Origin of the sequence: uncultured Brevundimonas sp. (assembly GCF_963974615.1) — a bacterium.
GTDB lineage: Bacteria > Pseudomonadota > Alphaproteobacteria > Caulobacterales > Caulobacteraceae > Brevundimonas.
Window position 1 is genome coordinate 1 of sequence record NZ_CAXBDH010000009.1, and the last position, 55,759, is coordinate 55,759.

55 protein-coding genes and 2 tRNA genes (1 of these 57 cut by a window edge) are annotated in these 55,759 nt (G+C 66.0%); 44 read left to right on the forward strand and 13 right to left on the reverse strand.

Translation table 11 applies throughout. The features are described 5' to 3' along the window. Positions 1–342 precede the first annotated feature (342 nt). Positions 343–906, forward strand: a complete 564-nt coding sequence (locus AAC050_RS07355) for a DUF2239 family protein (protein ID WP_339914427.1) — start codon at positions 343–345, stop codon at positions 904–906. Positions 907–1,016: 110 nt separating this feature from the next. Further along, positions 1,017–1,367: a DUF559 domain-containing protein gene (locus AAC050_RS07360; protein ID WP_339914428.1), complete on the forward strand. Its 351-nt coding sequence runs from the start codon at positions 1,017–1,019 to the stop codon at positions 1,365–1,367. Positions 1,368–1,440: 73 nt separating this feature from the next. On the opposite strand, the gene cobS is transcribed toward AAC050_RS07360, so the two are convergent. Next, on the reverse strand, positions 1,441–2,445 hold the full coding sequence (gene cobS / locus AAC050_RS07365) for a cobaltochelatase subunit CobS (protein WP_339914429.1): 1,005 nt from the start codon (positions 2,443–2,445) through the stop codon (positions 1,441–1,443). Positions 2,446–2,571: 126 nt separating this feature from the next. Here cobS and AAC050_RS07370 point away from each other — a divergent pair, with 126 nt between their 5' ends. The 4 genes from AAC050_RS07370 to AAC050_RS07385 are packed head-to-tail and all read left to right on the forward strand — an operon-like array spanning position 2,572 to position 6,243. Then, a complete protein-coding gene (locus AAC050_RS07370) occupies positions 2,572–3,198 on the forward strand; it encodes a TetR/AcrR family transcriptional regulator (RefSeq protein WP_339914430.1) in 627 nt (208 codons plus the stop codon). After that, positions 3,195–4,175 (forward strand): HlyD family efflux transporter periplasmic adaptor subunit, encoded by a 981-nt coding sequence (locus tag AAC050_RS07375; RefSeq protein ID WP_339914431.1) that lies wholly within the window; start codon positions 3,195–3,197, stop codon positions 4,173–4,175. Before AAC050_RS07370 ends, AAC050_RS07375 begins: the two co-directional genes overlap by 4 nt. Beyond that, positions 4,172–5,119 carry an ABC transporter ATP-binding protein gene (locus tag AAC050_RS07380; protein ID WP_339914432.1) on the forward strand — a complete coding sequence of 316 codons (948 nt, stop codon included), beginning with the start codon at positions 4,172–4,174 and terminating at the stop codon, positions 5,117–5,119. The genes AAC050_RS07375 and AAC050_RS07380 overlap by 4 nt, the downstream gene beginning before the upstream one ends. Then, the gene (locus tag AAC050_RS07385; protein WP_339914433.1) at positions 5,119–6,243 is read left to right on the forward strand and encodes an ABC transporter permease; all 1,125 of its coding nucleotides are present in this window, start codon (positions 5,119–5,121) and stop codon (positions 6,241–6,243) included. Before AAC050_RS07380 ends, AAC050_RS07385 begins: the two co-directional genes overlap by 1 nt. A gap of 35 nt (positions 6,244–6,278) precedes the next feature. Here the strand turns inward: AAC050_RS07385 and AAC050_RS07390 are convergent, their stop codons facing one another. Continuing rightward, positions 6,279–6,944 carry a J domain-containing protein gene (locus tag AAC050_RS07390; RefSeq protein ID WP_339914434.1) on the reverse strand — a complete coding sequence of 222 codons (666 nt, stop codon included), beginning with the start codon at positions 6,942–6,944 and terminating at the stop codon, positions 6,279–6,281. 45 nt (positions 6,945–6,989) lie between these two features. Between AAC050_RS07390 and AAC050_RS07395 the strand changes: the two genes are divergently transcribed. From AAC050_RS07395 to egtB, 5 genes are all read left to right on the forward strand, one after another. After that, on the forward strand, positions 6,990–7,295 hold the full coding sequence (locus AAC050_RS07395) for a BolA family protein (RefSeq protein WP_339914564.1): 306 nt from the start codon (positions 6,990–6,992) through the stop codon (positions 7,293–7,295). Positions 7,296–7,397: 102 nt separating this feature from the next. After that, a complete protein-coding gene (locus AAC050_RS07400; protein ID WP_339914435.1) occupies positions 7,398–9,215 on the forward strand; it encodes an ATP-binding protein in 1,818 nt (605 codons plus the stop codon). A 78-nt stretch (positions 9,216–9,293) separates the two neighbouring features. Further along, a complete protein-coding gene (locus AAC050_RS07405; RefSeq protein WP_339914436.1) occupies positions 9,294–10,223 on the forward strand; it encodes a mechanosensitive ion channel family protein in 930 nt (309 codons plus the stop codon). Positions 10,224–10,226: 3 nt separating this feature from the next. Then, positions 10,227–11,243 carry a beta-eliminating lyase-related protein gene (locus tag AAC050_RS07410; protein WP_339914437.1) on the forward strand — a complete coding sequence of 339 codons (1,017 nt, stop codon included), beginning with the start codon at positions 10,227–10,229 and terminating at the stop codon, positions 11,241–11,243. Positions 11,244–11,390: 147 nt separating this feature from the next. Continuing rightward, on the forward strand, positions 11,391–13,547 hold the full coding sequence (egtB, locus tag AAC050_RS07415; RefSeq protein ID WP_339914438.1) for an ergothioneine biosynthesis protein EgtB: 2,157 nt from the start codon (positions 11,391–11,393) through the stop codon (positions 13,545–13,547). A 144-nt stretch (positions 13,548–13,691) separates the two neighbouring features. Here the strand turns inward: egtB and AAC050_RS07420 are convergent, their stop codons facing one another. Both AAC050_RS07420 and AAC050_RS07425 read right to left on the reverse strand, forming a co-directional pair. Beyond that, entirely contained in the window at positions 13,692–13,913 is a 222-nt protein-coding gene (locus AAC050_RS07420; protein ID WP_339914439.1) for a KGG domain-containing protein, read from the reverse strand. A gap of 141 nt (positions 13,914–14,054) precedes the next feature. Beyond that, positions 14,055–14,756: an MBL fold metallo-hydrolase gene (locus AAC050_RS07425; protein ID WP_339914440.1), complete on the reverse strand. Its 702-nt coding sequence runs from the start codon at positions 14,754–14,756 to the stop codon at positions 14,055–14,057. A gap of 181 nt (positions 14,757–14,937) precedes the next feature. Between AAC050_RS07425 and tig the strand changes: the two genes are divergently transcribed. The 3 genes from tig (at position 14,938) to AAC050_RS07440 (ending at position 17,486) form a co-directional block, all read left to right on the forward strand. Beyond that, a complete protein-coding gene (tig, locus tag AAC050_RS07430; RefSeq protein WP_339914441.1) occupies positions 14,938–16,281 on the forward strand; it encodes a trigger factor in 1,344 nt (447 codons plus the stop codon). A 166-nt stretch (positions 16,282–16,447) separates the two neighbouring features. Further along, on the forward strand, positions 16,448–17,089 hold the full coding sequence (locus AAC050_RS07435; protein ID WP_339914442.1) for an ATP-dependent Clp protease proteolytic subunit: 642 nt from the start codon (positions 16,448–16,450) through the stop codon (positions 17,087–17,089). A gap of 76 nt (positions 17,090–17,165) precedes the next feature. Then, a complete protein-coding gene (locus tag AAC050_RS07440; RefSeq protein WP_339914443.1) occupies positions 17,166–17,486 on the forward strand; it encodes a hypothetical protein in 321 nt (106 codons plus the stop codon). 11 nt (positions 17,487–17,497) lie between these two features. Here AAC050_RS07440 and AAC050_RS07445 read toward each other — a convergent pair whose 3' ends face one another. Beyond that, a complete protein-coding gene (locus tag AAC050_RS07445) occupies positions 17,498–18,145 on the reverse strand; it encodes an HAD-IB family hydrolase (protein WP_339914444.1) in 648 nt (215 codons plus the stop codon). A gap of 191 nt (positions 18,146–18,336) precedes the next feature. On the opposite strand from AAC050_RS07445, the gene clpX reads away from it, so the two are divergent. Further along, on the forward strand, positions 18,337–19,599 hold the full coding sequence (clpX, locus tag AAC050_RS07450) for an ATP-dependent Clp protease ATP-binding subunit ClpX (RefSeq protein WP_339914445.1): 1,263 nt from the start codon (positions 18,337–18,339) through the stop codon (positions 19,597–19,599). A gap of 21 nt (positions 19,600–19,620) precedes the next feature. Here the strand turns inward: clpX and AAC050_RS07455 are convergent, their stop codons facing one another. Next, positions 19,621–20,961 carry a chloride channel protein gene (locus AAC050_RS07455; protein WP_339914446.1) on the reverse strand — a complete coding sequence of 447 codons (1,341 nt, stop codon included), beginning with the start codon at positions 20,959–20,961 and terminating at the stop codon, positions 19,621–19,623. A 287-nt stretch (positions 20,962–21,248) separates the two neighbouring features. Between AAC050_RS07455 and lon the strand changes: the two genes are divergently transcribed. The 3 genes from lon (at position 21,249) to AAC050_RS07470 (ending at position 24,151) form a co-directional block, all read left to right on the forward strand. Beyond that, positions 21,249–23,645, forward strand: coding sequence for an endopeptidase La (gene lon / locus AAC050_RS07460; protein WP_339914447.1), 2,397 nt, complete (start codon positions 21,249–21,251; stop codon positions 23,643–23,645). 70 nt (positions 23,646–23,715) lie between these two features. After that, positions 23,716–24,039, forward strand: a complete 324-nt coding sequence (locus tag AAC050_RS07465) for an HU family DNA-binding protein (RefSeq protein ID WP_339914448.1) — start codon at positions 23,716–23,718, stop codon at positions 24,037–24,039. Between the two features lie 35 nt (positions 24,040–24,074). Next, positions 24,075–24,151 (forward strand) — tRNA-Val (locus AAC050_RS07470). A gap of 34 nt (positions 24,152–24,185) precedes the next feature. On the opposite strand, the gene AAC050_RS07475 is transcribed toward AAC050_RS07470, so the two are convergent. The 3 genes from AAC050_RS07475 to AAC050_RS07485 all read right to left on the reverse strand — a co-directional run bounded on the left by AAC050_RS07475 (position 24,186) and on the right by AAC050_RS07485 (position 28,885). Beyond that, the gene (locus tag AAC050_RS07475; protein WP_339914449.1) at positions 24,186–25,004 is read right to left on the reverse strand and encodes an enoyl-CoA hydratase-related protein; all 819 of its coding nucleotides are present in this window, start codon (positions 25,002–25,004) and stop codon (positions 24,186–24,188) included. 79 nt (positions 25,005–25,083) lie between these two features. Further along, on the reverse strand, positions 25,084–25,497 hold the full coding sequence (locus AAC050_RS07480; protein WP_339914450.1) for a response regulator: 414 nt from the start codon (positions 25,495–25,497) through the stop codon (positions 25,084–25,086). Between the two features lie 211 nt (positions 25,498–25,708). Continuing rightward, complete coding sequence (locus AAC050_RS07485) at positions 25,709–28,885, reverse strand: autotransporter domain-containing protein (protein ID WP_339914451.1); 3,177 nt, start codon at positions 28,883–28,885, stop codon at positions 25,709–25,711. A gap of 469 nt (positions 28,886–29,354) precedes the next feature. On the opposite strand from AAC050_RS07485, the gene AAC050_RS07490 reads away from it, so the two are divergent. Next, positions 29,355–30,599, forward strand: coding sequence for a glycosyltransferase (locus AAC050_RS07490; RefSeq protein ID WP_339914452.1), 1,245 nt, complete (start codon positions 29,355–29,357; stop codon positions 30,597–30,599). A 69-nt stretch (positions 30,600–30,668) separates the two neighbouring features. Then, positions 30,669–31,184 carry a phosphoglycerate mutase family protein gene (locus AAC050_RS07495; RefSeq protein WP_339914453.1) on the forward strand — a complete coding sequence of 172 codons (516 nt, stop codon included), beginning with the start codon at positions 30,669–30,671 and terminating at the stop codon, positions 31,182–31,184. A 245-nt stretch (positions 31,185–31,429) separates the two neighbouring features. Here AAC050_RS07495 and AAC050_RS07500 read toward each other — a convergent pair whose 3' ends face one another. The 3 genes from AAC050_RS07500 to AAC050_RS07510 form a co-directional block, all read right to left on the reverse strand. Further along, positions 31,430–33,202, reverse strand: a complete 1,773-nt coding sequence (locus tag AAC050_RS07500) for a M56 family metallopeptidase (protein ID WP_339914454.1) — start codon at positions 33,200–33,202, stop codon at positions 31,430–31,432. Next, positions 33,199–33,573 (reverse strand): BlaI/MecI/CopY family transcriptional regulator, encoded by a 375-nt coding sequence (locus tag AAC050_RS07505; RefSeq protein WP_339914455.1) that lies wholly within the window; start codon positions 33,571–33,573, stop codon positions 33,199–33,201. Before AAC050_RS07505 ends, AAC050_RS07500 begins: the two co-directional genes overlap by 4 nt. Positions 33,574–33,742: 169 nt before the next feature. Further along, positions 33,743–33,819, reverse strand: a tRNA-Asp gene (locus AAC050_RS07510). Positions 33,820–34,055: 236 nt separating this feature from the next. On the opposite strand from AAC050_RS07510, the gene AAC050_RS07515 reads away from it, so the two are divergent. The 12 genes from AAC050_RS07515 to nuoI are packed head-to-tail and all read left to right on the forward strand — an operon-like array spanning position 34,056 to position 43,278. Beyond that, complete coding sequence (locus AAC050_RS07515; RefSeq protein ID WP_339914456.1) at positions 34,056–34,433, forward strand: NADH-quinone oxidoreductase subunit A; 378 nt, start codon at positions 34,056–34,058, stop codon at positions 34,431–34,433. Further along, the gene (locus AAC050_RS07520) at positions 34,403–35,032 is read left to right on the forward strand and encodes an NADH-quinone oxidoreductase subunit B family protein (RefSeq protein ID WP_339914457.1); all 630 of its coding nucleotides are present in this window, start codon (positions 34,403–34,405) and stop codon (positions 35,030–35,032) included. Before AAC050_RS07515 ends, AAC050_RS07520 begins: the two co-directional genes overlap by 31 nt. Positions 35,033–35,088: 56 nt before the next feature. Continuing rightward, positions 35,089–35,673 (forward strand): NADH-quinone oxidoreductase subunit C, encoded by a 585-nt coding sequence (locus tag AAC050_RS07525; RefSeq protein WP_339914565.1) that lies wholly within the window; start codon positions 35,089–35,091, stop codon positions 35,671–35,673. Further along, positions 35,673–36,959: an NADH-quinone oxidoreductase subunit D gene (locus AAC050_RS07530; RefSeq protein WP_339914458.1), complete on the forward strand. Its 1,287-nt coding sequence runs from the start codon at positions 35,673–35,675 to the stop codon at positions 36,957–36,959. Before AAC050_RS07525 ends, AAC050_RS07530 begins: the two co-directional genes overlap by 1 nt. Further along, on the forward strand, positions 36,956–37,618 hold the full coding sequence (nuoE, locus tag AAC050_RS07535) for an NADH-quinone oxidoreductase subunit NuoE (RefSeq protein WP_339914459.1): 663 nt from the start codon (positions 36,956–36,958) through the stop codon (positions 37,616–37,618). Before AAC050_RS07530 ends, nuoE begins: the two co-directional genes overlap by 4 nt. Beyond that, positions 37,615–37,881 carry a hypothetical protein gene (locus tag AAC050_RS07540; protein ID WP_339914460.1) on the forward strand — a complete coding sequence of 89 codons (267 nt, stop codon included), beginning with the start codon at positions 37,615–37,617 and terminating at the stop codon, positions 37,879–37,881. The genes nuoE and AAC050_RS07540 overlap by 4 nt, the downstream gene beginning before the upstream one ends. 3 nt (positions 37,882–37,884) lie before the next feature. After that, positions 37,885–39,198, forward strand: coding sequence for an NADH-quinone oxidoreductase subunit NuoF (nuoF, locus tag AAC050_RS07545; protein WP_339914461.1), 1,314 nt, complete (start codon positions 37,885–37,887; stop codon positions 39,196–39,198). Positions 39,199–39,204: 6 nt separating this feature from the next. Next, a complete protein-coding gene (locus AAC050_RS07550) occupies positions 39,205–39,450 on the forward strand; it encodes a hypothetical protein (RefSeq protein ID WP_339914462.1) in 246 nt (81 codons plus the stop codon). Continuing rightward, on the forward strand, positions 39,450–41,495 hold the full coding sequence (gene nuoG, locus AAC050_RS07555; protein ID WP_339914463.1) for an NADH-quinone oxidoreductase subunit NuoG: 2,046 nt from the start codon (positions 39,450–39,452) through the stop codon (positions 41,493–41,495). Before AAC050_RS07550 ends, nuoG begins: the two co-directional genes overlap by 1 nt. A gap of 3 nt (positions 41,496–41,498) precedes the next feature. Further along, the gene (gene nuoH, locus AAC050_RS07560; RefSeq protein ID WP_339914464.1) at positions 41,499–42,575 is read left to right on the forward strand and encodes an NADH-quinone oxidoreductase subunit NuoH; all 1,077 of its coding nucleotides are present in this window, start codon (positions 41,499–41,501) and stop codon (positions 42,573–42,575) included. Then, entirely contained in the window at positions 42,572–42,787 is a 216-nt protein-coding gene (locus tag AAC050_RS07565; RefSeq protein WP_339914465.1) for a hypothetical protein, read from the forward strand. The genes nuoH and AAC050_RS07565 overlap by 4 nt, the downstream gene beginning before the upstream one ends. After that, a complete protein-coding gene (nuoI, locus tag AAC050_RS07570; protein WP_339914466.1) occupies positions 42,787–43,278 on the forward strand; it encodes an NADH-quinone oxidoreductase subunit NuoI in 492 nt (163 codons plus the stop codon). The genes AAC050_RS07565 and nuoI overlap by 1 nt, the downstream gene beginning before the upstream one ends. Before the next feature lie 125 nt (positions 43,279–43,403). Here nuoI and AAC050_RS07575 read toward each other — a convergent pair whose 3' ends face one another. Then, positions 43,404–44,219 (reverse strand): methyltransferase domain-containing protein, encoded by an 816-nt coding sequence (locus AAC050_RS07575; RefSeq protein WP_339914467.1) that lies wholly within the window; start codon positions 44,217–44,219, stop codon positions 43,404–43,406. Between the two features lie 232 nt (positions 44,220–44,451). Between AAC050_RS07575 and AAC050_RS07580 the strand changes: the two genes are divergently transcribed. The 12 genes from AAC050_RS07580 to proS form a co-directional block, all read left to right on the forward strand. After that, the gene (locus tag AAC050_RS07580) at positions 44,452–45,081 is read left to right on the forward strand and encodes an NADH-quinone oxidoreductase subunit J (RefSeq protein WP_339914468.1); all 630 of its coding nucleotides are present in this window, start codon (positions 44,452–44,454) and stop codon (positions 45,079–45,081) included. Continuing rightward, positions 45,081–45,389 (forward strand): NADH-quinone oxidoreductase subunit NuoK, encoded by a 309-nt coding sequence (nuoK, locus tag AAC050_RS07585; protein ID WP_339914469.1) that lies wholly within the window; start codon positions 45,081–45,083, stop codon positions 45,387–45,389. The genes AAC050_RS07580 and nuoK overlap by 1 nt, the downstream gene beginning before the upstream one ends. A 7-nt stretch (positions 45,390–45,396) precedes the next feature. Continuing rightward, complete coding sequence (gene nuoL / locus AAC050_RS07590) at positions 45,397–47,424, forward strand: NADH-quinone oxidoreductase subunit L (RefSeq protein WP_339914470.1); 2,028 nt, start codon at positions 45,397–45,399, stop codon at positions 47,422–47,424. Between the two features lie 18 nt (positions 47,425–47,442). Continuing rightward, on the forward strand, positions 47,443–48,921 hold the full coding sequence (locus tag AAC050_RS07595) for an NADH-quinone oxidoreductase subunit M (RefSeq protein ID WP_339914566.1): 1,479 nt from the start codon (positions 47,443–47,445) through the stop codon (positions 48,919–48,921). A 7-nt stretch (positions 48,922–48,928) separates the two neighbouring features. Beyond that, positions 48,929–50,374, forward strand: coding sequence for an NADH-quinone oxidoreductase subunit NuoN (nuoN, locus tag AAC050_RS07600; protein ID WP_339914471.1), 1,446 nt, complete (start codon positions 48,929–48,931; stop codon positions 50,372–50,374). A 4-nt stretch (positions 50,375–50,378) separates the two neighbouring features. After that, a complete protein-coding gene (locus AAC050_RS07605) occupies positions 50,379–51,128 on the forward strand; it encodes a biotin--[acetyl-CoA-carboxylase] ligase (protein WP_339914472.1) in 750 nt (249 codons plus the stop codon). After that, entirely contained in the window at positions 51,125–51,907 is a 783-nt protein-coding gene (locus AAC050_RS07610; protein ID WP_339914567.1) for a type III pantothenate kinase, read from the forward strand. The genes AAC050_RS07605 and AAC050_RS07610 overlap by 4 nt, the downstream gene beginning before the upstream one ends. Further along, complete coding sequence (locus tag AAC050_RS07615; RefSeq protein WP_339914473.1) at positions 51,904–53,577, forward strand: ribonuclease J; 1,674 nt, start codon at positions 51,904–51,906, stop codon at positions 53,575–53,577. Before AAC050_RS07610 ends, AAC050_RS07615 begins: the two co-directional genes overlap by 4 nt. Before the next feature lie 10 nt (positions 53,578–53,587). Beyond that, on the forward strand, positions 53,588–53,926 hold the full coding sequence (locus AAC050_RS07620) for a DUF3088 family protein (protein ID WP_339914474.1): 339 nt from the start codon (positions 53,588–53,590) through the stop codon (positions 53,924–53,926). Between the two features lie 10 nt (positions 53,927–53,936). Next, positions 53,937–54,359, forward strand: coding sequence for a methylmalonyl-CoA epimerase (gene mce, locus AAC050_RS07625; RefSeq protein ID WP_339914475.1), 423 nt, complete (start codon positions 53,937–53,939; stop codon positions 54,357–54,359). Then, positions 54,359–54,622, forward strand: a complete 264-nt coding sequence (locus AAC050_RS07630; protein WP_339914476.1) for a DUF1467 family protein — start codon at positions 54,359–54,361, stop codon at positions 54,620–54,622. The genes mce and AAC050_RS07630 overlap by 1 nt, the downstream gene beginning before the upstream one ends. A gap of 72 nt (positions 54,623–54,694) precedes the next feature. After that, positions 54,695–55,759: the 5' portion of a proline--tRNA ligase gene (gene proS, locus AAC050_RS07635; RefSeq protein WP_339914477.1), read on the forward strand. The gene runs 249 nt beyond the window's last position; only the first 1,065 of its 1,314 coding nucleotides appear in the window; the start codon lies at positions 54,695–54,697; its stop codon lies beyond the right edge, outside the window.

The window sequence follows — 55,759 nt, forward strand, 5'->3', positions numbered from 1 at the left end:
CGGGAATTCGGATGGTGCGCGTCCTTCTCCCCTCGTGGGAGAAGGTGGCTCGCAGCGCGAGACGGATGAGGGGGATGCCCGATCCGGACACGACCGGCTGATGATGAGCGAACGGAACCGGCCCCCTCATCCGAGCGGCTCCGCCGCCCACCTTCTCCCTCGAGGGGAGAAGGACGCGGGGAGCGATCCCTGCCTGAACAGATCGCGCTGGCGCGCGCCGCTGGGTCCCGGGGTCTGCGCGGCTGCGCCGCTTGCCCCGGGATGACGACAGCGTTAGCGGAGGGCACTCTGTTTCATCCGGGTAATATTGACGAGGTGGTTTCATCCGGGTAAATCCGGGGCATGACCCAGGCTCCTGACATCACCTGTACCGCCTTCGCCGGCCATCGCCTTCTCGGACGGGGCGCACCCCGCGACGTGGTGGCGGCGGTCAAGGCGGCGAGCGAGGCGGGCGAGGCCGGGGTGCTGGTGTTCGATGACGCCGATGCCCGGCCGCTGGAGTTCGATCTGCGCGGCGACCTGGCGGCGGTGCGGGCGCGGCTGGCCCCGGTGGCCGCCGAGCCGCCAAAGCGCGGGCCGGGGCGGCCGAAACTGGGAGTGACGGCGCGCGAGATCACCCTGTTGCCGCGCCACTGGGACTGGCTGGCGACCCAGCCGGGTGGGGCCTCGGTGGCGTTGCGCAAACTGGTCGAGGCGGCGGCGCGGGCGTCTGAGGGACCGGACCGGGTGCGCAAGGGGCGCGAGGCGGCCTATCGCTTCATGACCGCCGTGGCCGGGGACCTGCCGGGCTATGAGGCCGCGACGCGGGCGCTGTTCGCGGGGGATGCGGACGGGTTGGCGACGGCGACGGCGGGCTGGCCGGAGGCGGTGCGGGACTATGCGGCGGGGTTTGTGGCGGGGGGATAGGGAGGATCGTCCTTCTCCCCTTGCGGGAGAAGGTGGCCGAGCGAAGCGAGGTCGGATGAGGGGTCGCACCGACCTCTCGACAGACGGTGCCAGCAGTGTTTCCATAACCTATGGACGAGTGGTTTCGGCAACGTGCGAGGGAAATGCGGCGCGATCCGGTTCTTTACGAACGGCGACTATGGAAGCTGCTGCGAGATCGGAAACTGGCCGGGCTCAAATTCCGTCGCCAGGTGGTTATCGGGCGATACATCGTCGATTTTCTCTGCCTCAGACACCGGCTGATCGTTGAGGCTGACGGGCCGCAGCACGAAGATCGTGCCGAGGACGTCGCGCGCGACGAATGGCTGACCACGCAGGGTTTCCGGGTGCTGAGGTTTCCCAACGCGCAGATTGAGAATCGTGGACACGAGGTGGTGGGTGCGATCCTCGCCGCGGCGGAGGCGAAGCTGGCCCGGGGTTGATTAGCACCGCCGGAGTGCCCCCTCATCCGACCCGCTACGCGGGCCACCTTCTCCCGCAAGGGGAGAAGGAAAATTACCCCACCTTCACCCGCGTCGCGGCCTCGGGCAGATCCTCCCCGAACGCGCGCTGGTAGAATTCCGCGATGGTCGGCCGTTCCAGCTCGTCGCATTTGTTGAGGAAGGTCAGGCGGAAGGCGAGGCCGACGTCGCCGTTGAAGATGATGGCGTTCTGGGCCCAGGTGATGACGGTGCGGGGGCTCATGACGGTGGAGATGTCGCCGTTCATGAAGGCGTTGCGGGTCATGTCGGCGACGCGGACCATGGCGGCGATGCGGCGTTTGCCCTCGGCGTCGTTCCACTCGGGCACCTTGGCGACGACGATCTCACCCTCGACGTCGTGGTCGAGGTAGTTGAGCGTGGTGACGATGTTCCAGCGGTCCATCTGGCCCTGATTGATCTGCTGGGTGCCGTGATACAGGCCCGAGGTGTCGCCCAGACCGATGGTGTTGGTGGTGCTGAACAGGCGGAAGAATTTGTTCGGGCGGATGACGCGGTTCTGGTCCAGCAGGGTCAGGCGGCCCTGGGCCTCGAGCACGCGCTGGATCACGAACATCACATCGGGGCGGCCGGCGTCATATTCGTCGAACACCAGGGCGATCGGACGCTGGATGGCCCAGGGCAGCATGCCCTCGCGGAATTCGGTGACCTGTTTGCCGTCCTTGAGGACGATGGCGTCCTTGCCGACCAGATCGATGCGGCTGACGTGGGCGTCGAGATTGACCCGGACCATCGGCCAGTTCAGCCGGGCGGCGACCTGCTCGATGTGAGTTGACTTGCCGGTGCCGTGATAGCCCTGGACCATGACCCGCCGGTCGAAGGCGAAGCCGGCGCAGATGGCCAGGGTCGTCTGCGGGTCGAAGCGATAGGCGTCGTCGAGCTCGGGCACGTGGCTGTCACGCGTCTCGAACATCGGCACGATCATGTCGGAATCGACCCCAAAAGCCTCGCGCACCGTCACCTTGCGGTGCGGTTCCAGCATCAGCAGCGGATCGGGCGAGGCGTCGAGGGGAGAGGTCATGCACAGACACTTATGAAACCGCAGGGGCGGGGTCCAGCGCCGTGGTCGCGGAATTCGGGAATGGTGCTTTGACGGCGGCTGTGATTGCGATTAATAACTGACTGGTCAGTTATTAAAAGTGAAGCCATGCTGCCTCCCGGTGAACCGAAATGGCGACGACGCAAGGCCGAGCGGCCGGGCGAAATTCTGGCGGCGGCGCTGGAGGTGTTCGCGGCCAATGGCTATGCCGCGACCCGGCTGGAGGACGTGGCCAAGCGCGCCGGCGTGTCCAAGGGCGCGCTGTATCTGTATTTCGAGACCAAGGAAGACCTGTTCCGGGCCGTGGTCGGCACGGCCATGGGCGGCAATCTGGCGCATCTGAAGGATCTGGCCGGGGCCGGGGTCCCGTTCGAGGCGGCGGTGCGGGCCGGGGTCGGCCTGCTGGCGCGGACCCTGGCGAGCGACCGGCGCGTGTCGGGCGTGATCCGGCTGGTCATCGTCGAGAGCCGTAACCTGCCCGAGCTGGCGACCATCTGGCACGAGACGGTGCTGGTCCCGGCGCTGGGCCTGATCACCGGCCTGATTCGGACCGGACAGGCGCGGGGCGAGATCCGGCCCGGCGATCCCCGGCTGTTCGCCATGGGGATCATGGGGCCGATGCTGCTGGGCGTGCTGTGGCGCGAGACCTTCGAACCGGTCGGGGCCGAGCCGGTGGATATCGAGGCGCTGGCGGCGCAACATCTGGATACGGTGCTGGGAGGCATGCGGCCATGAAGCGGATTCGACCGGTTGTGGGGATCGTCGGGGTGGTGGCGCTGGCGGCGTTGCTGGTGTGGGGCCTGTTCCTGCGCGGCGGCGAGGCGCGGACCCTGTCGGGCTATGTCGAGGGCGACCTGGTCTATCTGGCGGCCCCGGTCTCGGGTGCGGTCGAGGCCCTGTATGTGCGCGAGGGCGACCGGGTGGCATCCGGGGCGGCGACCTTCCTGATCGATCCGCGGGTGCCGCAGGCCCAGGCCGAGTCGGCGGCGGCAGCGCTGGCCGCGGCCGAGGCCCATGCCGAGGACCTGCGTAAAGGTCAGAGGGCCCAGGAACAGGCCGTATACGACGCCCAGATGGCGGCAGCCGAAGCCCGGCTGCGTCAGGCGGAGGCCAACTACAACCGCATCGCCCCGCTGGTGGCACGCGGCATCTATGCCCCGGCCCGGCTGGATCAGGAGCGGGCGGCGCGCGACACCGCCCGGGCCGAGGTCGAGACGGTGCGCCGCCAGCGCGCGGTCGGGGCCCTGAGCGCACGCGCAGACGCGATTATCGCCGCCGACCAGCAGGCCGCCCAGGCGCGCGGCGGGTTGAGCGGGGCCGAGGCGGTGCTGCGGACCCTGTCGCCGCTGGCCCCGACCGGGGCGCGGGTGCAACAGATCTTCTTCCGCCAGGGCGAATGGGCCCCGGCCAACCAGCCGGTGCTGGCCCTGTTGCCTGACGCGCGGATCAAGGTGCGGTTCTTCGTGCCGGAGCGGTCCGTGAATCTGTATCGGCCGGGCGGCACGGTGCAGTTCGGCTGTGACGGCTGTACGGGCCTGCGCACGGCGCGGATTACGTGGGTCAGCGCCACGGCCGAGTTCACGCCGCCGGTGCTGTACAGCCGCGGCAGCCGTGACCGGCTGGTGTTCATGGTCGAGGCCACGCCGGAGGACCCGACGTCGCTGAACCCCGGCCTGCCGGTCGATGTGGTGCCGCTGGAACCGGCGCGGTGAGTGAGAACCGGACGCTGCCCGATGATGGTCCTGCGATTGACGTGCGCGGGCTGAACAAATCGTTCGGGGCCCTGCATGCGGTGCGTGACTTCGGCATCACCGTCGAGAAGGGCCGGATCTGCGGGTTTCTGGGACCCAATGGCGCGGGCAAGACCACGACCCTGCGCATGCTGTGCGGCCTGCTGAAGCCCGACAGCGGCGAGGGCACGGTGCTGGGATTGGACGTGCTGAGCGAGGCGCGGGCGATCAAGCGGCGGGTCGGCTATATGACGCAGAAATTCTCGCTCTATGAGGACCTGTCGATCGAGCAGAATCTGGTGTTCATGGCCCGGGTGCATGAGCTGGACCGGCGCAGTGAACGGGTCGATGCGGCTCTGGTGAAATTGGGGCTGGCAGAGCGGCGCAGACAGCTGGCCGGGACGTTGTCAGGCGGCTGGAAACAGCGGCTGGCGCTGGCGGCGGCGACGCTGCATGAGCCGGACCTGCTGTTGCTGGACGAGCCGACGGCCGGGGTCGATCCTGAGGCGCGGCGCACCTTCTGGGATGAGATCCACGCCCTGTCGGCGGCGGGCATGACGGTGCTGGTCTCGACCCACTATATGGACGAGGCCGAGCGCTGCCACGAGATCGTCTATATCGCCGCTGGACGGACCCTGGCCCGGGGGTCGGCCGATGAAATTATCGACGGGGCGGAGCTGGTCACCTTTCTGGCCGAGGGGCCGGGTGCCGACCGGCTGGCGTCGCGGCTGCGCGGGCAGCCGGGGGTGGAGATGGCCACGGCCTTCGGCACCACCCTGCATGTGTCCGGTCGCGACCGGGCGGCGCTGGAAGCGGCCATCGCCCCGCTGCGTCAGGACCCGATCCGATGGACCGAGACGCGGCCGTCGCTGGAGGATGTCTTCATCCACCTGATCGCCGGTTTGAGACAGGAAGAGGCCGCCTGATGTTGTCGCTGAGCCGCGCCTGGGCCGTGATGTCCAAGGAGTTCATCCAGCTGACCCGCGACCGGCTGACCTATGCGATGATCCTGGTCATGCCGATCGTGCAGCTGCTGCTGTTCGGCTACGCCATCAACAGCGACCCGCGCAGCCTGCCGACGGCGGTGCTGGTACAGGATCAGGGGGTGATGGCGCGGCCGGTGCTGAGCGCCCTGACCAATACCGGCTATTTCCGCATCACCGTCGCCGCCAACAGCCAGGCCGAGCTGGACCGGGCCCTGGCGCGGGGCGATGTGCAGTTCGCGGTGGTGATCCCGGCCGATTTCAGCCGCAAGGTGGTGCGCGGGCAGGCGGCCGAGATTCTGGTCGAGGCCGATGCCTCGGACCCCTCGGCGGTCGGCGGGGCCGTGGCGGCGCTGGCGGGGCTGCCGGGGCAGGCGCTGGCGCGGGAGCTGACCGGGCCGCTGGCTCGCACGGGACGCGCGCCGCCGTTCGAGGTGGTGGTCCACCGTCGCTACAATCCCGAGAACATCACCGCCTTCAATGTGGTGCCCGGGTTGCTGGGCATCATCCTGTCGATGACGCTGGTGATGATGACGGCGCTGGGTATGGCGCGTGAACGCGAGCGGGGCACGATGGAGGCGCTGCTGGCCACGCCGGTGCGGCCGCTGGAGGTGATGGTCGGCAAGTTGACGCCCTATGTCCTCGTCGGCGTGATCCAGGCGGCGCTGATTCTGGTGCTGGCGCGACTGCTGTTCGCGGTGCCGATGAGCGGGGGCTGGCTGGCGCTGAGTCTGGGCCTGCTGCTGTTCATCGTCGGCTCGCTGGCGCTGGGATTCCTGATCTCGACCGTGTCACGCACCCAGCTGCAGGCGATGCAGATGTCGTTCTTCTACATGATGCCGTCGATCCTGCTGTCGGGCTTCATGTTTCCGTTCCGCGGCATGCCGGAGTGGGCCCAGGTGATCGGGACGATCATTCCGGTGACCCATATCCTGCGTGTGGCGCGCGGCTCACTGCTGAAGGGCAGCGGGGTGATGGACTCCTGGCCCAGTCTGGCGGCGCTGGCGGCCTTCCTGCTGGCAGTCGGGACGCTGGCGATGATTCGCTACCGCACGACCCTCGACTGAGCGGCGCGGCCGCCCGGACCGGGATCCGTGTCGGCTCAGGCGAGGCCGGCCTTCTTCAGGACCTTCCAGGCACGGATCACGCTCTGCAGCTTGACCTCGGCCCCGCGATCGCCGCCGTTGGTGTCGGGGTGAAACCGCTTCAGCATCTCGTGGTAGCGGGCCTTGATGTCGGACTTTTCGGCCCCCGGCTCGAGGCCGAGGTCGGCCATGGCGATGCGTTCCAGCTTGCCGACGCGATGGTCGTCGGCCGGATTGACCTGTTCCTGGGTGCGGCGACCGAACAGGCCGTAGCTGTCGCGCCAGGAGCCGGCGTCACCAGTGTGGGCCTTGCCCAGCTTGGCGGCGTCGCCCGCGGCCTCACGTGAATTCTTGCTGGCCTTCATGTCCCAGGTCGGGCGGCCACCGGTCATGGCCTCGTTTTCCTGGGCGGCGCGGACCTGGCCTTCGCTCATGCCGGCGTAGAAGTTCCAGTTCTTGTTGTAGGCCCCGGCGTGGGCCTGACAAAAATCATAGAAGTCGTTCAGCCGCTCGCGTGACTTGGGAGCCTTGGCGGTGGCCGCCTTGCTGCAGTCGGGCCAGTTGCAGGGTTTCTCGCCGGGCTTCAGACGCAGGACGTCTTTCTCCGCCGCCTCTTCCTCGGCGCGTTGCGGCTTGATCCGCATATCCTTGAAACGGGGCGTGTATTGAAATGAAGCGGGCATGGTCGCAAGTGTAGGGCGGAATTGGTCACCATCAAGGAACTAGCGATGCCGGAAGGCCCGATAGCGACAATTATTCGCAAAAAACTGACCTCGGCCTTCGATTTGCAGTCTCTTGAGGTCATCGATGACAGTGGTCGTCATGCCGGCCACCATCATGAGGGGGGTATGGACGGTCGTCCGGGCGGCGAAAGCCATTTCAACCTGACCCTGATTTCAAGCGCGTTCGAGGGGCAGGGACGGTTGGCGCGGCAGCGCGCGGTCAATGCGGCCTTGCGTGAAGAATTGGCCGGCCCGGTCCATGCCCTGTCGATTCGCGCGCTCACCCCCCAGGAGGCCCGGGGCGAAAATTGAGTTATCCCCACCTCAATTAGAGGGGAGGGGGGCCGATCTTCATATCGTCTTAGCCAGTTCAACCTAACGTCACGCGACGACGTAAAAGGGTCGGGGGGTTCAATGGTTGAGACCGACGGTATCGACGACGTCTTCGCGGGACAGCACAGTCCCGGCGAAGCCGCGCAGGCGCTGAAGGCGATCCTGCAGACACAGTATCTGCGCTATCTGATCATTGCGAGCTGGGGTCTGGGCCTGCTGGGCACCATTGGTTTGCCCAAGGCCCTGTTCTGGTTTGTCGGGACCCTAGCCGCCGGTTATGTGCGCGGGGCCGTCGAAAAACGAATCAGCGAAAGAGTCGGCACCGGCTGGGGGCTGGTTTTTCCGGCCGTTGCCACGATCACCACCGCCGTCTGGGCATCGGCCCCGCTGCTGGCCTGGTTCTCGAACGAACCGTTCGGCAAGGGCCTGGCCATGGCGCTGCTGGTCTCCGGCTATGTGCTGGTGTTCTCGCAGCTGCGCAGTTCACCCCGGCAGGCGATCGTCATTTCGTCGCCTTACGGCCTGGCTGCCCTGATCATTCTGACCACCCTCTGGGGGTCACCGCTGTTCTGGTCCTTCCTTTCCGTCATTCCGCTCAGTGCCGCCGGCCTGTTTGTTCTGGTGATGATGACCATGCTGCGCGAGGAACGCATTCGTGCGTTCCAGGCGCACCAGTCGCACCTGATCGGACAGCTGGAGGCGGCGCGCGACAAGGCCGACGCCGCCAGCGAAGCCAAGTCCAACTTCCTCGGGGTCATTTCGCATGAGCTGCGGACGCCGATGAACGGCGTGCTGGGTGCGGCCCAGTTGTTGAGCGCCACCCGACTTGAAAACACCCAGCGGGAGTATCTGTCGATCATCCGCAATTCGGGCGACAACCTGCTGTCGCTGCTGAATGACATCCTCGACATGACCAAGATCGAGGCCGGCAAGATGACGTTCGAGAGCGTCGAGGTTCAGGTCGAAGACCAGCACAAGCGCGTCGCCGGGCCGTTCCAGGCCCAGGCCGAAGCCAAGGGTCTGGATTTTGTCGCCCGGTTCGAGGGCGAGCTGCCGTCAGTGGTCAAATGTGATCCGCTGCGGGTCTGTCAGGTGGTCCATAATCTGCTGTCCAACGCCGTCAAATTCACGGACACCGGTACGATCACCTATACGGTCCGGGCCGAGCGGGTTTCGGACAAGCTGGTTCGGTTCGAGCATGTGGTTGAAGACAGCGGCTCAGGCATTGAAGCGACTGATCTTGAACGACTTTTCCAGCCGTTTACCCAGGTGGACGCGTCGTCGACGCGCCGCTTCGGCGGGACCGGTCTGGGTCTGACCATCTCCCGCCGCATGGCCAATATCATGGGCGGCGACATCAGGGTGACCTCGACGATCGGCAAGGGGTCGATCTTCACCTTCAACCTGGAGGCCGAGGTGGTCGACTGGGGACGGCAAGAGGCCGCAGAGCCGATCCTGGCCGTGGTCGAGGACGGTCGCAAACTGTCGGTCCTGGTGGTCGAGGACCATCCGGTCAACCGTATGATCCTTGAGGCCTGGATGGGGTCCGCCGGACATGCCTCGGTTTCGGCCGAGAACGGCCAGATCGCTCTGGAAATGGCGTCGGTCCAGGTCTTTGATCTGATCATTATGGACGTGAACATGCCGGTGATGGACGGGCTGACGGCGACCCGGGCGCTTCGCGACGGAGACGGTCTCAACGCCGACACGCCGGTGGTGGTGCTGTCGGCCTCGGCCCGGACCGAGGATCATGAAGCGGGTCTGGCGGCCGGTGCGGACGCCTACCTGAACAAGCCGATCGATTTCCTGCTTCTGGCCCAGCTCATGAACAGGTTGGGGAACGGCCGCGAGAATCTTCAGGACGCTTCGAAGGTCGCTGACAAGACGGCGGCAGCCTGAAGTCAGTTTCGGGTGACCGGATGAGATGAATTGCGGTCCCGGGGTTCACATCCGGGCACAGGGCGTTAGACCCGGCGCATGATCAACCTCGAGACTCCCCTGAATGACGCGGTGGCCGCCGGCCAGAAGGCGATCACGGTCGACGCCGCCATGCTGGTCAAGGTGACCGACATGGCCGGCAATCTGGCCATCAGTCTGGTCATTGCCCTGCTGATCCTGATCGCCACGGTGTTCCTGTCGCGATGGGCGTCCAAGGTTACCCGCCGCGCCCTGTCGCGGGTCCGCGGCTTCCAGGACGACCAGACGGTGCTGACCTTCGCGGCCCAGGTGGTGCGGGTCGTGGTCTATATCATCGGCCTGATCGCCGTGCTGCAGCGGCTGGGGGTGCAGACCACCTCGATCATCGCCGTGCTCGGGGCCGCCTCGCTGGCGGTCGGTCTGGCGCTGCAGGGGACGCTGGCGAACGTGGCCGCCGGCGTGGTCCTGCTGATCCTGCGCCCCTACAAGGTCGGGGATGTGATCGACATCGGCGGAGCGAGCGGCACGGTGCAACGTCTGGACCTGTTCACCACCCAGCTGGCCAATGCCAACAATCACAAGATCGTGGTGCCCAACGGCAAGGTGCTGGGCGATGTGATCCTGAACCTGTCCGGCCAGACGACCCGGCGTATCGAGATTGATTTCACCGTCGGCTACGGCGAGGACCTGGGCCAGACCCGGCAGGTGCTGGAGACCACGGCCGGGGCGCATGCCAAGGTCCTGAAGGACCCGGCCCCGTGGACCGGGGTCACCGGCCTGCTGGACAGCGCCGTGCAGGTGACCCTGCAGGCCTGGGTCAAGTCGGGCGACTGGTGGCAGACCCAGGCGGACCTGATGCAGGCCGGCAAGGAGGCGCTGGACGCCGCCGGGATCGAGATTCCGTTCCCGCACCAGGTCGAGGTACCGGCCAAGGGCGCGTCATTCGCCCGCATCGTCGCCGCGCCGGCGGACGAAACCCAGGGAGACTGACGGGTGCGCTACGACTTCGGGTCTGACAATACGGCCGGTATGGCCCCGGCGGCGCTGGATGCCATCGTCGCGGCCAATGACGGATTCGCCCGCGCCTATGGGGCGGATGACATCACGGCCCGCGCCGCTGACCAGATTCGCGGTCGACTGGATGCGGACGCCGAGGTGCGCTTCGTGTTCAGCGGCACGGCGGCCAACGCCATCGCCCTGTCGATGCTGGCCTTTCCGCATGAGGCGGTGCTGGCCCACCACGCCGCCCATATCTGCACCGACGAGACCGGGGCACCCGGGTTTTTCGGCCAGGGCGTCGGCCTGATCGGCCTGCCCGGGTTTTCCGGCAAGATCGACCCGCAGGCGCTGCTCGCCGCGCTGGATGAGCCGGAGGTCGGGCACCGTCAGCCGGTCGCCGCCCTGTCGTTGACCCAGTCGACCGAATACGGAGCCGTCTACAGCGAGGAAGAACTGCGTCACCTGATCGAGCCGGTGAAGGCAAGGGGTCATGGCGTGCATATGGACGGCGCGCGACTGGCCAATGCCGCCGCGGCCGGGTTCGACCTGACCCAAATCCCGCGCCTGGGTGTTGACCTGCTGGTGTTCGGCGGGGCCAAGGCCGGAGCCAATTGCGCCGAGGCCATGGTGATCTTCGACAAGACGCTGGCGCGGCGCATCGACAACCGGCTGAAACAGGCCGGGCAGACCGCGTCCAAGGCGCGTTTTCTGGCGGCACCGTTCCTCGGCCTGCTGGAATCCGGGGCCTGGGAAGACGGGGCGGCCCACGCCAATCTGATGGCGCAGCGGCTGGCGGCCGGGATCGTCGCCCGCTCGCCCTATACGCTGGCCCACCCGGTTGAGGCCAATGCGGTGTTTGTGAGAATGCCGGAGTCGGCACTCCGACGGTTGAATGAACTGGGTTGGGCCTGTTACCGTTTCGATGACGGCTCGGTGCGGTTTGTCTGTTCCTGGGCCACGGTGGTCGAGGCGGTGGACGAGCTGCTGGACGTCATCGCCGGTCTTGCGTGAGGGCAGGCCGGACGGGAACCGGAGGCTGGTGGATTCAATGCGGACAAGGTGGCGAGCCGGCATGGAAGCAGGAACCGGGACCTCGTCTCCGCATTGGCGGAAAGGAGCGTCGTCTGTGACGTTATCCTGTCGTGGAAATTATCGCCGATGAACGCACCGGCCGGGATCAAGACGGGTGAAGTCGTGGATGTGCGGGCCTATCGCCGGGTGCGCTCGGTGTTGCCCGTCCTCGCCGAGGGCCTGTCCGCCGAGGATCTGGGGGCCCAGTCCATGGCCGATTCCAGCCCGGGCAAATGGCATCTGGCCCATACGAGCTGGTTCTTCGAGGCGATGATCCTGGCGCGGCAGCCGGATTATGTGCCGGTGGATCCGCGCTACCATGCCCTGTTCAACTCCTATTATGAGGCGCTGGGCCCCCGCGTGGATCGGCCCCGGCGCGGATTGATGACCCGGCCGTCCCTGGAAGAGGTGATGGCCTACCGGCGCGAAATCGACCGGCGTATGACCGGCCTGCTGGGCGAGGGCGCGGGCGACGGCCGTCAGCGCTATCTGCTGGCCCTGGGGCTGAACCACGAGCAGCAGCATCAGGAATTGTTCCTGATGGACATATTGCACCTGATGTCCTGTTCGCCGCTGGACCCGGTTGCCTGTGCCGTTGAACCGCGGGCCGCACCGGTCGCGGCACCGCGGGGCGGGGAGACCCGGTTCGCGGGTGGACAGGTCAGCCTGGGGGCCAGGGGGGACACCTTCGCCTTCGACAATGAGGAGCCGGCCCATCCGGTCTGGTTGCAGCCCTATGCGCTGGCCCATGATCTGGTGACCAACGCCGGCTGGATCGCGTTCATTGAGGATGGCGGCTATCGCCGACCCGAGCTGTGGTTGTCGGACGGCTGGACGGCCGTGCAGACCGGGGGATGGGACGCGCCCCTGTACTGGCGACGCGACGACTCCGGCTGGAACGTCATGAGCCTGTCCGGCCGTCAGAGTGTGGATCCGGCGGCACCGGTGCGCCACGTCAGCTTCTATGAGGCCGACGCCTATGCCCGTTGGGCCGGCAGGAGACTGCCGACCGAGGCTGAGTGGGAACATGCCGCGCTTACGATGCCCGACGCCTTCTCCAACCTGTTCGGCGAGGTTTGGCAGTGGACTTCGAGCGCCTACACCCCATATCCGGGGTTCCGGCCCACGGAGGGCACGGCCTCGGAGTACAACGGCAAGTTCATGGCCAACCAGATGGTCCTGCGCGGCGGAGCCTTTGCCACACCGGTTGACCATGTCCGTGCCACGTACCGGAATTTTTACTATCCGCATCAAAGGTGGGCGTTCATGGGACTGCGACTGGCCAGGGATACCGAGCCCGATACGGTGACGACGGACGGTGATGATGACGCCCAATTTCGTCAGGCGCTGATCGAGGGTCTGTCACAGCCGCAGAAGGCCGTGTCACCGAAATGGTTCTATGACGCCGAGGGCTCGCGCCTGTTCGAGGACATCACCCGGCTGCCGGAATATTATCCGACGCGACAGGAGGCGGCCCTGCTGAAGCGGGTCGCGCCCGACTGGGCGGCGACCTTCGGGCCGGGTGCGGTGCTGGTGGAATTCGGTTCGGGTGCCAGTGAGAAGACCCGTATCCTGCTGGACGCCGGCCGGGACCTGTTCGCCTATGTGCCGATCGACATCAGTCCCGAGGCCCTTGGCGAGGCGGCGGAACGGATCGCCGAGGCCTATCCACATCTGACGGTAGCCCCGCTGGTCAGCGACTTCCTGCATCTGGAGGCACTGCCGGAGACGGCCGGCCGGGGGCGGCGGATCGGCTTCTTTCCCGGCTCGACCATCGGCAATCTGCAGCCCGACGAGGCGATCGCCTTCCTCAAGGCCGCGCGAACCCTGCTGGGTGACGAGGCCCTGTTCATCCTCGGCGTCGATCTGGTCAAGGAGCCCGAGACCCTGATCGCCGCCTATGACGACAGCCAGGGGGTGACGGCGGCGTTCAACCTGAATCTGCTGGCCCGCGCCAACCGGGAGCTGGACGCGGATTTCGACCTGGACGCTTTTGAGCATCAGGCGGTGTGGAATGCGACCCGGTCACGGATGGAGATGCATCTGACGGCACGGCGGGATCTGGCGGTCGATCTGGACGGTCAGCGGATCGCCTTTGCCCGCGGCGAGACGATCCACACTGAAAGCTCGCGGAAATTCACCGAGACGACGCTGCGGGCCATGGCTGAAGCAGCCGGCTGGACGGTGTCACGGTTCGAGACCGGTCCGGCCCCGGCGGTGGCTCTGGCCCTGCTTGAGGCCTGACGGTCCGGACCCGGTCAGAAGCAAAACGCCCCTAGACCATTTTTGTTTCAGGTCGAATCGACCTGAATCCAAAAAATGGTCCAGATTCAAACTGGAGCGAAATCTGAGCCGGGTTGGACTGCGTCCAACCCAACCGATTTCGCTCTAGCCGGCGTCGGCGTCGGCATCCTTGCGGCTGCCGTGTGAGGCTTCCCCACCCTTGCGTCCGGCCTGGGCGGCGAGGCTGCGGTTCTGGGAGAAGCTGCGCTTCTCGCTCGGCACGCTGGCCCCGCCCTTGCGGGCGATGGCGCGCTGGCGTTCGGGGTCCATCGAGGCGAAGCCTCGTTTGGCCGTGCCTGCGGGACGGGTGGGCTTACCTTCGGCCATGGAGAGGACCTTTCCTGACGACAGTAGACGACTGTCATCTGAACCCGGTGCGACCCCGGAAGTTCCGAGAGTAGCGCCAACAGATTTCCCCTGACACGGGTATTTCAGCGGTTCCGACAGGTCCCGGCGTCGCCTGTGACGTCAGGACGGACCCGAGGCCGGACGCGCGATCGGGGCCCGGCTCATGGCCGCGTCGGAGACATAGGGATTGTCCCGCCGCTCGGCTCCGAAGGTCGATGTGGGGCCGTGTCCCGGCACGAAGGTGACGTCATCGCCGAGCGGCCAGAGCCGGGTGGTGATCGCGGTGAGCAAATCTGTGTGATTGCCGCGCGGGAAGTCGGTGCGACCGATCGAGCCGCGGAACAGGACGTCGCCGACCTGGGCGAAGCGGGCCTGACGGTTGAAGAAGACGACATGACCGGGCGTGTGACCGGGGCAGTGCAGCACCTCCCAGACTGTCTCGCCCAGGGTCACGGTGTCGCCGTGCTCCAGCCAGCGGTCGGGCGTGAAACTGCGGGCGTCCGGCAGGCCATAGGTCCGCCCCTGTTCGGGAATGCCGTCGATCCAGAACTGGTCGTCAGGATGAGGGCCGGTGATCCGGACGCCTGACTTTTCCTGCATCTCGGCCGCGCCGCCGGCGTGGTCGAGGTGGCCGTGGGTGATCCAGATGGCGTCAAGGGTGAGGCCGCGCCGGGCGATCTCGCCCAGCACCGCATCCACGCCCGCGCCGGGATCGATGACGGCGGCCTTGCCGGTCTTTGTGCACCAGACGGTGGTGCAGTTCTGCTGCAGCGGTGTGACCGGGGTGACGAAGACACCGATGGGGGAGGCGGACTGGTTCATGTGCATCACATAGGCGAGGCGGACGCGTCGGGAAACCGTCGCCTGCGTTGACCTTTCGGGCCCTTCTCGACATAAGGGCGGGCTTCGAGCGCCGCTCCCGAAGGGGGCGGCCTTTCTGCATTATTCAATCCCCGTGCGCACCTGTTTCCCGGGTGCCGCCCCAGAGCGTCAGATTCTGTCCATGCAAGTCGTCGAAAAGTCGAACGAAGGCCTCAGCCGCGTCCTCGCGGTGACCATTCCTGCCGCCGAGCTGAACACCAAGCTCGACGCCAAGCTGAAGGAGGTCGCGCCGCAGGTGAAGCTCAAGGGCTTCCGCCCCGGCAAGGTGCCGGTGTCGCATGTGCGCAAGACCTTCGGTCGCGACATGATGGGTGAAATCATCAATACGGCGCTGAATGAGTCGAGCCAGAAGGCGATGGAAGACGCCAAGCTGCGCGCCGCCGCCCCGGCCGAGATGAAGCTGACCTCCGACATGGACAAGGTCATCGTCGGCCAGGAGGACCTGGTCTATGAAATGTCGCTGGAAGTCATGCCTGACTTCACGCCGGTCGACCCCAAGACCATCAAGCTGTCGCGCCCGACCTATGAGGCGTCCGACGCCGATCTCGCCGAGGCGCTGAAGGAACTGGCCGGCCAGGCTAAATCCTACGAGGACAAGACCGGCAAGACGGTCAAGGCCGCCGACGGTGACGAGCTGACCATCGATTTCCTCGGCAAGCTGGACGGTGAGCCCTTCGAGGGCGGTGCCGCCGAGGACGCGCAGCTGGTGATCGGCTCGAACCGCTTCATCCCGGGCTTCGAGGAGCAGCTCAAGGGGGCCAAGGTCGGCGAGGAGAAGGTGCTGAACGTGACCTTCCCCGAGGACTACCAGGCCAAGCATCTGGCCGGTAAGGCCGTGACCTTCGATGTCACCGTCAAGGCCATCAAGGCCGAGGTCGAGGCCAAGGTCGACGATGAATTCGCCAAGCGCGTCGGTCTGGAGTCGCTGGACAAGCTCAAGGAGCTGATGCGCGACAATCTGAACCAGCAATACAAGGGGGCTGCCCGCTTCAAGCTGAAGCGTGCCCTGCTCGACGAGCTGGACAAGGCCCACACCTTCGACCTGCCGCCCAAGATGGTCGACGCCGAGTTCGAGGGAATCTGGAAACAGGTCGAGGCCGACAAGGAAGCCGGCAACCTGCCGCCGGAAGACGCCAAGAAGTCCGAGAAGAAGCTCAAGGACGAGTACCGCAAGATCGCCGAGCGCCGCGTGCGCCTGGGTCTGGTGCTGGCCGAGATCGGCCGGGCCAACAATGTCGGCGTCACCGATCAGGAACTGAACAACGCCATCATGGCCGAAGCCCGCAACTATCCGGGGCAGGAAAAGGCCGTTCTGGACTTCTATCGTCAGAATCCGGACGCCGCCGCCTCGATGCGCGCGCCGATCTATGAGGAGAAGGTCTGCGACCTGATCTTCGACATGGCCAAGGTCAAGGACACACCGATCAGCAAGGAAGAGCTGCTGAAGGAAGACGACGAGGGCTGATCGGTCCGACCGGTTTCGACCACAGTGATCCCCGTTCCGGACACCGGAGCGGGGATTTGCTTTTTCCGGTCTTGGCTTGCGTCAACGGTTCTGCAACGCGATATCCTGTTCAACAGGTGTGCGACCGGTGAGTCGCACCCGCCAAGCATCCCGAGAAGGCCACCGAATGCGCGATCCGATCGATTTCATCCAAAGCAACCTCGTGCCGATGGTGGTGGAGCAATCCAGCCGCGGTGAGCGAGCCTTCGACATTTTCTCGCGCATGCTGCGCGAGCGAATTATCTTCCTGACCGGTCCGTTCGAGGACGGCATGGCGTCGCTGATCTGCGCCCAGCTGCTGTTCCTGGAGTCGGAGAACCCGAAGAAGGAAATCAGCATGTACATCAACAGCCCCGGTGGTCAGGTGACCTCGGCGCTCGCGATCTATGACACCATGCAGTACATCAAGAGCCCGGTTTCGACCGTCTGTATGGGTATGGCGGCCTCGGCCGGTTCGCTGATCCTGACCGCCGGGGAGGCGGGCCAGCGTATCGCCCTGCCGAACGCCCGCGTCATGGTTCACCAGCCTTCGGGCGGCTTCCGCGGCCAGGCTTCGGACATCGTGCGCCACGCCGAGGACATCGTCGAAACCAAGAAGCGGCTCAACGAAATCTATGTGCACCACACCGGCCGCACCTATGAGGAGGTCGAGAAAACCCTCGATCGCGACCATTTCATGGATGCCAAACAGGCCAAGGACTGGGGCATCATCGATCACGTCTACGAGAAGCGCGAGGAAGCTGAGGACGACGGTATCAAGACCGTCTGACCCGGCAAGGATTATCGGATTCCCAAGAGGGCGCGCCATTGACGGCGCGCCTTTCTTTTTGTGCTATGAGCCGCTGATGCAGTACGGACGTGATACCCGCGGCGTGGTCGAGATCGACGGCGAAACCTATGAATGGGAACTGCGAAGGCAGCCTCAGCCCCTGGCCAACGGGTCATGGGACGGCATGGCCATTTCCCTGCGCCTGAAGGACTTCAAGCGCGAGGCGATTGTCCAGTTTCCCATGCCGCTGCGCCCAAACGGACGACCGGACATGGAGAAGCAGCGCGTCAACGTTGACGCAGTGCGAAATTCCGTGACGGCCGCGATCGAGGCGGGCTGGAATCCGACGTCGCGCGGCAAGGCGATGGTGTTCGACGTGGATGCGGACGGCCGCTAGAGCCTTTCTTTTCAGGGGCGGGCCGTGAACACCCGGAAGCCCGGCTCGGCGGCGAAGGCCAGCATTTCGGTGTCGCCGCTGGTGTCGCCATAGGCCGCAGCCAGGTGCAGATCGTCGCCATAGGTGGCGCGCAGGCGACGCACCTTCTCTTCACCCCGGCAGTTGGGACCGTTGAAGGCCCCGGTGACGCGGTCTGCGGCGTCGAAGGCCATATGGGTGCCCAGCAGGGCCTCGGCCCCCAGGCGACGGGCGAAGGGGGCCACGGTGATCTCGGGTGAGGCGGTGACGATGACGCGGTGCGCCCCCTTGCGGCCCCAGTCCTGCCAGCAGGCAAGGGCGTCGGGACGGATGAAGCGCGGCCAGATGAATTCGGCGAACCGTTCAGCCTCGGCTTCGAGGGTGGCGCGCTCCACTCCACCGAGAAATTCCCGTACCGAGGCGGCCTTGATGCGCCCGCGGTCCCGGTCACCGACATAGGCCAGCACTGCCGGGGTCAATTTCGCCAGTCCCGTGGCCCAACGCACGGGCCCGGCCCGCCAACGCAGGAAGGCGGTGAAACTGTCGCGGACGGTCAGGGTGCCGTCAAAGTCGAACGCGACAATCGGGCCTTTCAGCTCAAGCCTCTGGCGAATCATTGAATCGGTGCCCATGTCAGACATTCGCCGTGATCCTCATCGATTGTGAACTCAGGCCGTTTTCACGGGCCCTTCGGGCCCTGTTGGGCTTGTCGTCACGGCAATGATGGGTGATTGTCAATTTTTGAAGACCTTCGCGCCTAGGGTTCAGGATTAAACGCGTGGGATACGCGCTCGGCCTCATGTCGAGGCCGTTCGTCGGAGTGAGAAGGTCTATGACCAAAGCAGCCAGTGGCGACGCCAAGAGCACCCTGTACTGCTCGTTCTGCGGGAAGAGCCAGCACGAAGTGCGCAAGCTCATCGCCGGTCCGACAGTATTTATTTGCGACGAATGCGTCGAACTCTGCATGGATATCATCCGTGAAGAGCACAAGATCGCGTTCAAGACGACCAAGGACGGGGTGCCGACCCCGAAGGAAATTCGCGACGTCCTTGATGACTATGTGATCGGGCAGAAGCACGCCAAGAAGGTGCTGAGCGTTGCGGTTCACAACCACTACAAGCGGCTGAACCACGCGGCCAAGAACAACGACGTCGAGCTGGCCAAGTCCAACATCATGCTGATCGGGCCGACCGGCTCGGGCAAGACGCTGCTGGCCCAGACGCTGGCCCGGATTATCGACGTGCCGTTCACCATGGCCGACGCCACCACCCTGACCGAAGCCGGTTATGTGGGTGAGGATGTCGAGAACATCATTCTGAAGCTGCTGCAGTCGTCCGACTACAATGTCGAACGGGCCCAGCGCGGCATCGTCTACATCGATGAAATCGACAAGATTTCGCGCAAGTCTGACAATCCCTCGATCACCCGTGACGTCTCGGGCGAGGGTGTGCAGCAGGCCCTGCTGAAGATCATGGAAGGCACGGTCGCCTCCGTGCCCCCGCAGGGCGGCCGCAAGCACCCGCAGCAGGAGTTCCTGCAGGTCGACACCGCCAACATCCTGTTCATCGTCGGCGGGGCCTTCGCCGGCCTCGAGAAGGTCATCGCCGCGCGCGGTGCCGGGGCCTCGATCGGCTTCGGGGCCAAGGTCAAGGACGTTGACGAGCGGCGCACCGGTGACATCCTCAAGGGGGTCGAGCCCGACGATCTGATGCGCTTCGGCCTGATTCCGGAATTCATCGGCCGTCTGCCGGTTCTGGCGACGCTGGAGGACCTCGACGAGGAAGCCCTGGTGATGATCCTGACCGAGCCGAAGAACGCTCTGGTCAAGCAGTACAAGCGGCTGTTCGAGATGGAGAATGTCGAACTGACCTTCACCGACGACGCCCTGATCGCCGTCGCCAAGAAGGCCATTACCCGCAAGACCGGCGCGCGTGGCCTGCGTTCGATCCTGGAAGGCATCCTGCTGGAGACCATGTTCGAACTGCCCACGTTCGAGGGCGTCGAGGAGGTCGTGGTCAATGCCGAGGTGATCGAGGGCAATGCCCAGCCTCTGCTGATCTATGCCGAGAAGAAGAAGGCCGACGGGGCGGCCTGACCACCACCGTCGTACTGAAGATCAGGCCCCGGGCGTCGCGTCCGGGGCCTTTTTCGTGTCCGGATCCGGGGTCTCGCTCTCATCGGTCTCCGGCACGGGGGTGAGGAAATTGTCGGCCAGGCCGTGATAGAGGCGGCGACCGCTGACCGCCCGGGCGGCGACGTCGGCGACTACGGCGGCGGCGAACAACGGCAGGATCATGCCGCGGTTGGCGGTCATTTCGGAGATGATGACCACGGCGGTCAGGGGCGCGCGCACCACGCCGACGAAATAGGCGATCATGCCGATCAGCACGATGGCGCTGCGGCTCTCCTCGGGGAAGATATTGGCCAGCAGCCCCCCCAGACCGGCCCCGACCGACAGGGACGGGGCGAAGACGCCGCCCGGCGCGCCGGACAGGCTGGAGGCCAGGGTGGCGATGAATTTGGCGGGGGCGAACCAGATCGGCTGGCGTCCGCCCTCGACCAGGGTGCGGGCGGCGTCATAGCCGGTGCCCCAGGTCAGGCCGTGGGCGGCGACCCCGACCACGGCGACGACGATGCCGCAGACCAGGGCCGTGGTCAGGGGTTTACGGATCAGGATCGAGCCGCGCGCCAGCAGCTTCAGGGAAATCCGCGAGAACAGCCCGCCCGCCGCGCCGCCGACGATGCCGACCAGCAGGGCGATCGGCAGGGCGTGGAAGGCGGACATGGTCTCGGACACCACGCCGAAATAGATGTAGTCGCCCGACAGGCTGAGCGGGATCAGGCCGGCGATGACCACGGCGGCCATGACCAGCAGGGTCAGACGCTGCTCATAGGCGGCGGCCAGTTCCTCGAGGGCGAAGGCGACCCCGGCGATCGGGGTGTTGAAGGCGGCGGCGACACCGGCGGCCCCACCGGCGATGATCACGGCGGCATTGACCGGCACGCGCAGCAGCCGGTGCGAGGCGGCCATGATGGCGGCCCCGACCTGGACCGTCGGGCCCTCGCGGCCGACCGAGCCGCCGACCAGCATGGCGACAAGGGTGGCCAGCAGCTTGAACAGGGCGGTCCGCATCGACACCAGCGGTCGGGCCTGGCTGGAGTCCCGGGCCGCGGCGATGACCTGGGGGATGCCGGATCCGCGCGCCAGCGGGGCGTAACGCCGGGTCAGCCAGGCCAGCAGCAGAAAGCCGAGCGGTGTGATCACCAGCGGCGCATAGGGCCAGCCGGACGACAGGGTGCCGAAGGCCGCCTGGGCATGGTCGGCGGCCCAGGCGAAGCCGTAGGCGAACAGGCCGACCAGCACGGCCCCGCCACCGGTGGCCAGCCGGCTCTTCCAGACCGGGCCGATCCGCTCACGCCACGCCGCATGCAGGATTTTGCGGCGGGAAACCGGCATTGGCGACCTTTCAAGGGGGAGTTCACCGGTGGCCTAGACCTGTCGGTGGCGCAGTGCAAATCCGGTGACCGTGGGACGGGTGGGGCCAGCCGTGATTGCGGTTGTCTGGGGATGAACCGGCGCGGGGGCGCGGCAATTGGCAGTTACGCTTGAACCGGACGGGCCGCGACCCACATACTCCATGAATGCCGCTGGAATCGGTGGGCAGCCTTGAGGGGTCCGACATCATGCCGGGACCCCGGAGGCGGAGAGCCCGCAGTCCCGGACGGCCGAGGAAAGTACGTACAATGTCTGAGTCAAAAACCCTGCCCGTCCTGCCGCTGAGGGACATTGTGGTGTTCCCCCACATGATCGTGCCCCTGTTCGTCGGGCGCGAGAAATCCGTGCGGGCGCTGGATGAGATCATGAAGGGCGACAAGCAGATCCTGCTGGCGACCCAGAAGAATTCGGTCGATGACGATCCGGCGTCCGACGCCATCTATCCGGTCGGGGTGCTGGCGACGGTGCTGCAGTTGCTGAAACTGCCCGACGGCACGGTCAAGGTGCTGGTCGAGGGCAAGAGTCGCGCGCGGCTGGTGAAATTCACCGACCGGACCGAATTCTTCGAGGCCGAAGCCGTCGAGATTCCCGAGGAGGCCGGCGACCCCTCCCAGAGCGAGGCCCTGCTGCGGGCCGTGGTCGAGCAGTTCGAAAACTATGTGAAGCTGAACAAGAAGGTGCCGCCCGAGGCCCTGAGCTCGATTCCGCAGATCGTCGAGCCGGCCAAGCTGGCCGACTCCGTCGCCGCCCATCTGTCGATCAAGATCGCCGACAAACAGGCCCTGCTGGAAACCACCGACGTGCCCAAACGTCTGGAGCGGGTCTATGCCCTGATGGAGGGCGAGATTTCGGTGCTGCAGGTCGAGAAGAAGATCCGCTCGCGCGTGAAGCGCCAGATGGAGAAGACCCAGCGCGAATATTATCTGAACGAGCAGATGAAGGCGATCCAGCGCGAGCTGGGCGAGACCGACGACTCCCGCGACGAGGTCATGGAGCTGGAGAAGCGGATCCGCCGCACCCGTCTGTCCAAGGAGGCCCGGGCCAAGGCCGACGCCGAGGTCAAGAAGCTGCGCAACATGAGCCCGATGTCGGCCGAGTCGACGGTGGTGCGGAACTATCTGGACTGGTTGCTGTCGATCCCGTGGGGCAAGGCCAAGTCGAAGCCGATCGACCTGCAGAAGGCCGAGGACATCCTCGAGGAGGACCACTACGGGCTCGAGAAGGTCAAGGAACGCATCATCGAGTATCTGGCGGTCCAGGCCCGGACCGGTGCGCTGAAGGGGCCGATCCTGTGCCTCGTCGGCCCTCCGGGCGTGGGCAAGACCTCGCTGGCCAGATCGATCGCCAAGGCGACCGGGCGCGAATATGTGCGGATGTCGCTGGGCGGCATGCGTGACGAGGCCGAGATCCGTGGTCACCGCCGGACCTATATCGGCTCCATGCCCGGCAAGATCATCCAGTCGATGAAGAAGGCCAAGACCACCAACGCCTTCATCCTGCTGGACGAGATCGACAAGCTGGGCTCGGACTGGCGCGGCGATCCCTCTTCGGCCCTGCTCGAGGTGCTGGATCCGGCCCAGAACGCCAATTTCGGCGATCACTATCTGGAGGTCGACTACGACCTGTCCAACGTCATGTTCGTGACCACGGCCAACAGTCTGAACATGCCCCAGCCCCTGATGGACCGGATGGAGATCATCCGGGTCAGCGGCTACACCGAGGACGAGAAGGTCGAGATCGCCCGGCGTCACGTCCTGCCCAAGCTGCTGACGGATCACGGGTTGAAGGCGGGCGAGCTGATCGTGCCGGACGAGGCCATTCGGGAGCTGATCCGCTACTATACCCGCGAAGCCGGTGTACGCTCGCTGGAGCGGGCCCTGGGCGGTCTGGCGCGCAAGGCTGTGCGCGAGATGGCCAAGACCAATGTGCTGACCATCACCATCGATGCGGCCAAGCTGGCTGAATACGCCGGGGTGAAGAAATATCGCTATGGCGAGATGGACGAGGAGGATCAGGTCGGCATCGTCACCGGTCTGGCCTGGACCGAGTTCGGCGGCGATATCCTGACCATCGAGGCGATCAAGATGCCGGGCCGTGGCCGCATGACCGTGACCGGCAACCTCAAGGAGGTGATGAAGGAGTCGATCTCGGCCGCCGCCTCCTATGTGCGGGCCCGGGCCCTGACCTTCGGGGTCAAGCCGCCGATGTTCGAGAAGACCGACATCCACGTGCACGTGCCCGACGGCGCGACGCCCAAGGACGGTCCGTCGGCCGGTGTGGCCATGACCGTGGCCATGGTCTCGGTGCTGACCGGGGTGCCGATCCGCAAGGACATCGCCATGACCGGCGAGATCACCCTGCGGGGCCGGGTCACGGCCATCGGCGGGCTGAAGGAGAAGCTGCTGGCGGCGCTGCGTTCCGGGGTCAAGACGGTGCTGATCCCGCAGGAGAACGAGAAGGACCTGGCCGAGGTGCCGGACAATGTGAAGGCGGGGCTGGAGATCATTCCGATCTCGACCGCGGACGAGGCGCTGAAATGGGCCCTGACCGGGACCCTGACCCCGACCGAATGGGACGAGGTGGCCGATCCGCTGCCGGTGCCGACCGCACCCCTGTCCAGCGGCACGGTGTCCGTCAGCCACTGATCCGGCTGCAACCGAACGACAAGGGCGCGGTCCGGGGCAACCCGGACCGCGTTTTCGGTTTTGACGCAGGGTGCGCGAGCCCGTCTATTGCCGGGGTGTTGCTGACAGGAGGAAGACCATGACCCGAACCGAATTGATCGCCGCCATGGCTCGTGCCGCCGGCATCGACCGGGATCAGGCCCGGCTGGCGCTCGAAGGCTTTATCGACGGGGTTACGGGGGGTCTGCAGCGCGGCGAAACGGTGCGGCTGACCGGGTTCGGCAGTTTCGTGCCGGTCGAACGCAAGGCCGGAATGGCGCGCAATCCCCGGACCGGCGAGGCCGTGGCAGTCCCGGCCTCACGCAGTGCCCGCTTCAAACCGGGTGAGGGGCTGAAAAGCGTCTTGAACGGTTGAGCCGGGACGGGCATGACAGGCGGGCGTTCCTGGACGGGCGGCTAGCTCAGCTGGTCAGAGCATCTCGTTTACACCGAGAGGGTCGGCGGTTCGAACCCGTCGCCGCCTACCAGGAGGCTCGCATGGCCGGATGAAACCGGCGGCTGCTATTCGGTGAGGGGGGCAAGGTCGGGGAATTCTCCGGCCTTTTTTGATGCCCGGGCCTGGATGGCGGTCAGGATGTCGGCGGTGTTCCAGATCGAGCCCTGCATCAGCGCGGCCCATTCCAGGCCTTCGGCGACCGAATGGTCACGCGCGTAGACCACAGCGGCCTTGGAGCCTGAAATCGCGAGCGGGGCCTTGGCGGCAATGGCCCGGGCCATGTCCAGCGCGGCCGCGAGCAGGGCTTCGGGATCGGGCAGGACGGCATTGGCGAAGCCCAGTCGCTCGGCCCGCTCGGCGGTCAGGGCGGTGCCCAGATAGGCCAGTTCACGCACCACGGCCTCGGGCAGGGCCTTCGGCAGGCGCTGCAGGCTGCCGACGTCGGCCATCATGCCGATATTGATCTCCTCGATGCGGAAATAGGCCTCCTGCGACACCAGCCTGAGGTCGCAGGCGGCAACCATGTCGAGGCCGGCCCCGACGCAGGCCCCCTGAACGGCGGCGATGACCGGAAAGCGGACCTGTTCGATCCGGGTCAGGGTCGCCTGCAGCGTCCTCGCTGCCTGATGAAAGGCCTGACGTTGGGCGGCGGTATCGGTCTGGAGAATGGCACCGCCCGAGAACACCGAGATGTCCATGCCGGCGCAGAAATTCCGGCCCTCGCCCGAGATCACCAGGGCGCGGACGTCGCCGCCCGCGTCCAGCGCCTGCAAGGCCGGACCGAAATCGCGCCAGAACTGCATGTCGAGGGCGTTGGAGGCTTCGGGCCGGCTCAGGCGCAGATGGGCGACGGGGCCGTCCCGGGTGATCTGGAATGCAGTCATGGCGTCTACTCGTTCGCTCCGGTGAGAGAGGTCTCTATCATCCGATCCTCTGTCGACTGAAGCCTTCGCAGGGGTCACGTCAGCCCTGTTGTCGCAGCCGCGTGTAGTCGTCCATCCAGACAAGGTTGGTTTGCCCGAGGATATCGTCGACCATTTCGGCCAGGGCCTGGGGCTGGAAGGGTTTGCACATGTAGCCGGATGCGCCGGTCGCCTTGGCCTGGACCATGTGGTCGATATCATCGGACGCGGTCAGCATCAGGATGCGAACGCGCTGCCACCCTTTCGCCTGGCGCAGGAAGCGAAGGACCTCCAGGCCGGAAATGTCCGGCAACCAGAGATCCAGAAGGACGAGGTCGGGCGGTGTTTCGGCCAGACGGGCCAGTCCCTCGGCCCCGCTGTCGGCCGTCACAATGAATTGGTCCGGCCGTGTGAGAATGGACTGAACCAGTTCGAGGATGAAAGGGTCGTCGTCTACGACCAGGATCTGGGTCATCTTGCGAAAGCCGTCAGTGGATCGGGCCGACCGTTCAGGTGCAGAAGCGGACGGAACGGTTAGGCTAGCGTCAATTGGGTTCCCCTCACAATGTGCGCTGAACCTGCATCCGGAGGCGTTTCAATCGCCGACGATCACCGCGGCGACGGGTCCACGAGAAAGGCCGCCGGAGCGATCCGGCGGCCTTTCGTGTCTTGATTTTGTATTGGACCTAGAAGCGGAAGCTGGCGCGCAACAACAGCATGTAACGTACGTAATCCTCGATCTTTTCTGCGTCGGCACTGATCGAGAGCATGCCAAGTTCGTTGCCGATGTTGAGACGGAAGCCGAGCAGGGGACCGCCACCTTCGATGGTGTTCGGGGTCAGACGGAAGTCGGCCCCGCCGCCGACGAAGCGGGCGATGGTTTCGCCGGGATCGACCGACAGGTTCTGACGCCAGCCGACCCGGACCTCGGGTCGCAGCCAGCTGTCCTCGCCCATGCCCATGCTGAAGTTGACGGCCGCGACAGCCGAGAACAGGTGGCCGGTGCGCTGATCGATGCTGAGATCGAAGCCGTTGCCGCCGCCGGTTTCGGTGCGGGCGTCCTCACGAAGCGAGAAATATTCGGCGTAGACTTCCGGACGTACCCCGAAGCGGCCGAAGCTGCGCTCGTAGGAGGCCCCGCCCGCCGCGGCCAGGGTGAGGCCGTTCCAGCTGGCGGCGTTTTTCAGGTTCAGTCCGCCGCCGACGAACTGGCGGGTGGAGTCGAAGGTCGCATAGCCGGCCGCGGCCCGGGCCCAGGTGGTCCAGTACTGACCCTGGGCGCGCCAGTAGAGGCCCAGTTCGATCAGGCTGCTCGACAGGACCTCCGCAGCCTCGGCCTCGGGGTCCTGGATGTCCGACGAGGTGAAGGCCAGAGACACACCGACCGCGCCGAGCCCCGAGCCCCGCTCGACGCCGCCGGCGAAGCCGATGCCTTCGGAGCGGAAGCCGTAGGTGTCGGTCTTGTCCTTGTCGGCGTAGAAATTGATTTCCTGCACCCAGGCGCTGACCTCACCGGGGGCGGCCGAGGTATTTCGTCCGGTCAGGGCGCGGGTGACCGCATCGACGCCGCTGGCCAGGGACAGCAGCGAGCCGCCCGAGTGATCCGGCAGCATCTGCTCATAAAGACCGATGAAGCCGGTCCGGTCCGTCTGGGCGAGGAAGACGTCGCGCAGGGCGCTGCTGCTGCCCAGGGCCCCGTAGAATGAATTGAACATCTGGGCTTCGGCCGGAATCAGGTTGGCTTCGGCGGCCGTGCGACGGCGGACGTCGACATAGACATCACCGGCCGGCACGTCGGCTCCGGCATTGACCATGAACAGATAGGGGGCCTGGGTCTGGATCGAATTCAGGTCGACCGTGCCCAAATTGAGGGTGGCGGCGTCGATGATGGTGAAGCGACTGGGCGAGTCGATCAGGGAGGTGAAGTTCACGCCGAGTCCGGCCCCGGTGGCCAGGGTCGCCGTTCCCGACACCACGAATCCGGAGTTGCCGCCGGACGCCGGATCGAGGGTCACCAGCAGATTGCCGTTCGCGCCGATGTTCAGGCTGGTGACATTCAGCGGGCTCGTCTGGCGGGCATCGAGAAGTCCGTTGACGACGCTGATGTCCAGCAGGCCGTCGGAATCGGACAGGGCCCCGCGGACAACGCCGCCGCCGGTGATGGTCAGCCGGTCGGCCCCGGCCCCGAAATAGATGTCGCCATTGACTTCACCGTTTCGGATATCGACGAAATCATTGCCCGAGCCAAGCCGGATCGCCCCGGTGATGGCGGGTTCGAAAATATCAGGAACCCCGTCGCCGTCTGTATCAAGGTCCGTCGGAGACCCGGCTCCGACGGGCCCGGTCTGCATGATGGTGACGCCGGTGGTGTTGGCGCGGACATCGATCGCGGTCGCGCTGCCGGTGATCGGGTCGCCCGCTGCATTGGGAGTCAGCGTCGCCTGCAGCAGTCGGGTGTTGGTGATCGACGTCAGGGTACCGCTGAGATCGCGGATGCCGGTGGTGTTGACGGTGCTGCCGATCGCGGTGGCCAGGATGACGCCGCTGTTGGAGACGCTGGGCACCGAGGCCCCGGCGTCAATCTGCAGCGCGGTGACCTGGCTGGCGAGGGCAGACGTCGCACCGGCGGAGAGGTTGCCGGTATTGACGATCTGGGGTGTGGTCGCACCCGTGGCGAAGCGCATGGCGGTGGCGTCGGCCTCGAACGACAGTCCGGAGATCGTGCCCTCATTGCGAACGCCGCCGTCGATGGTGACGATCTGGCCGCCGGGCACGCCGAACAGAACGCCGTTGCCCTGGATACCGTCATAAACACCCTGGCCCGTGAGGGTGCCACGGTTGATGAAGCCGAAGGCGGAATCACCGGTGCCGGCGACCCCGAGGGTGACCGACCGGCTCGCCGAGCCGACGGTGACGGCCGGTGCCGCGCCGAAGCTGCTGATGAAAGCCTTGGTCTCGGTCGCGTCCGGGACGCCGTCATTGTCCTCATCAGCGTTGTTGGGGTCGGCGTCGACCGGTGGCTGGTCGAACACCACGCCACCGCTGACATTGCCCGCGACGATCACGGCAGAGCGGTTCTGCAGCATGTCATCGGGCTCAAGCTTGGCGATGACGGCCTCGGGCGGACGGGTTGTGTAGCGATAGCCGGAGGAGAGAATGTCGCCCTGGAAGACGAGGCGGCCATTGACGTCGCCCTGGATCGATACGGCCGAGGTATTGGCCCCGAAGACGGCCATGGTGCCGCTGAGCATGACGTTGCCGTCGATGGTCGAGGTCGTGCGAACACCGATGGCGTTGTCGCCGAAGACCTGAAGGCTGCCGAGGGTCGTCAGATTGCCCACGAGACCGGATTCGATCGAGATCCCGACCGAATTTACGCCGTCCACGACCAGGGAGCTGGAGCTGTTGAGACGGATGTCGCCGGTGAGGGGCGAGGCTCCTGCAAGGCGAATGCCGAAACGGTCGCTGCCGTTGGCCCAGACCCCGTCCAGGTCGCCGTCGCTGTCGGTGTCGGGATAGGTCGCGATGTCATCGCCGACGGTGACGCTGCCGCTGATGGTGATCGATCCGGTGTTGCCGCCGTTGGCCAGAATGCCGGTCGTGCCGTTGGCTGTGTTGACGCCGCCGATCGATCCGCCCGAATCGACGATGATGTTGTGACTAGAGTTGAGGGTGACGACATTGCCGGTCGTGACATTGATCGCACCGCCACTGGCGATGCGGATACTGTCCGGGCCGGTCCCGGTCGCGTTGGCGGTTGTGATCGGCGTGGTGCGGGTCGTCGAAATCACGATTTCGGCGTGAGCGCCGGCCGCAGCCATCAGAGGGGCGATCGCCACTGCGGTCGCAAGCAGTTTACGCATTCGAAAAAATACCCCTGGTGGACAGACGCGCAAGGACGCAGGCGATCCTCTAACAGGGACCGCGCCAGCATGTCTCAAGTTTCGCGAATTTGAGGCGAATGCAAGGCCTAAGGGTGCAAAGATGCCGCGCCCCTGATGCCGAAGCCGGCCAGTTCCGCATTCAAAACCAGAGCTCAACGGTCAGGTTTGGCGGGAGAATCAGGCCCTGAATCGGTCGAGTCGGCCGCATGTTGGAGCCGACATCGCCTGTGTCGAGTGTTGCCGGAGTCCGTCTCGCGGGGCGGTTTCCTTGCAAGACCGCAGTTCGGTCGCCGATCATCGGCGAGGAAGGCTTGAGCTCTGGCGTTTCCGGCGCTACGGCGACGCTATGGTGAAGTCCAGACTGGCGACCGTCCGACGGGTCCAACGCATCAGAAATCGCGCTGTCCGGACCGGGAGCCGGCCGCCCACCGAAGCAGAATTGCTGAGCATGGTGGGGGTCAAGGTCGAGGAAAGTGAGCTGCGGCTGATTCCCGGCCTCGACGAGGAGGTCTCGGAAACGCTTCGCCGGCTGCGGGCGTCGACGGCGGACGCCCGACCCCGGCTTGTCGACACCACCATGCTGTATGCGCCGCGCTCGGGCGGGGTGAAACGCTATCTGCTGTCGAAACAGGCCTGGCTGCAGGCGAACCGGCCCGGCGTGGCTCACAGTCTGGTCGTGCCGGGAGCCCATCACGAGGCCGGGGACGACGGCGTCATCAAATTGCATGCGACCAAGCTGCCGTTCGGCGACGGCTATCGCTGGCCGTCCTCGGTGCGGCGCTGGGGGGCCTGGGTCGCGGCCCTGGAGCCTTCGGTGATCGAGGCCGGAGATCCCTATACGCCCGGGCAGGGGGCACTGGAGGCGGGCCAGAGGGCGGGCTGTCCGGTCGTTGGCTTCTGTCATTCCGACCCGGCCGGCCTGGCGGCGCTGCATTTCGGCGAATGGGCCAAGAAACCGGTCGAGAAACGCTGGGCCGAGCTGTTCTCGCAATTCGACCGGGTGGTCTCGCCCAGCCGCTTCATCGCCCGGAGACTCGAGGAGGCCGGGGTCCGCGATATCGTGATCCGGCCGCTGGGGGTCGAGATCGACACCTTCCGGCCCGACCGGCGCGATCGCGACTGGCTGCTGAAGAAGCTGGACCTGCCCGATTCGGCGCGCCTGCTGTGCTTCGCCGGGCGACCGGCGCGGGAGAAGAACATCGGTGTGCTGATCGAGGCGGTGCAGAAATTGGGCGCGCCCTATCATCTGGTGCTGGTCGGGGCCGGAGCCGGCATGCCGGCCGAGGAGCGGGTCATCTCCCTGCCGTATGAGGCTAATCCCCGGGGCGTGGCCAGGATCATCGCCAGCTGCGACGCCTTCGTCCACGCCAATGACAAGGAGCCGTTCGGCCTGATCGTGCTGGAAGCCATGGCCTGCGGGCGTCCGGTGGTCGGGGTCAACGCCGGCGGTGTGGCCGAGACGGTGGACGAGAGCGTCGGCCAGCTGGCCCGCAGCGCCGACCCGCGTGACTATGCCGCGGCGATCGAGGCCCTGTTCGCGCGCGATATAGAGGCGTTGGGCCGGGCGGCCCGTGCCAGGACCGTCGATCGCTTCGCCTGGAACCGTGTGTTCGAGGATTTGTGCACTGTCTATGGCGACGTCAGTGGCAAGGCGGCCTTTGTCCAGGCTGCAGAGCGACAGGTTCTGCCCTAGCCGTCCCGGCGGCTGGACAGGCCTGCGGTGCCGGGTCAGGGTCCAGGCGCAACAGAGGCGACGTCCGGTATGTACAGATTGATCCTGGCTCTTGTTCTGGCGGCCGTCATGGCGTCACCGGCGCTGGCCCAGACCGTGATCATCGTTCGTCATGCGGAGAAGGCCGAACAGAGCGCCGATCCGGTGCTGTCCGACGCCGGACAGGCCCGGGCCTCCGCCCTGGCTGAAGTTCTGGCCGGGGCCGGCGTGAGCCATGTCTTCGTCACGCCGTTGCAACGCACCGGTCTGACGGCTGCGCCGAGTGCGGCGGCGGTCGATGTCGGGGCGATCGCCGTGTCGCTGGACGGCGGAGCTGCGGCCCATGTGGCCCGGCTGGTGGCGGATGTGCGGCAGGTTCCGGCCGATGCGGTGGTGCTGGTGGTCGGTCACAGCAATACGGTGCCCGAGATCGCCCGGGCGCTGGGGGCGACCGATGCAGCCGCAATGGCCGACTGTGAATACGACCGGCTGACGGTCCTGACCCTGACGCCGACCGGTGCCCATGCGGTGACCGGGCGCTACGGGGCCGCCAGCCCGCCCTGCTGAGGATCGGCTGAATCCCCATTCGGTTGTCCCGTCACCCGCTGCCCTATGGCTCAGCCAGGGTCCCGTCCTGATCCTGGAGACCATGCGGCTGTGTCTGATTATCGCCCTGACCTCGACGACGGTCCCAGCCCGGCCCGGCAGCGGGCCGAGGTCAGGCGCGGCTTGTCCGCTCCCGTGATCACCCGTCGCACCCTGTCGGCGATGGAGGTCTCACAGCGGGGTGCTGACCCTCTAGTGAGGCCTCACTAGAGGGCGGCGGGGTCCTCGCTGCGCTGGCGCAGCTGCCGCGCTGCGACGACGAGTTCATCGGCCTGGGTCACCAGGCGGGGCGACAGGGCCTGAAGCTCTGCGTCGGTGACGGTGTGGCCCTGGGCGCGGGCCTCGGCGATCCGTTCCGCGCGATAGGCGGCATTCTGCAGCTTGCGCGCTTCTTCCCGCATGGTCTCGGCCCCGCGCTCCATCTCATCGGCCCCGGTGCGCATCTGGACACGCGCGTCGGCCTGGGCCCGGCGGGCATCGGCCCGGGCGGCCTCGGTGTCGCCGGCAGCGGCGCGGGCGTCGGCGCGGGTCTGTTCCCGGTCCCGCAAGGCGGCCCACCGGTCAGCCTCTGCCCGGGCGCGGTCCTGGGCGACGCGGGCCTGATCCTGAACCGTCCGGGCCCGGGTCACGCCGTCGACCGGCGCGAGCCGGGTGACCAGCCGCGGCGGTGCGGGCGGTGCGGGCGGGGCCGGGTGAGCGTGTGGTGCCGGGGGCGCAGGCGGGGCGGGCGGTGCCGGCGGTGCGGGCGGCAAGGGGGGCAGAGGGGGCGGGCCGTCGCCCGAGTGGCTGTAGATCTGGCGGCTGGTGCTGCCGTCGGCCTGTGAGACCCGGGCTGCCGTGTAGCCGTCGCTGGAATAGCTGAAGCTGTAGTCATCGGTCGGGGCGACCGGCGCGACCGGCGCGACCGATCCGACCGATCCGACCGGCGTAACGGCCGCGGCCGGGGCCAGGACCGCCGTTGCGGCGACGCCGGCCGCTGCCGGCGCGCGGGCCGGGCTGTCGTCGGCAGTGCGCGACGCCAGTTCCAGGGCGGCCAGCGGGGTGGCGACGGCCACCATGGCACCGACGGCCAGGGTCAAGGCGATGGAGCGGGCGTGGGGCTTGCGCGGGGAAGTCATGATGGAGTCGATCCTTTGACTGAGGGGGCGGGCGGAACCGGTCATGCCGGTCGCGGCCACGGGGGTGGTCCGGGCGGCCAGATTGACCAGCGTGTGGGCGTATTGGCGGGGGTCGACGCGGGCGATGGCCAGGGTGTCGGCGGCCTCTTCGGAACGGTCGATCAGGGCGCTGTGCAGCCGCCACATCAGCGGATTGAACCAGAACAGGGCCAGGGCCAGCCGCGACAGGGCCAGGAAGGGCCAGTCGAGGCGGCGGATATGGGCGATCTCATGGGCCAGGACGGCGTCGGCGTCGGTCGGGCGGGCCAGGCTGTCGGGATGGATCAGGACGGTCCCGGGCGGCAGGCCCCAGCTGAGCGGTCCGTCGACGCCGGCGGCGGTCAGCAGGCGCGGGCGGCTGACCTGGCCGTCGCACTGGCGTTCCAGGGCGGCGGTCCAGGCGGTGTCGATCACCGGGCGGGCGTGGAGGCTCCAGCGCGACAGGGTCCAGACCCCGGCGAGGAATCGGCCCAGCACCAGGACAGCCCCCAAGGTCCAGACAATGGCCAGCAGGGCCCAGGCCGGTGGGGCCCCGACCGAGCCGCTGACCGAAACCCCGGCGATCGGGCCGACCTCGCCGGCCCAGGCCACCGTGTTCGGGATGATCGGGGCCGGCGCGGTGGCGACCGCGGGCAGGACGGCCAGGGCCAGATCGGGTCCGGCCAGGGCGATGACCGGCAGGGCCAGCATCAGGCCGACGGTGGCGCGCAGCAGATCGGCGCGCTCGGCTGCGGGGCGTCTGGCGAACAGTTCGGCCAGCAGCAGGCCGGCCCCGGCGACAAGGCCGGACTTCAGGGCGAGGCTGATGAACAGGGCGATCATGACTGCCGCTCCCCGGCGTCGTCGATGGCCCGGCGCAGGGCCGCCAGTTCTTCCGGGTCCAGCTGTGAGGCCAGACCCAGCAGGGCGGTGGCGGCGGTGGCGGGGGAGCCGTTGAAGAAGGTGTCGACCAGACGGCGCAGGGCCCCCGTGGCGACGGCCTCGGGGCGCTGCACGGGCTTGTAGATATAGGCTTGGTTCTCCGTGCGATGGGCGACCAGCCCCTTGGCCTTGAGTCGCGACAGCAGGGTACGCACGGCGGAATCACTGGGTGATCCGATCATCGCATTGCGGACGGCCCCGGCGGTGCCCTCTTCGAGGCGGCACAAAATCTCGAACACCTCGCGTTCGCGTCTGGGCAGGGATTCAATCATCGGGGCCTCCGCTACATTTGTAGCCTGTTACATATGTAGCAGAATAAGGCGCGATTGGGGCGGGCGGATGAAATCGAGGACAGGAAAGGAAGGTAGGGGGAGAAGGGTATCGACCGGGTCAGGGTCGCGATGGGGGCGGCACGCGCCATTTCCTCTGCTTTAGAAGAAATGGCGCGAGTGACGGGACTCGAACCCGCGACCTCCGGCGTGACAGGCCGGCACTCTAACCAACTGAGCTACACCCGCATCCCGTCGCGGCGCTGGTGCGTCGCGGCGAGGGGCGTCGTTTAGGCGGGGTGGACTTGCGCTGTCAAGCGCGCAATCGGGGATTTACGAGCCTCATTCCAGTGACCGCCGGAACCCGGACGGAACTGATAACCATTCGCAAGAAAAACCTTTGTCAGCATGGGTTTGAACCCCGGTCGGGTTGAGGCTAGAAAGCGCCGAATCCGCCGCCGCTCCGGTGGCCGAGGTCTTCTCGAATGAACGCATTTCTTCTGGAATATCTGCCGATCGTGATCTTTCTCGGGATCGCAACGGTCCTGGGTCTCGGCTTCATGCTGGCGGCCTGGGTGCTCGCGCCCAAAAATCCCGACTCCGAAAAGCTGTCGGCCTATGAGTGCGGCTTCAACGCCTTTGACGACGCGCGGATGAAATTCGACGTGCGCTTCTATCTGGTGTCGATCCTGTTCATCATTTTCGATCTGGAAGTTGCCTTCCTGTTCCCCTGGGCCGTGTCGATGTTCGACCTGTCCAAGGCCGGGATGGTGTTTGCCTTCTGGTCGATGATGGTCTTCCTCGGCGTGCTGACGGTCGGCTTCATCTACGAATGGAAGAAGGGGGCGCTGGAATGGGAATAGTGACCAACACCACGCCGCTGATCGGTGCCGGCAACCAGGGATCGTCGCCGGTGGGCTTCGGTCAGGGCGCGCGCGCCACGGTCGAGGGCTATGATCCGAAGCTGCACGACAAATTCTTTGAGCAGGTCAACACCCAGCTGGGCGAGCAGGGCTTCCTGACCACCTCGCTGGACGACGTGATCACCTGGGCCCGGACCGGCAGCCTGATGTGGATGACCTTCGGCCTGGCCTGCTGCGCCGTGGAGATGATGCAGGCGTCGATGCCGCGCTTCGATATGGAGCGGTTCGGCATGGCCCCGCGCGCCAGCCCGCGTCAGTCCGATCTGATGATCGTCGCCGGCACCCTGACCAACAAGATGGCTCCGGCGCTGCGCAAGGTCTACGACCAGATGCCGGACCCCAGATATGTGCTGTCGATGGGCAGCTGCGCCAACGGCGGCGGGTACTACCACTACAGCTACAGTGTTGTGCGCGGTTGTGACCGGATCGTACCGGTTGACGTCTATGTGCCCGGGTGTCCGCCGACAGCGGAGGCGCTGTTGTACGGGCTGCTGCAACTTCAGAAGAAGATCCGTCGCACCGGGACCATCGAACGATGAGCGCCGTCGCCAATATCGCGGTCCTTGAGGCCGCCCTGACGCCGCTGGGGGCCGAGATGGTCGGGGAGCTGGGTGTCGATGCCCAGGTCTCGTTCGGGGAACTGAACCTGGTCGCCCATCGTGATCGTATCGTCGAGGTGCTGACCGTCCTGCGCGACCGCTTCGGCTTCCAGCAGCTGCTGGATGTGTGCGGGGTCGACTATCCCGACCGGACCGAGCGGTTCGAGGTCGTCTATCATCTGCTGTCGATGACCCGGAACGTGCGTCTGCGCGTCAAGGTGGCGACCGATGAACGGGCCCCGGTACCCAGCGTCATCAGCGTCTATCCGGCGGCCAACTGGTTCGAGCGCGAGGCGTTCGACATGTACGGCATCCTGTTTTCGGATCACCCGGACCTGCGCCGGCTGCTGACCGACTACGGATTCCAGGGGCATCCGCTGCGCAAGGACTTCCCGATGACCGGGTATGTCGAAGTGCGTTACGACGAAGGGGAGAAGCGGGTTGTGTATGAGCCCGTCAAATTGACCCAGGAGTTCCGGAACTTTGATTTCCTGTCGCCGTGGGAGGGAGCCGAATATCCGCTGCCCGTTCTGCCCGGTGACGAGAAGGCGGGTTCGGGTCCCGCCGGAGGCAAGGTCTGATGGCTGACGGTGCAAACCCTCCCGTGAAGAAACCGCCGCTCGGCTCCGAACTGGCGACTGACATCTTCGACGCCCCGCACGACGGCCGCACGGCCGAGGCGAAGGCGCTGGACGACCGCAAATTCACGATCAATTTCGGCCCGCAACACCCGGCCGCGCACGGCGTGCTGCGTCTGGTGCTGGAGCTGGACGGCGAGGTCGTCGAACGCGTCGATCCGCACATCGGCCTGCTGCACCGCGGCACCGAGAAGCTGATGGAGGCGCGCACCTATCTGCAGAACGTGCCCTATCTGGACCGGCTGGATTACGTCGCGCCGATGAACCAGGAGCACGCCTTCTGTCTGGCCATCGAGAAGCTGCTGGGCGTCGAGGTGCCGTACCGGGCCCAGCTGATCCGGGTGCTGTATTCCGAAATCGGTCGCATCCTGTCGCACCTGCTGAACGTGACCACCCAGGCCATGGACGTCGGGGCCCTGACGCCGCCGCTGTGGGGCTTCGAGGAACGCGAGAAGCTGATGGTGTTCTACGAGCGCGCCTCGGGGGCGCGTCTGCACGCCAACTATTTCCGCCCCGGTGGTGTGCATCAGGACCTGCCGATGGCCCTGATCGACGACATCGGCCGCTGGTGCCATGAATTCCCGGCGGCGCTGGCCGACATTGAATCTCTCGTCACCGAGAACCGCATCTTCAAACAGCGCAACGTCGACATCGGCGTGGTGTCGAAGCAGCAGGCGCTGGACTGGGGCTTCACCGGCGTGATGCTGCGCGGCTCGGACATCGCCTGGGACCTGCGCAAGTCGCAGCCCTACGAATGCTATGCCGATCTGGATTTCGACATCGTCGTCGGCAAGAACGGCGACTGCTGGGACCGCTACCTGTGCCGCATCGAGGAGATGAAGCAGTCGGTGCACATCATGGAGCAGTGCATCCACGAACTGCGCAACCGTCCCGGCGAGCCGGTGATGGTCGAGGACAACAAGATCGTCCCGCCCAAACGCGGTGAGATGAAGCGCTCGATGGAGGCGCTGATCCATCACTTCAAGCTCTATACCGAGGGTTTCCGCACGCCCGAGGGTGAGGTCTATGCGTCGGTCGAGGCCCCCAAGGGCGAGTTCGGCATCTATCTGGTCAGTGACGGCAGCAACAAGCCGTACCGGGTCAAGATCTCGGCCCCCGGCTTCCGCCACCTGCAGGCCATGGACTGGATGAACCGCGGCCATATGCTGGCTGATGTGTCCGCCATCCTCGGCTCCCTCGACATCGTTTTCGGAGAAGTGGACCGATGAGCGTTCGTCGTCTCGCCAAGATCCAGCCTGCCTCGTTCGCTTTCTCGAAGGCGACCAAGGCTAAATGCGACTGGTGGATCGCCAAATATCCGGACGACCGTCGCCAGTCGGCGGTGATCCCGATCCTGTGGCTGGTGCAGAAGCAGGAGGGCTGGTGCCCGGAGCCGGCGCTGCGTGCCATCGCCGAGCTGCTGGGCATGCCCTACATCCGGGTGCTGGAGGTCGTCACCTTCTACACCATGTTCATGCTGGAGCCGGTCGGTTCGGCGGCCCTGATCCAGGTGTGCGGCACCACGCCGTGCGCCCTGCGCGGGGCCAATGAGCTGATGGGCGTCTGCAAGTCGAAGATCGGCCCGAAGGACAGGCTCAGCGCCGACGGCAAATTCACCTGGCAGGAGGTCGAGTGCCTCGGGGCCTGCGTCAATGCGCCGATGGCCCAGATCAACGACTATTATTTCGAAGACCTGACGCCCGAGAGTCTGGCGCAGATCATCGATGATTTCGCCGCCGGCAAGACGCCGAAGCCGGGCTCTTATGCCGGACGCCATACCTCGGAACCGGTGGGCGGGATCCTGACCCTGACCGACAAGAAATTGTACGACGGCTCGGCCGCCAAACCGATCAAGAAACTGCCCAACAGCAAGCCGGTGCCGGCATGAGCCGACCCGACGTCAATGCGCCGGAAGCCGTCGCCGCCTATCGGGCGGAGATGCGCGCGGTCGGGCGCAAACAGCGTCTGGCCGGGTTCGGCTGCGTGCTGGTCGGGGCCGTTCTGGTCTGGGTCTCGACCCAGGCCGGGGCCGCTGCGCCGGCCGTGCAATGGACCGGTTACGGTCTGCTGGCCGTCGGCTGGGCGCTGATGCTGGCGGCCATCTTCATGCGTACTCGTTATCACCGCCGCCGCATGGCGGAACTGGACTGAACCATGGTCGGACTGCTCGAAGACAAGGACCGCATCTTCACCAATCTGTACGGCTTCCATGACTGGACGCTGGACGGGGCGAAGACGCGCGGCTGCTGGAACGCGACGAAGGACATGCTCGACCTCGGGCGTGACTGGGTCATCACCAACGTCAAGAATTCCGGCCTGCGCGGACGTGGCGGGGCCGGTTTTCCGACGGGTCTGAAATGGTCCTTCATGCCCAAGGAGGTGAAGGATCGGCCGCACTATCTGGTGGTCAATGCCGACGAGTCCGAGCCCGGCACCTGCAAGGACCGGGAGATCATGCGTCATGATCCCCACCTGCTGATCGAGGGCTGTCTGATCGCCAGCTTCGCGATGCAGGCCCACGCCTGTTACATCTATCTGCGCGGCGAATATGTGCTGGAGCGCGAGCGCCTCGAGGCCGCGGTCAAACAGGCCTATGACGCCAAGCTGATCGGCAAGAACAACGTCCACGGCTGGGACTTCGACGTCTATGTCCACCACGGGGCCGGGGCCTATATCTGCGGCGAGGAAACCGCCCTGCTGGAGAGCCTGGAGGGCAAGAAGGGCCAGCCGCGCCTGAAGCCGCCGTTCCCGGCCGGAGCCGGCCTGTACGGCTGCCCGACCACGGTCAACAACGTCGAGTCGATCGCGGTGGTCGGCACCATCCTGCGCCGCGGGGCCGAGTGGTTCGCCGGCTTCGGTCGTCCGAACAACACCGGCACCAAGCTGATGTGCATCAGCGGCCATGTGAACAAGCCCTGCAACGTCGAGGAGGCCATGAGCATCCCGCTGCGGCAGTTGCTGGAAGCCCATTGCGGCGGCGTGCGTGGCGGCTGGGGCAATCTGAAGGCGGTGATCCCGGGTGGATCGTCGGTGCCGCTGATCACCCGCGACATGGCCGAGACGGCGCTGATGGATTTCGACTCCCTGCGCGAGATGCAGTCGGGTCTGGGCACGGCGGCGGTCATCGTCATGGACGAGTCGACCGATCTGGTGAAGGCGATCGCCCGCATCAGCTATTTCTACAAGCATGAGAGCTGTGGCCAGTGCACCCCGTGCCGCGAGGGTACCGGCTGGATGTGGCGCGTGCTGGAGCGGATGTCCGTCGGTGAGGCCGATCCGTCCGAGATCGACATGCTGCTGGACGTCAGCAAACAGGTCGAGGGCCACACCATCTGCGCCCTGGGCGACGCCGCCGCCTGGCCGGTCCAGGGGCTGATCCGCCATTTCCGTCACGAGATCGAGGATCGCATCTCGCAATACCGCAGCCGCCGCGCGAATTTCGCCGGCCATGCGATCGCGGCGGAGTAGGGCGATATGGCTGAGGAACCCGACAATCTGGTGCTGGAGATCCTTCGGCGGATCGAGACGCGCGTCAACGCGGTCGAGACCAAGGTCGACCGCATCGGCGAGGACCTTCACGGCCTGAAAGTTCGTACGACCCATGTCGAAGAGGGGCTGGCGGGCGTAAACCGCCGGCTCGACAGAATTGATGAACGTGTCGAACGGATCGAGAAGCGTCTCGATCTGGTCGATCATCCCTTTGGCGGAGTCCGCGAATAATGCCCGTAGCCAAGGTCAACGGCGTAGACGTCGAGTTCGAGGCCGGCATGACCGTGCTTCAGGTCGCCGAGCGTGCGGGCGAGGAGATTCCGCGCTTCTGCTATCACGAGCGGCTGTCGATCGCCGGCAACTGCCGCATGTGCCTGGTCGAGGTGAAGCCCGGACCGCCGAAGCCGCAGGCGTCGTGCGCCCTGCCGGCCGCCGAGGGCCAGGAGATCTTCACCGACACGCCGATGGTCCGTAAGGCCCGCGAAGGGGTGATGGAGTTCCTGCTCATCAACCATCCGCTGGACTGCCCGATCTGCGACCAGGGCGGCGAGTGCGACCTGCAGGATCAGGCCATGGGCTATGGCCGCGACGGCTCGCGCTATGCCGAGAACAAGCGCGCGGTCGAAGAGAAGGCGATGGGCCCGACCATCAAGACCTTCATGACCCGCTGTATCCAGTGCACCCGCTGCGTCCGCTTTATCACCGAGGTCGCCGGCGTGCCGGACATCGGCATGATCAGCCGCGGCGAGGATGCCGAGATCACCACCTATCTCGAGAAGTCGGTCGCCTCGGAACTGTCGGGCAACGTCAATGACCTGTGCCCGGTCGGGGCCCTGACGCACCGGCCGTGGCAGTATCACTACCGCCCGTGGGAACTGAAGAAGACCGAGACCATCGACGTGATGGACGCGCTCGGCTCGAACATCCGCGCCGATGCGCGCGGGGCCGAGGTCATGCGGGTGCTGCCGCGCGTGCATGAGGGCATCAATGAGGAATGGCTGTCGGACAAGAGCCGCTATGTCGTCGACGGTCTGACGCGTCAGCGGCTGGACCGGCCGTGGATCCGTGAGAACGGCAAGCTGCGCGCGGCCTCATGGGACGAGGCCCTGACCACGGTGGCGGCGCGACTGCGGACGGCCAAGCCCGAGAAGATCGGTGTCATCGCCGGCGACCTGCAGGACGCGGAATCGATGAAGGCGGCGCTGGACCTGTTCCGCGCGCTGGGCACGACCAATATCGACTGCCGTCAGGACGGCTCGACTCTCGGGACCGGTCCGCGCGAGGGCTGGCTGTTCAACTCCGGTCTGGCCGGGGTCGAGACGGCCGATGTCGTGCTGCTGGTCGGGGTCAATCCCCGCACCGAGGCCCCGCTGTTGAACGCGCGCCTGCGCAAGGCCTGGATCACCGGCAAGACCGAGATCATGCTGATCGGTGAGCAAGCCGACCTGACCTATGATTACAACTGGTTGGGCGCAGGTTCGAAGACTCTGTCCAAACTTCCCAAGGCGGCGCTGGACCAGCTGACCAAGGCCGAGCGGCCGGCGATCATCGTCGGTGGCGGGGCGCTGGCGGGCGAGGGCGGGGCGGCGGTGCTGAACGCGCTGGGCGTGCTGGCCAGGAAGACCGGCGTCGTCACCAAAGGCTGGAACGGCTTCAATGTGCTGCACCATGCGGCGGCGCGGGTCGCCGGTCTCGACATGGGCTTCGTGCCCGGCGAGGGCGGAATGACGGCGGCGCAGATGGCGGCCAAGGGTGCGCTGGGTCTGTTGTTCCTGCTGGGGGCCGACGAGATCGACACCTCGAAATCCAGGGCCTTCAAGGTCTATCTGGGTAGCCACGGCGACGCGGGGGCGCACAGCGCCGACGTGATCCTGCCGGGCGCGGCCTATACGGAAAAGGGCGGCCTGTACGTCAATACCGAGGGCCGGGTGCAGATGGCCGAACGCGTCGTCTTCCCCAAGGGCGAGGCCAAGGAAGACTGGGCCGTGTTGCGGGCCCTGTCCGAGCGGGTCGGCAAGACCCTGCCGTACGATACGCTGGACGCCCTGCGCGGCAAGCTGATGGCCGATCATCCGACCTTCGGCCGTATCGACTATCTGGCGCCGTCAGGAATGTTCGATGTGGCCGGACTGGGCACAAAGGGTGACCTCGGCGACGTGGTGTTCCAGTCGATCGTGACCGATCCCTATCTCAACAATCCCATCGCGCGGGCCAGCGCGACCATGGCCGAACTGTCCGCCCTGCGGATGGCCCCGGCCGCGATGGCGGCGGAGTAGACGATGGAAGCCGCAGACACTTTCTGGACCACCCCCCTCGGCTGGACCCTGATCACCGCGGGCGGCATCCTGCTGGTCACCGTCGGCATCCTGATCTCGCTCGCCTTCCTGCTGCTGGCCGACCGCAAGATCTGGGCGGCCGTGCAGATGCGCAAGGGACCGAATGTGGTCGGGCCGTTCGGCCTGCTGCAGTCGTTCGCCGACTTCTTCAAATTCGTGCTGAAGGAAATCGTCGTCCCGGCCGGGTCGGACAAGGTGGTCTTCCTGCTGGCCCCGCTGATCAGCTTCGTGCTGGCCTTCATCGCCTGGGCCGCGATCCCGTTCGCCCCGGGCTGGGTCATTTCCGACCTGAACGTCGGCATCCTGTACATCTTCGCGATCAGCTCGCTGGGCGTGTACGGCATCATCATGGGGGGCTGGGCCTCCAACTCGAAATACCCGTTCCTCGGCGCGATGCGTTCGGCGGCGCAGATGGTCTCGTACGAGGTGTCGATCGGTCTGGTGATCATCAATGTGATCCTGCTGGCCGGGACCATGAACCTGACCGACATCGTCACGCAGCAGGGGGGCTGGTTCTGGAACTGGTTCGCCTTCGGCGGCGGCATGGCCACCTGGCCGACCGTGTTCGTCATGTTCCCGATGGCCATCATCTTCTTCATCTCGGCCCTGGCCGAGACCAACCGCCCGCCGTTCGACCTGCCCGAGGCCGAGTCGGAACTGGTGGCCGGCTATCAGGTCGAATATTCCTCGACCCCGTACCTGCTGTTCATGATCGGCGAATACGCCAACATCGTCTTCATGTGCGCGATGATCAGCCTGCTGTTCTTCGGCGGCTGGAACCCGGGCTTCCCGATCGACTTCACCGCCGGCTGGCCGCCGTTCCTGGTCAATTTCCTGCTGTTCCTGGTGTTCTTCGGCAAGATCGTCTTCTGGTTCTTCATGATCGCCCTGGTGAAGGCCTTTGTGCCCCGCTACCGCTATGATCAGCTGATGCGTCTGGGCTGGAAGGTGTTCCTGCCGACCTCGGTCGTGGCCGTGGTGGCCGTGGCCGCCTGGCGGGTGTTCGGGGTCGGGTCATGATCCGGCTGTCGGTCCTTCTGATTGCCCTGATGACGAGCGCCTGTGTGCCGCCGGCCTATGAGGCCGATCCGGTCTCGGCCCAGCAGTGGCAGGAACGCCAGGACCGCATTGCACGCCGGGCCGCGGAACAGGCCCGCCTGTGCGCCATTACCAAGCCGGAAGACCCGCGCTACGATCAGCTGTGCAACAGCACTCCGAGAGACCGACCCTGATGTTCAAACGTATCGCCCAGGCGGCCAAGGGGGCCCTGCTGCTCGATCTGTTCGGCGCGGTCGGCCTGTCGCTGAAATACATGGCGCGTCCCAAGGCGACCGTGAACTATCCGTTCGAGCGCAATCCGCAGTCGGTGCGCTTTCGCGGCGAACACGTGCTGCGCCGCTATGCCAATGGCGAGGAACGCTGCATCGCCTGCAAGCTGTGCGAGGCCATTTGCCCGGCCCAGGCCATCACCATCGAGTCCGAGCCGCGCAGCGACGGCAGCCGCCGCACGACCCGCTATGACATCGACATGGTCAAATGCATCTATTGCGGCCTGTGCCAGGAGGCCTGCCCGGTCGATGCGATCGTCGAGGGCCCGAACTCGGAATTCACCACCGAGACCCGCGAGGAGCTACTCTACGACAAGGAGCGTCTGCTCGCCAACGGCGACCGCTGGGAACGGCAGATCGCCAAGAACCTGGAACTCGACGCCCCGTTCCGCTGATGCATTCCTTCCCATAGCGAAGCGACGGGGGAGGGGGCGACCCCGAGCACGGCGTCTGCGGCTGTGGCCCCCTCCACCATCCTTCGGATGGTCCCCCTCCCCCGGTGGGGGAGGAATGGGGTCGCTCAGATCTTCTCGGCGATGATTTCCAGCACCATCGGTGTGACCAGAACCGCGTGCGGATCGGCGTCGGCGGCCTCGAAGGCGGCGATGACGCGGTCGGCCCAGGCGGGCTCGACCTTGCCGGCGTCGGCGAGGAAACGCGGATACTGTTTGCCCCAGCCCGCCGGCCACTGCCAGACGAAGTCGTCGCTGGTTACGGTCTCGACGATCGGTCGCATCGACAGGATGCGGAAGCCGGCTTTCGGCAACATCTGCGGCAGGCTGCGGCCGATGTCGGGCTCGCCGCCGCTGGCGCGCCAGTCGTCGACGACGAATTTCTTGAACTCCTCGACCGCCGGATCGCGCGGCAGGATCGAGAAACTGTCGTAGTCCAGATATTCGTGGATCACCGCCACACCGCCGGGCCGCAGGGTCGCGGCCAGCTTGTCCAGTACCAGCGCCGGGTCGCTGACGAAGGCCAGCACCCAGCGCAGCCAGAAGGCGTCGGCTCCGGTCACGCCGAGCGGCTCGGTGACCAGGTCGAGGACCCGGGTCTCGACATTGTCCAGACCGCGCTGTGTGGCCCGGGCGTCCAGCACCTCGATGAACCGGGCCGAGCGTTCCAGCGCATGGACGCGGCCTTCCGGCCCAACGATTTCAGCCAGATCGAGGCTGGCCCAGCCCGGTCCGGCCCCGGCATCGACGACGCGCGAACCAGAGGTGATTCCGGCTCGCCGCCACACGTCCAGAACCTTCGGCCGCCAGACCCGGTGTTGCAATCCGAGGCGCTGGACCTCGGTGTCGTGGGTGCCCAGCAGGTAATTGCGCTCTTCAGTCATGGGGATCCTGTCCGTTTGAAGACAAAGTGAGGGGTCGGATGCGTTCCGGCAAGGTGCGTCTGGCGATATCCGGACGTGTATTCGGCCTTTGCAAAGAGCGAGCGCCGGTCTAGAAGTCGCGCGCTTTCCGAAGCGTACCGGGCGGGATTCGCCACGGGATTTCGGGAGTGTCTGATCGATCCGCTCGCCGTCGCTTCGCTCGCCGGCAAAGCCCTGGGGAGCCGTCCGCTCGATGCTTTTACAAGGCATAGCGTTTTATGTTCTGGCCACCGTGGCCGTGGCGTCGGCCCTGCTGGTCGTGACCGCGCGCAATCCGGTGCACAGCGTGCTGTGGCTGATTCTGGCCTTCTTCTCTTCGGCCGGCCTGTTCGTGCTGCTGGGGGCCGAGTTTCTGGCGATGCTGCTGGTCGTCGTCTACGTCGGTGCTGTGGCGGTGTTGTTCCTGTTCGTCGTGATGATGCTGGACGTCGATTTCGTGCGGCTGCGCGAAGGCTATGCCCGCTATCTGCCGCTGGCCGCGATCGTGGCCGGGGTGCTGCTGGCCGAGATGATCATGATCGCCATCGTCACCGTGACCCGCGGCGCGGCGGCCGATGCGACCGCCCCGACGGCGGCGACCCCCGACCTGTCGAATGTCGAGGCCATCGGCCGGGTGCTCTACACCGACTATGTCTATTTCTTCCAGGCTGCCGGGATCGTGCTGCTGATCGCGATGATCGGGGCCATCGTCCTGACGCTGAGGCACAAGCCGGGCGTGCGCCGACAGGACATTCACAGCCAGGTCGGGCGCAAACGTAAAACCGCCATGGAGGTCAAGAGCGTCGTCACCGGCGCGGGCGTGACCCCCGAGGAGCTTCTGTGATGGACGTGACGCTGCAGCACTATCTGGCGGTCGCCGCCATGCTGTTCACCATCGGGGTGTTCGGCATCTTCGTGAACCGCAAGAACGTCATCATCATCCTGATGTCGGTCGAGCTGATCCTGCTGGCCGTGAATATCAATTTCGTCGCCTTCTCGGCCTATCTGAACGACATCTCCGGGCAGATCATGGCCATGTTCGTGCTGACCGTCGCTGCGGCCGAGGCCGCCGTCGGCCTGGCCATTCTGGTGACCTTCTTCCGTAACCGCGGCGACATCGCCGTGGACGACGCCTCCGTGATGAAGGGTTGAGCCGACCGTGACCCTTCCGCTTCTCGTCACCCTCGGCGTCTTCGCCCCGCTGTTGGGCGCAGCCATCACCGGATTCTTCGGCCGCCGCCTCGGCGACCTTGTGTCCCAGACCGTGACCACCGGCCTGCTGTTCTTCTCGTGCGTCGTGGCCTGGATGGTGTTCTCGGCCCACACCTGGGGCGGGCTTGAGGCCTTCACGCTGGAGCTGTTCCCCTTCATCAACGTCGGGGATTTCCAGTCGGTCTGGTCGATCCGCATCGATGCGCTGTCCGCCGTCATGCTGGTGGTGGTGACCTCGGTCTCCTCGCTCGTGCACCTGTATTCCTGGGGCTATATGGCCGAGGACCCCGACAAGCCGCGGTTCTTCGCCTATCTGTCGCTGTTCACCTTCGCCATGCTGGCGCTGGTCACCGCCGCCGACTTCATGCAGCTGTTCTTCGGGTGGGAAGGGGTGGGTCTGGCCTCGTATCTGCTGATCGGATTCTGGTACAAGAAGGCCACCGCCAGCGCCGCCGCCATCAAGGCCTTCGTGGTCAACCGCGTCGGTGATTTCGGCTTCGCCCTGGGCATCATCACCGTGTTCTGGATGTTCGGCACGATCCAGTTCGCCGAGCTGTTCCCGATGATCGCCGGAAAGGCCGGAACGGGCTGGGAATTCCTCGGCCACACCTGGTCGGCGCTCGACCTGGCGGGAATCCTGCTGTTCATCGGGGCCATGGGCAAGTCGGCCCAGTTCTTCCTGCACACCTGGCTGCCCGACGCGATGGAAGGCCCGACCCCGGTCTCGGCCCTGATCCACGCCGCGACCATGGTCACCGCCGGCGTCTATATGGTCTGCCTGCTGTCGCCGATCTACGAATACGCGCCGGTCGCCTCGATGGTCGTCGCCCTGACCGGTGCGGTCACGGCCCTGTTCGCTGCCACCGTCGGTCTGGCCCAGAACGACATCAAGCGGGTCATCGCCTATTCGACCTGTTCGCAGCTGGGCTACATGTTCTTCGCCGCCGGGGTCGGGGCCTATCAGGCCGCGATGTTCCACCTGTTCACCCACGCCTTCTTCAAGGCCTTGCTGTTCCTCGGGGCCGGCTCGGTGATCCACGGCATGCATCACGAGCAGGACATGCGGAAGATGGGCGGGCTGATGAAGCTGCTGCCGGTCACCTATGGCGTGATGACCATCGGCACCATTGCCATCACCGGCCTGGGCATCCCCGGCGTGGGTGGTTTCGCCGGCTTCTACTCCAAGGATTCGATCATCGAGAGCGCCTATGCCGCGGCCGCCTCTGGCCACAGCGCGGTCGGTCTGTTTGCCTTCTTCATCGGTGTGCTGGCCGCTGGTCTGACCGCCTATTATTCCTGGCGTCTGATCTTCATGACCTTCCACAACAGGCCGGTGTGGAAGGACGCGGACGCGGCCCATGGTCACGACGCCCACGCGCAAGACGACCATGGCCATCACGGACCGCTGAAGCCGCACGAGAGCCCGTGGATCATGCTGGTGCCGCTGGTGCTGCTGTCGATCGGCGCGATCGCGGCCGGCTTTGTGTTCGCGCCCTATTTCGTCGGCGAAGGCCAGGTCGAATTCTGGCGCGGCGCGGTCTTCAACAGCGCGACCAATCACGTGATCCACGAAAGCCACAGCGTGCCGACCTGGGTGGTTCTGGCTCCGCTGGTCTTCACCCTGCTGGGGACGCTGATCGCGTTCTGGGTCTATGTGGTCAAGGAAGGCATGGCGCGGCGCATGGCCGACCGTGGCGGCGTGGTGCACGCCTTCCTCTACAACAAATGGTATTTCGACGAACTGTACGACTTCGTCTTCGTCAAGGGAGCCCGGGCGCTGGGCGACCTGTTCTGGAAGATCGGGGATGTGAAGCTGATCGACGGGCTGGGCCCGAACGGGGCCGCATGGGCCTCACTGAAATCCGCCGGACGACTGTCGAAGATCCAGTCCGGCTATGTCTATCACTATGCGTTCGTGATGCTGCTCGGCGTGGCCGGTTTCCTCGCCTTCGCCATCTATGCGTGGGGAGCCTGAGCCCAAGTGCCCGCTGAAATTCCTCACATTCTGAGCCTCGTCACCTTCCTGCCGCTGGTGGGAGCCGCGCTGATCCTTCTGGCTCGTCTCGCCGGCAAGGGCGGGGCCGATTCCGCCGCGCGCTGGATCGCCCTCGGAACGACGATCGCGACCCTGGCGGTCTCGGTCGTACTGGTTATGCAGTTCGACGCGTCGAGCCCGGCCTATCAGTTCATCGAACGCTACGTCTGGTTCGCGGGGGCCCAGTATCACATGGGGGTCGACGGTATCTCGATCCTGTTCGTGCTGCTGACCGCCTTCCTGATGCCGCTGTGCATCATCGCCAGCTGGAAGACGATCACCGACCGCGTGGTCGACTATATGATCGCCTTCCTGGTGCTGGAGACGCTGGTGATCGGCGTGTTCACGGCGCTGGACCTGTTCCTGTTCTACATCTTCTTCGAAGGCACCCTGGTGCCGATGTTCATCATCATCGGGGTGTGGGGCGGGGCGAACCGCATCTATGCGGCCTACAAATTCTTCCTCTACACGCTGCTCGGATCTGTCCTGATGCTGCTGGCCATGCTGTGGATGGCCAATACGGCCGGGACCACCAGCATTCCCGAGCTCAAGCAGTTCGCCTTCAGCCCGGCGGCGCAGCCATTGTTGTGGCTGGCCTTCTTCGCCTCGTTCGCGGTCAAGATGCCGATGTGGCCGGTCCATACATGGTTGCCGGATGCCCACGTCCAGGCCCCGACGGCGGGTTCGGTCATTCTGGCCGGCATCCTGCTGAAGCTGGGGGGGTACGGCTTCATCCTGTTCAATGTGCCGATGTTCCCGCTGGCCTCGCAGATGTTCGCGCCGCTGGTGTTCGCCCTGTCGGCGGTGGCCATCGTCTACACCTCGCTGGTCGCCTTCCGGCAGACCGACATCAAGAAGCTGATCGCCTATTCGTCGGTGGCCCACATGGGCTTCGTGACCATGGGCATCTTCGCCGGCAATGATCAGGGCATGCAGGGGGCGGTGTTCCAGATGCTGAGCCACGGCCTGATCTCGGCCGCGCTCTTCCTGTGTGTCGGCGTCGTCTATGACCGGATGCACACGCGCGAAATCGCCTTCTACGGCGGCCTGACCAGCAAGATGCCGTGGTTCGCCGCGGTGTTCCTGATGTTCACCATGGCCAATGTCGGCCTGCCCGGTACCTCGGGCTTCATCGGCGAGATCCTGACCCTGACCGGCGTCTATCAGGCCTCGACCTGGATCGCCTTCATCGCCACCTCCGGCGTGATCCTTTCCGCCGTCTACGCCCTGACCCTGTATCGCAATGTCATGTTCGGCGAGATCACCAATCCGGCGCTGAAAGCCATCACCGACATCGACCGGCGCGAACTGCTGATCTTTGTGCCGCTGATCGTCGGTACCATCTGGCTGGGCGTCCATCCGGGTGCCGTGCTCGACTACACCGCCGCCTCGGTCGAGGCCCTGACGACCACCTATCACGCCGCGATCGGCGGGTGAGACCCTGATGCCTGATCTGATCCCTGCTCTCCAAATGGCCGCCCCGGAGCTGACGCTGACCATCGGCGGGCTCGTCCTGCTGCTGCTCGGAGCGTTCGCCGGCGAGAAATCCATCCGCCTCGTGTCGACCCTGTCGGTCGGCCTGCTGGTCGCGGCCTCGGCCGTGGCGGCGACCGGGCCTCTGGGTCAGGCCTTCAACGGGGCCTATGTCGCCGATCCGCTGGCGGTCTACGCCAAGGTCGTCATCTATCTGTCGAGCGCGGTGGCCATCATCCTCGGCACCGGCTGGATGGAACGGACGCGCATCGCGCGCTTCGAATATCCGGTCCTGATCGTGCTGGCCTCGGTCGGCATGAGCATGATGGTGTCCTCGGGCGACCTGATCTCGCTCTATGTCGGCATCGAGCTGCATTCGCTGGCCCTGTATGTGCTGGCCGCCTTCCATCGCGACGACCTGAAGGCGTCCGAGGCGGGGCTGAAGTATTTCGTGCTCGGGGCGCTGTCCTCGGGCCTGCTGCTGTACGGGGCCAGTCTGGTCTACGGTTTCACCGGCTCGATGCGGTTCGAGGACATCGCCGTGGTCGCCGCCTCGGGCGAGGCCGGCACCGGTCTGATCTTCGGTCTGGTCTTCCTGATCTGCGGCCTGGCCTTCAAGGTCTCGGCTGCGCCGTTCCACATGTGGACGCCGGACGTCTATGAGGGCGCACCGACCCCGGCCGTGGCCCTGTTCGCCACCGCGCCGAAGATGGCTGCCATGGTGCTGATCGCCCGGGCCCTGTCGGAAGGGTTCGGCGGGGCGCACGACCAGTGGGCCCAGGTGATCATCCTGATCTCGCTGATCAGTTTCGCCGTCGGGGCCTTCGGCGGTCTGGCCCAGAGGGATTTCCAGCGTCTGCTGGCCTATTCCTCGATCGCCAACATCGGTTACGCCCTGCTGGCCATCGCCGCCGGCACCCAGGCGGGACAGCAGGCCATGCTGATGTTCATGACCCTGTACGTCATCGACCAGCTGGGTTTCTTTGCCATTCTGCTGAGCCTGTCGAAGGGCGGCAAGCCGATCCGCCGCATCGCCGATCTGGCCGGCCTGAAGCGCGACCGGCCGTTGACGGCCATCGCCCTGACGGTGCTGTCGCTGTCGGTGCTGGGCATGCCGCCGTTCTCGGGCTTCTGGGCCAAATACTATGTGTTCAGCGCGGCCGCCGGGGCCGGCTACTGGATGGCCGCTGCCGCCGGTCTGGTCGCCTCGGTCGTGGCCGCCTTCTACTATCTGCGCATCATCAAGCTGATGTGGTTCGACGCGCCGCTGGACGAGACCCCGACCGACAAGGCCCCGGTCGAGGCCCAATGGATCGGCTGGGCCGCTGCGGCCTTTTCCTTCCCGCTGGTGATCATCGGCCTGACCTGGCTGGAGCCGCTGACCCGCGCCGCCGCCTCGGGCTTCGGAGCCGGGTAGGGCGGTGACGCCCGTCCCCGTCCGCCTGCTCGAGGAAACCGACTCCACCAATGCCGAGGCGCGTCGCCGGGCCGAGGCCGGGGAGAGCGGTCCCGTGTGGATCGTGGCGCGCCGCCAGACCGCCGGTCGCGGACGTCGCGGTCGTGAATGGATCGACCAGTCGGGCAATCTGTCGGCCACCCTGTTGACCACGATGCGCAAGTCGCCGGCCGAGGCGGCGCAGCTGACCTTCGTCGCCGCCCTGGCCGTGGCCGATCTGGTCGACAGCTATGCGCCGCCGTCGCTGGTCAGCATCAAATGGCCCAATGACGTGCTGCTGGCGGGACAGAAGGTGTCCGGCGTGCTGATCGAGTCCGGGGGCCACGCCAACGGCACCCTGTGGCTGGCGGTCGGGATCGGGGTCAATCTGTGCCGGGCTCCGTCCGGTCTCGAGCGGCCGGCCACGGCCATCGTGGACCATCTGCGCGGCGACGTGATCGTCACGCCGATGATCGAGGTCGCAGCAAGGCGGCTGGCCGAGGCCTTCGCTGTCTGGCTCGACCGCTGGGAGACGCTGGGCTTTCAGCCGGTTCTCGACGCCTGGGTCGCCCGGGCCCCGGGTCTGAACGGCCCGGCCGTGGCGCGACTGGGCCATGAGACGGTCACAGGAGAGGCCGAAGGTGTGGCTCCCGATGGAGCGCTGAAGCTGAGACTGGCCGACGGCAGTCTGCGTCTGATCTCGGCCGGTGATGTGTTTTTCGGGGAGACCGTCTGATGTTGCTGGCGATCGAACAGGGCAATACCAACACATTGTTCGCCGTCCATGACGGCACGGACTGGATCGCCCAGTGGCGTACGGCCACCGCGGCCAGTCGCACCGCCGACGAATACGCCGTCTGGCTGACCCAGCTGTTGTCGATGCGCGGGCTGAAGCTGTCGGCGCTGGACGGCTGCATCATCTCGAGCGTGGTGCCGCAGTCGATCTTCAATCTGCGCAATCTGGCCCGACGCTATCTGTCGGTCGAACCGCTGGTCATCGGCGAGAATGTCGACCCGGGTATTCCGGTGCGGATCACCAAGCCCAGCGAGGCGGGAGCGGATCGACTGGTCAATGCGCTGGGGGCGCATCTGGTCTATCCCGGCGACCTGATCGTCATCGACAGCGGCACGGCCACCACCTTCGATGTGGTCGCCGCCGACGGGGCCTTCGAGGGCGGGTTAATCGCCCCCGGAATCAATCTCTCGCTCCAGGCCCTGCATGAGGCGGCGGCCATGTTGCCGCGCATCGCCATCCAGCGGCCGGAACGTGTTATCGGCAAGGATACGGTCTCCAACATGCAGTCCGGCGTCTTCTGGGGCTATGTCGCCCTGATCGAAGGCCTGGTCACGCGCATCAAGGCGGAATGGGGAAAACCCATGACCGTCATCGGAACCGGCGGGGTCGCCTCGTTGTTCGAGGGGGCTACAGACAGCATCGACCGGTTCGATCCGGACCTGACCATACGCGGCCTACTCGAAATCTGGCGTCGCAATACCCATCTGACGGACACATGAAAAAACAAACCAACGACGAACTCGTTTTCCTGCCGCTGGGCGGGTCCAACGAGATCGGAATGAATCTGAATCTCTACGGCTACGGACCGGAGTCGAACCGTCAGTGGATGGTCGTCGACGTCGGCGTGACCTTCGGCGACCTGTCGACGCCCGGCGTCGATGTGATCGTACCTGATCCAGCCTTCCTCGAGGGCGAGAAGATCCTCGGCATCGTGCTGACCCACGCCCATGAGGACCATATCGGGGCCCTGGGCTGGCTGTGGGCCAGGATGAAGGCTCCGCTGTATGCGACGCCGTTCACCGCCTATCTGATCCGCGACAAGCTGCGCGAGGCGGGCATTCTGGATCAGGTCAAGCTGATCGAGGTGCCGCTGGGTGGCAGTGTCGACCTGGGTCCGTTCCAGGTGACCATGGTCACCATGACCCATTCGATCGCCGAGCCGAACGGTCTGGCGATCAAGACGCCGCTGGGCACGGTGTTCCACACCGGCGACTGGAAGATCGATGACGAGCCGGTCGTCGGCGAAGTCACCGACGGCGGCGCGATCTCGGCGCTCGGTGACGAGGGCGTGCTGGCCATGGTCTGTGACTCGACCAATGTCTTCGTCGACGGCGTGGCGGGTTCCGAGGGCGGGGTCGCCCGGGCCATGACCAAGCTGATCAGCGGGCTCAAGGGCCGGATCGCGGTGGGTTGTTTCGCGTCCAACGTCGCGCGCATGGACAGTGTCATCCGTGCCGCCGAGGCCTCGGGGCGCCGCGTGTCGCTGGCGGGCCGGTCGATGCATCGCATCACCGCCGCGGCCAAACACGTCGGCATGCTCAGCGACATCAAGCCGTTCCTGACCGACGAGGAAGCCCGCGTCTGGCCGGAGGACGAGATCCTGTATCTGTGCACCGGCAGCCAGGGCGAAAGTCGTGCGGCCCTGTCGCGCGTGGCCGAGGGCACCCATCCGGTGATCCGGCTGGGGCGTGGGGATCACTGCATCTTCTCGTCGCGCGTCATCCCCGGCAATGAGCTGTCGATCGGGCGGCTGCAGGACAAGCTCGCCGACAAGGGCGTGCGTCTCTACACCGAGAAGGATCACCCCGGCATCCACGTCTCGGGCCACCCGTGCCGCGACGAGCTGAAGCAGATGTACGCCTGGGCCCGGCCGCAGATTTCGGTGCCGACCCACGGCATGCGCCGCCACCTGATGGAGCACGCCAACCTGGCCCGCGATCTGGGTATCCAGGAGCAGGTGACGCCGCGCAACGGCGACATGGTGCGGCTGGCTCCCGGGCCCGCGTCAATCATTGACGAGGTGCCGTCCGGCCGTCTGTACGTCGACGGCGGCATGCTGGTGACCGAACAGGGCGAGGCCCTGCGCGAACGTCGCCACGCCTCGACCAACGGCATTCTGGTGGTGTCGTTCGCCCTCGATGGCCGCGGCAAGATCGTCAGCGACATCGACATGCGGGCCATCGGCCTGCCCAGTGGTGACGAACGTCCTCTGGGAGACGCCCTCGACGGACTGGCCGAACGGGTCGAACAGGTGGTCAACGGTCTCAAGCCGCAGGCCCGCGACGATGACGACGCTGTCGAACAGGCTGTGGCCCGCGTATTGAAAAAGGCCAGCCAGCAGATCTGGGATCGTCGACCGATCGTCGAGACCATCGTGCTGCGCCTGTAGGAGAGGGCAGATGACCGACCGGCTGTTCCTGATCAATCCGGGTTGGCACGACGACCAGGGTGGGCCGTGGTTCTGTCCGGCCGGGTCGGTCGTCGAGGGGGTGCTGGGCTTCTATCCGGCCCTGCGCGATCAACTCGAGATCCGGTATCTGGACCATCCACGTCCGCGTCCGCCGGTCATCGATCTGGTCGGCGAGGCGCATCAGAGCTGTCCGTTGCTGGTGCTGGACGGTGCGTTCGACTGGCCGGGGGCCGTGACCAGCGAGACCACGGGCCAGCGCTTCCTGCAGGATGAGGCCATCCTGCCCTATCTGGCCGCGCGCTACGGCGTCGGTCTGCCCCATCCGTGAGGAGGCCGTCGTGATCGGCAAATTGAATCATGTCGGGGTCGCCACCCCCTCGATCGAGACGAGCGTCGCCCTGTATCGCGACCTGCTGGGCGTCACCGCCATCGGCACACCGTTCGACCTGCCGGCCCAGGGGGTGAAGGTCTGTTTCGTCGACCTGCCCAATGCCCAGATCGAACTGATCGAACCGCTGGGTGAGGACTCGCCGATCCACGGCTTTCTGGCCCGGAATCCGAAGGGCGGCCAGCATCACGTCTGTTTCGAGGTCGAGGATATCATCGCCGCCCGCGACTCCCTGCGGGCAAAGGGGGCGACCATCCTGGGCACCGGTGAACCGCGGATCGGGGCGCACGGCACACCGATCATCTTTGTCCATCCAAAGGATATGGGTGGTATGCTGGTCGAGCTGATGGAACCTGTGAAGGAAACACACTGATGCCCATAGGCCCGGTGACCATGTTGGCGATCTTTCTGGTGGTGTGGTGGGTGGTGCTGTTCGCTATCCTGCCGCTGGGGACCTCGCGCGAAGTCCATACGCCGCCGACCGACGGAGCCCAGTGGGGCGCGCCGGACACGCCGAATCTGAAGCGAAAATTCCTGACCACGACCTGGGTTTCGCTGCTCGTCTGGGCCGTGATCATCGGGCTGGTCTGGGTCGGCTGGATGCCGTTGCCCGATCTTGCGCCGCCGGCCGGGTGAAGCGCGCCTAGCTTTTGCCCTGCGGACCCGGCTAAAGCACAAGGCAACTGACCCATTGCCGGATTATTGCCCATGCGCCTGTCGCGCTATTTTCTGCCCACGCTCAAAGATACGCCGTCCGAGGCGCAGATCATCTCGCACCAGCTGATGCTGCGGGCCGGTCTGGTGCGGCAGGAGGCGGCGGGCATCTATGCCTGGTTGCCGCTGGGCCTGCGGGTGCTGAAGAAGATCGAACAGATCGTGCGCGAGGAACAGGAGCGGGCCGGGGCGGTCGAGCTGCTGATGCCGACGCTGCAGCTGGCCGATCTGTGGCGCGAGAGCGGGCGCTATGACGCCTACGGCCCGGAGATGCTGCGCATCACCGACCGGCACGAGCGCGAACTGCTGTACGGCCCCACCAATGAGGAGATGGTCACCGACATCTTCCGGGCCTACGTCAAATCCTACAAGTCGCTGCCGCTGAACCTGTTTCACATCCAGTGGAAATTCCGCGACGAGCGCCGGCCGCGCTTCGGCGTGATGCGCGGCCGTGAGTTCCTGATGAAGGACGCCTATTCCTTCGACATCGACGAGGCCGCGTCGCGCAAGGCCTACAACCGCATGTTCGTGGCCTATCTGAACACCTTCGCCCGGCTGGGTCTGCAGGCGGTGCCGATGCGCGCCGACACCGGTCCGATCGGCGGCGACCTGAGCCACGAGTTTATCGTTCTGGCAGAGACCGGTGAAAGCCAGGTCTTTTGCGACCGCAAACTGGTCGAGATGCCGGTGCCCGGGACCGACGTCGACTGGGACGACCTGCAGGCCGCGGTCGACCAGCGCACGGCCCTGTATGCGGCGACCGAGGAAATGCACGACGCGGCCCGGTTCGAGAGCGAGACGCCGGAAGAGGATCGCCTGACGGCGCGCGGCATCGAGGTGGGCCACATCTTCTATTTCGGCACCAAATATTCGGCCCCGATGAAGGCCTCGGTGCAGGGGCCGGACGGCGTCGACCGGCCGGTGCACATGGGCAGCTACGGCGTCGGTGTCTCGCGTCTGATGGGGGCCATCATCGAGGCCAGCCACGACGCCGCGGGCATCATCTGGCCCGACGCCGTGGCCCCGTTCGACGTGATGGTGATCAATCTGCGCGTCAGC

Excerpts from the sequence above, each read along its gene's own strand:
- AAC050_RS07400 (WP_339914435.1), top strand. The coding sequence starts at position 7,398 with ATGGTTGAGACCGACGGTATCGACGACGTCTTCGCGGGACAGCACAGT.
- AAC050_RS07515 (WP_339914456.1), top strand. The coding sequence starts at position 34,056 with ATGAACGCATTTCTTCTGGAATATCTGCCGATCGTGATCTTTCTCGGG.
- AAC050_RS07630 (WP_339914476.1), top strand. The coding sequence starts at position 54,359 with ATGCCCATAGGCCCGGTGACCATGTTGGCGATCTTTCTGGTGGTGTGG.
- nuoK (WP_339914469.1), top strand. The coding sequence starts at position 45,081 with ATGGACGTGACGCTGCAGCACTATCTGGCGGTCGCCGCCATGCTGTTC.
- AAC050_RS07370 (WP_339914430.1), top strand. The coding sequence starts at position 2,572 with ATGCTGCCTCCCGGTGAACCGAAATGGCGACGACGCAAGGCCGAGCGG.
- AAC050_RS07540 (WP_339914460.1), top strand. The coding sequence starts at position 37,615 with ATGAGCCGACCCGACGTCAATGCGCCGGAAGCCGTCGCCGCCTATCGG.
- AAC050_RS07385 (WP_339914433.1), top strand. The coding sequence starts at position 5,119 with ATGTTGTCGCTGAGCCGCGCCTGGGCCGTGATGTCCAAGGAGTTCATC.
- AAC050_RS07505 (WP_339914455.1), bottom strand. The coding sequence starts at position 33,573 with ATGATTGAATCCCTGCCCAGACGCGAACGCGAGGTGTTCGAGATTTTG.
- AAC050_RS07395 (WP_339914564.1), top strand. The coding sequence starts at position 6,990 with ATGCCGGAAGGCCCGATAGCGACAATTATTCGCAAAAAACTGACCTCG.
- nuoN (WP_339914471.1), top strand. The coding sequence starts at position 48,929 with ATGCCTGATCTGATCCCTGCTCTCCAAATGGCCGCCCCGGAGCTGACG.
- AAC050_RS07615 (WP_339914473.1), top strand. The coding sequence starts at position 51,904 with ATGAAAAAACAAACCAACGACGAACTCGTTTTCCTGCCGCTGGGCGGG.
- AAC050_RS07435 (WP_339914442.1), top strand. The coding sequence starts at position 16,448 with ATGCGCGATCCGATCGATTTCATCCAAAGCAACCTCGTGCCGATGGTG.
- cobS (WP_339914429.1), bottom strand. The coding sequence starts at position 2,445 with ATGACCTCTCCCCTCGACGCCTCGCCCGATCCGCTGCTGATGCTGGAA.
- AAC050_RS07490 (WP_339914452.1), top strand. The coding sequence starts at position 29,355 with ATGGTGGGGGTCAAGGTCGAGGAAAGTGAGCTGCGGCTGATTCCCGGC.
- AAC050_RS07375 (WP_339914431.1), top strand. The coding sequence starts at position 3,195 with ATGAAGCGGATTCGACCGGTTGTGGGGATCGTCGGGGTGGTGGCGCTG.
- AAC050_RS07445 (WP_339914444.1), bottom strand. The coding sequence starts at position 18,145 with ATGTCTGACATGGGCACCGATTCAATGATTCGCCAGAGGCTTGAGCTG.
- AAC050_RS07500 (WP_339914454.1), bottom strand. The coding sequence starts at position 33,202 with ATGATCGCCCTGTTCATCAGCCTCGCCCTGAAGTCCGGCCTTGTCGCC.
- AAC050_RS07480 (WP_339914450.1), bottom strand. The coding sequence starts at position 25,497 with ATGACCCAGATCCTGGTCGTAGACGACGACCCTTTCATCCTCGAACTG.
- tig (WP_339914441.1), top strand. The coding sequence starts at position 14,938 with ATGCAAGTCGTCGAAAAGTCGAACGAAGGCCTCAGCCGCGTCCTCGCG.
- nuoG (WP_339914463.1), top strand. The coding sequence starts at position 39,450 with ATGCCCGTAGCCAAGGTCAACGGCGTAGACGTCGAGTTCGAGGCCGGC.
- AAC050_RS07485 (WP_339914451.1), bottom strand. The coding sequence starts at position 28,885 with ATGCGTAAACTGCTTGCGACCGCAGTGGCGATCGCCCCTCTGATGGCT.
- nuoE (WP_339914459.1), top strand. The coding sequence starts at position 36,956 with ATGAGCGTTCGTCGTCTCGCCAAGATCCAGCCTGCCTCGTTCGCTTTC.
- AAC050_RS07355 (WP_339914427.1), top strand. The coding sequence starts at position 343 with ATGACCCAGGCTCCTGACATCACCTGTACCGCCTTCGCCGGCCATCGC.
- AAC050_RS07405 (WP_339914436.1), top strand. The coding sequence starts at position 9,294 with ATGATCAACCTCGAGACTCCCCTGAATGACGCGGTGGCCGCCGGCCAG.
- clpX (WP_339914445.1), top strand. The coding sequence starts at position 18,337 with ATGACCAAAGCAGCCAGTGGCGACGCCAAGAGCACCCTGTACTGCTCG.
- AAC050_RS07620 (WP_339914474.1), top strand. The coding sequence starts at position 53,588 with ATGACCGACCGGCTGTTCCTGATCAATCCGGGTTGGCACGACGACCAG.
- AAC050_RS07525 (WP_339914565.1), top strand. The coding sequence starts at position 35,089 with ATGGTCGGGGAGCTGGGTGTCGATGCCCAGGTCTCGTTCGGGGAACTG.
- AAC050_RS07440 (WP_339914443.1), top strand. The coding sequence starts at position 17,166 with ATGCAGTACGGACGTGATACCCGCGGCGTGGTCGAGATCGACGGCGAA.
- AAC050_RS07575 (WP_339914467.1), bottom strand. The coding sequence starts at position 44,219 with ATGACTGAAGAGCGCAATTACCTGCTGGGCACCCACGACACCGAGGTC.
- AAC050_RS07580 (WP_339914468.1), top strand. The coding sequence starts at position 44,452 with ATGCTTTTACAAGGCATAGCGTTTTATGTTCTGGCCACCGTGGCCGTG.
- AAC050_RS07530 (WP_339914458.1), top strand. The coding sequence starts at position 35,673 with ATGGCTGACGGTGCAAACCCTCCCGTGAAGAAACCGCCGCTCGGCTCC.
- AAC050_RS07565 (WP_339914465.1), top strand. The coding sequence starts at position 42,572 with ATGATCCGGCTGTCGGTCCTTCTGATTGCCCTGATGACGAGCGCCTGT.
- AAC050_RS07390 (WP_339914434.1), bottom strand. The coding sequence starts at position 6,944 with ATGCCCGCTTCATTTCAATACACGCCCCGTTTCAAGGATATGCGGATC.
- AAC050_RS07520 (WP_339914457.1), top strand. The coding sequence starts at position 34,403 with ATGGAAGAAGGGGGCGCTGGAATGGGAATAGTGACCAACACCACGCCG.
- egtB (WP_339914438.1), top strand. The coding sequence starts at position 11,391 with ATGAACGCACCGGCCGGGATCAAGACGGGTGAAGTCGTGGATGTGCGG.
- lon (WP_339914447.1), top strand. The coding sequence starts at position 21,249 with ATGTCTGAGTCAAAAACCCTGCCCGTCCTGCCGCTGAGGGACATTGTG.
- AAC050_RS07360 (WP_339914428.1), top strand. The coding sequence starts at position 1,017 with ATGGACGAGTGGTTTCGGCAACGTGCGAGGGAAATGCGGCGCGATCCG.
- AAC050_RS07475 (WP_339914449.1), bottom strand. The coding sequence starts at position 25,004 with ATGACTGCATTCCAGATCACCCGGGACGGCCCCGTCGCCCATCTGCGC.
- AAC050_RS07425 (WP_339914440.1), bottom strand. The coding sequence starts at position 14,756 with ATGAACCAGTCCGCCTCCCCCATCGGTGTCTTCGTCACCCCGGTCACA.
- AAC050_RS07550 (WP_339914462.1), top strand. The coding sequence starts at position 39,205 with ATGGCTGAGGAACCCGACAATCTGGTGCTGGAGATCCTTCGGCGGATC.
- AAC050_RS07420 (WP_339914439.1), bottom strand. The coding sequence starts at position 13,913 with ATGGCCGAAGGTAAGCCCACCCGTCCCGCAGGCACGGCCAAACGAGGC.
- nuoI (WP_339914466.1), top strand. The coding sequence starts at position 42,787 with ATGTTCAAACGTATCGCCCAGGCGGCCAAGGGGGCCCTGCTGCTCGAT.
- AAC050_RS07455 (WP_339914446.1), bottom strand. The coding sequence starts at position 20,961 with ATGCCGGTTTCCCGCCGCAAAATCCTGCATGCGGCGTGGCGTGAGCGG.
- nuoH (WP_339914464.1), top strand. The coding sequence starts at position 41,499 with ATGGAAGCCGCAGACACTTTCTGGACCACCCCCCTCGGCTGGACCCTG.
- nuoF (WP_339914461.1), top strand. The coding sequence starts at position 37,885 with ATGGTCGGACTGCTCGAAGACAAGGACCGCATCTTCACCAATCTGTAC.
- AAC050_RS07495 (WP_339914453.1), top strand. The coding sequence starts at position 30,669 with ATGTACAGATTGATCCTGGCTCTTGTTCTGGCGGCCGTCATGGCGTCA.